Source organism: Chroococcidiopsis sp. [FACHB-1243] (genome assembly GCF_014696895.1).
Taxonomy (GTDB): Bacteria; Cyanobacteriota; Cyanobacteriia; order Cyanobacteriales; family Chroococcidiopsidaceae; genus Chroococcidiopsis.
In genome coordinates this window covers 115343-156614 of the sequence record NZ_JACJQX010000011.1, presented here as the reverse complement: position 1 = coordinate 156614, position 41272 = coordinate 115343, and the positions used below count along the sequence as shown (strand labels likewise).

Annotated in this window: 40 protein-coding genes, 1 tRNA gene and 1 other annotated feature; of the genes, 20 read left to right on the top strand and 21 right to left on the bottom strand. The window is 45.5% G+C overall.

Annotated features, from left to right (window positions below; translation table 11 throughout):
- Positions 1 to 516 precede the first annotated feature (516 nt).
- The gene (locus H6G17_RS10710; RefSeq protein WP_192156902.1) at positions 517 to 657 is read right to left on the bottom strand and encodes a hypothetical protein; all 141 of its coding nucleotides are present in this window, start codon (positions 655 to 657) and stop codon (positions 517 to 519) included.
- 28 nt (positions 658 to 685) lie between these two features.
- On the opposite strand from H6G17_RS10710, the gene H6G17_RS10705 reads away from it, so the two are divergent.
- The 5 genes from H6G17_RS10705 (at position 686) to H6G17_RS10685 (ending at position 5930) form a co-directional block, all read left to right on the top strand.
- The gene (locus H6G17_RS10705) at positions 686 to 865 is read left to right on the top strand and encodes a hypothetical protein (protein ID WP_206757155.1); all 180 of its coding nucleotides are present in this window, start codon (positions 686 to 688) and stop codon (positions 863 to 865) included.
- A 36-nt stretch (positions 866 to 901) separates the two neighbouring features.
- Positions 902 to 2362 carry a folate/biopterin family MFS transporter gene (locus tag H6G17_RS10700; protein ID WP_192156898.1) on the top strand — a complete coding sequence of 487 codons (1461 nt, stop codon included), beginning with the start codon at positions 902 to 904 and terminating at the stop codon, positions 2360 to 2362.
- A 202-nt stretch (positions 2363 to 2564) separates the two neighbouring features.
- The gene (locus H6G17_RS10695) at positions 2565 to 4052 is read left to right on the top strand and encodes a carotenoid oxygenase family protein (protein ID WP_192156896.1); all 1488 of its coding nucleotides are present in this window, start codon (positions 2565 to 2567) and stop codon (positions 4050 to 4052) included.
- Between the two features lie 2 nt (positions 4053 to 4054).
- A complete protein-coding gene (locus H6G17_RS10690; RefSeq protein WP_192156894.1) occupies positions 4055 to 4243 on the top strand; it encodes a DUF4089 domain-containing protein in 189 nt (62 codons plus the stop codon).
- A 100-nt stretch (positions 4244 to 4343) separates the two neighbouring features.
- A complete protein-coding gene (locus H6G17_RS10685; protein WP_192156892.1) occupies positions 4344 to 5930 on the top strand; it encodes a serine/threonine-protein kinase in 1587 nt (528 codons plus the stop codon).
- A gap of 91 nt (positions 5931 to 6021) precedes the next feature.
- Here the strand turns inward: H6G17_RS10685 and rplL are convergent, their stop codons facing one another.
- From rplL to rplS, 8 genes are all read right to left on the bottom strand, one after another.
- Positions 6022 to 6417, bottom strand: coding sequence for a 50S ribosomal protein L7/L12 (rplL, locus tag H6G17_RS10680; protein ID WP_015154767.1), 396 nt, complete (start codon positions 6415 to 6417; stop codon positions 6022 to 6024).
- A gap of 51 nt (positions 6418 to 6468) precedes the next feature.
- Complete coding sequence (gene rplJ / locus H6G17_RS10675) at positions 6469 to 7020, bottom strand: 50S ribosomal protein L10 (protein WP_192156890.1); 552 nt, start codon at positions 7018 to 7020, stop codon at positions 6469 to 6471.
- Positions 7021 to 7086: 66 nt separating this feature from the next.
- Positions 7087 to 7249, bottom strand: a sequence feature (ribosomal protein L10 leader region).
- Between the two features lie 117 nt (positions 7250 to 7366).
- Positions 7367 to 8083, bottom strand: a complete 717-nt coding sequence (gene rplA / locus H6G17_RS10670; RefSeq protein WP_192156888.1) for a 50S ribosomal protein L1 — start codon at positions 8081 to 8083, stop codon at positions 7367 to 7369.
- Positions 8084 to 8202: 119 nt separating this feature from the next.
- The gene (gene rplK, locus H6G17_RS10665; protein ID WP_015154770.1) at positions 8203 to 8628 is read right to left on the bottom strand and encodes a 50S ribosomal protein L11; all 426 of its coding nucleotides are present in this window, start codon (positions 8626 to 8628) and stop codon (positions 8203 to 8205) included.
- A 9-nt stretch (positions 8629 to 8637) separates the two neighbouring features.
- Positions 8638 to 9279, bottom strand: a complete 642-nt coding sequence (gene nusG, locus H6G17_RS10660) for a transcription termination/antitermination protein NusG (protein WP_192156886.1) — start codon at positions 9277 to 9279, stop codon at positions 8638 to 8640.
- A complete protein-coding gene (secE, locus tag H6G17_RS10655) occupies positions 9279 to 9497 on the bottom strand; it encodes a preprotein translocase subunit SecE (RefSeq protein ID WP_015154772.1) in 219 nt (72 codons plus the stop codon). Before secE ends, nusG begins: the two co-directional genes overlap by 1 nt.
- Positions 9498 to 9721: 224 nt before the next feature.
- Positions 9722 to 9794: transfer RNA gene (locus H6G17_RS10650), tRNA-Trp, on the bottom strand.
- Positions 9795 to 9906: 112 nt separating this feature from the next.
- On the bottom strand, positions 9907 to 10269 hold the full coding sequence (gene rplS, locus H6G17_RS10645) for a 50S ribosomal protein L19 (protein ID WP_192156884.1): 363 nt from the start codon (positions 10267 to 10269) through the stop codon (positions 9907 to 9909).
- Between the two features lie 370 nt (positions 10270 to 10639).
- On the opposite strand from rplS, the gene H6G17_RS10640 reads away from it, so the two are divergent.
- Positions 10640 to 11188, top strand: coding sequence for a phycobiliprotein lyase (locus tag H6G17_RS10640; protein ID WP_192156883.1), 549 nt, complete (start codon positions 10640 to 10642; stop codon positions 11186 to 11188).
- A 225-nt stretch (positions 11189 to 11413) separates the two neighbouring features.
- Entirely contained in the window at positions 11414 to 12460 is a 1047-nt protein-coding gene (locus H6G17_RS10635) for a fatty acid desaturase (protein ID WP_199316642.1), read from the top strand.
- Between the two features lie 36 nt (positions 12461 to 12496).
- Here H6G17_RS10635 and H6G17_RS10630 read toward each other — a convergent pair whose 3' ends face one another.
- From H6G17_RS10630 to H6G17_RS10615, 4 genes are read right to left on the bottom strand one after another with little or no spacing between them, the layout of a single operon-like run.
- Entirely contained in the window at positions 12497 to 14206 is a 1710-nt protein-coding gene (locus H6G17_RS10630; protein WP_192156881.1) for a diflavin flavoprotein, read from the bottom strand.
- 16 nt (positions 14207 to 14222) lie between these two features.
- Positions 14223 to 14879 (bottom strand): hypothetical protein, encoded by a 657-nt coding sequence (locus H6G17_RS10625; protein WP_192156874.1) that lies wholly within the window; start codon positions 14877 to 14879, stop codon positions 14223 to 14225.
- The gene (locus tag H6G17_RS10620) at positions 14872 to 15270 is read right to left on the bottom strand and encodes a hypothetical protein (RefSeq protein WP_192156872.1); all 399 of its coding nucleotides are present in this window, start codon (positions 15268 to 15270) and stop codon (positions 14872 to 14874) included. The genes H6G17_RS10625 and H6G17_RS10620 overlap by 8 nt, the downstream gene beginning before the upstream one ends.
- Positions 15271 to 15308: 38 nt before the next feature.
- Positions 15309 to 17030: a diflavin flavoprotein gene (locus H6G17_RS10615; RefSeq protein ID WP_192156871.1), complete on the bottom strand. Its 1722-nt coding sequence runs from the start codon at positions 17028 to 17030 to the stop codon at positions 15309 to 15311.
- 157 nt (positions 17031 to 17187) lie between these two features.
- Here H6G17_RS10615 and H6G17_RS10610 point away from each other — a divergent pair, with 157 nt between their 5' ends.
- Both H6G17_RS10610 and H6G17_RS10605 read left to right on the top strand, forming a co-directional pair.
- Positions 17188 to 17997 (top strand): pantothenate kinase, encoded by an 810-nt coding sequence (locus tag H6G17_RS10610; RefSeq protein WP_192156869.1) that lies wholly within the window; start codon positions 17188 to 17190, stop codon positions 17995 to 17997.
- Between the two features lie 63 nt (positions 17998 to 18060).
- Positions 18061 to 18921 (top strand): sugar kinase, encoded by an 861-nt coding sequence (locus tag H6G17_RS10605; RefSeq protein WP_192156867.1) that lies wholly within the window; start codon positions 18061 to 18063, stop codon positions 18919 to 18921.
- Here H6G17_RS10605 and H6G17_RS10600 read toward each other — a convergent pair.
- Together H6G17_RS10600 and murG are read right to left on the bottom strand one after the other, a co-directional pair.
- The gene (locus H6G17_RS10600) at positions 18918 to 19520 is read right to left on the bottom strand and encodes a Uma2 family endonuclease (RefSeq protein WP_192156865.1); all 603 of its coding nucleotides are present in this window, start codon (positions 19518 to 19520) and stop codon (positions 18918 to 18920) included. The genes H6G17_RS10605 and H6G17_RS10600 overlap by 4 nt on opposite strands.
- 9 nt (positions 19521 to 19529) lie before the next feature.
- Positions 19530 to 20594: an undecaprenyldiphospho-muramoylpentapeptide beta-N-acetylglucosaminyltransferase gene (gene murG, locus H6G17_RS10595; protein WP_199316634.1), complete on the bottom strand. Its 1065-nt coding sequence runs from the start codon at positions 20592 to 20594 to the stop codon at positions 19530 to 19532.
- A gap of 101 nt (positions 20595 to 20695) precedes the next feature.
- Here murG and H6G17_RS10590 point away from each other — a divergent pair, with 101 nt between their 5' ends.
- Together H6G17_RS10590 and H6G17_RS10585 are read left to right on the top strand one after the other, a co-directional pair.
- On the top strand, positions 20696 to 21613 hold the full coding sequence (locus H6G17_RS10590) for a nuclear transport factor 2 family protein (RefSeq protein ID WP_192156861.1): 918 nt from the start codon (positions 20696 to 20698) through the stop codon (positions 21611 to 21613).
- A 99-nt stretch (positions 21614 to 21712) separates the two neighbouring features.
- Complete coding sequence (locus H6G17_RS10585) at positions 21713 to 22486, top strand: SDR family oxidoreductase (protein ID WP_192156859.1); 774 nt, start codon at positions 21713 to 21715, stop codon at positions 22484 to 22486.
- Between the two features lie 47 nt (positions 22487 to 22533).
- Here H6G17_RS10585 and H6G17_RS10580 read toward each other — a convergent pair whose 3' ends face one another.
- Complete coding sequence (locus H6G17_RS10580; RefSeq protein ID WP_192156857.1) at positions 22534 to 23142, bottom strand: hypothetical protein; 609 nt, start codon at positions 23140 to 23142, stop codon at positions 22534 to 22536.
- 203 nt (positions 23143 to 23345) lie between these two features.
- Positions 23346 to 23939: a thylakoid membrane photosystem I accumulation factor gene (locus tag H6G17_RS10575; protein ID WP_192156855.1), complete on the bottom strand. Its 594-nt coding sequence runs from the start codon at positions 23937 to 23939 to the stop codon at positions 23346 to 23348.
- Positions 23940 to 24588: 649 nt separating this feature from the next.
- Between H6G17_RS10575 and H6G17_RS10570 the strand changes: the two genes are divergently transcribed.
- From H6G17_RS10570 to H6G17_RS10560, 3 genes are all read left to right on the top strand, one after another.
- Positions 24589 to 24894, top strand: coding sequence for a metalloregulator ArsR/SmtB family transcription factor (locus tag H6G17_RS10570; protein WP_015154790.1), 306 nt, complete (start codon positions 24589 to 24591; stop codon positions 24892 to 24894).
- 290 nt (positions 24895 to 25184) lie between these two features.
- The gene (locus H6G17_RS10565; protein WP_192156853.1) at positions 25185 to 26519 is read left to right on the top strand and encodes an efflux RND transporter periplasmic adaptor subunit; all 1335 of its coding nucleotides are present in this window, start codon (positions 25185 to 25187) and stop codon (positions 26517 to 26519) included.
- A 114-nt stretch (positions 26520 to 26633) separates the two neighbouring features.
- Complete coding sequence (locus tag H6G17_RS10560) at positions 26634 to 29837, top strand: efflux RND transporter permease subunit (RefSeq protein ID WP_192156851.1); 3204 nt, start codon at positions 26634 to 26636, stop codon at positions 29835 to 29837.
- Between the two features lie 68 nt (positions 29838 to 29905).
- Here the strand turns inward: H6G17_RS10560 and H6G17_RS10555 are convergent, their stop codons facing one another.
- Entirely contained in the window at positions 29906 to 31237 is a 1332-nt protein-coding gene (locus H6G17_RS10555; RefSeq protein ID WP_192156849.1) for an aspartate aminotransferase family protein, read from the bottom strand.
- A gap of 106 nt (positions 31238 to 31343) precedes the next feature.
- Here H6G17_RS10555 and recR point away from each other — a divergent pair, with 106 nt between their 5' ends.
- Positions 31344 to 31958 (top strand): recombination mediator RecR, encoded by a 615-nt coding sequence (recR, locus tag H6G17_RS10550; RefSeq protein WP_192156926.1) that lies wholly within the window; start codon positions 31344 to 31346, stop codon positions 31956 to 31958.
- 29 nt (positions 31959 to 31987) lie between these two features.
- On the opposite strand, the gene H6G17_RS10545 is transcribed toward recR, so the two are convergent.
- Together H6G17_RS10545 and era are read right to left on the bottom strand one after the other, a co-directional pair.
- Positions 31988 to 33076 carry a substrate-binding domain-containing protein gene (locus H6G17_RS10545; RefSeq protein WP_192156847.1) on the bottom strand — a complete coding sequence of 363 codons (1089 nt, stop codon included), beginning with the start codon at positions 33074 to 33076 and terminating at the stop codon, positions 31988 to 31990.
- 148 nt (positions 33077 to 33224) lie between these two features.
- Complete coding sequence (era, locus tag H6G17_RS10540) at positions 33225 to 34181, bottom strand: GTPase Era (RefSeq protein WP_192156845.1); 957 nt, start codon at positions 34179 to 34181, stop codon at positions 33225 to 33227.
- Between the two features lie 255 nt (positions 34182 to 34436).
- Here era and H6G17_RS10535 point away from each other — a divergent pair, with 255 nt between their 5' ends.
- The 5 genes from H6G17_RS10535 (at position 34437) to argC (ending at position 39597) form a co-directional block, all read left to right on the top strand.
- Complete coding sequence (locus H6G17_RS10535; RefSeq protein WP_192156843.1) at positions 34437 to 35516, top strand: ATP-dependent 6-phosphofructokinase; 1080 nt, start codon at positions 34437 to 34439, stop codon at positions 35514 to 35516.
- A gap of 484 nt (positions 35517 to 36000) precedes the next feature.
- The gene (locus H6G17_RS10530) at positions 36001 to 37029 is read left to right on the top strand and encodes an HD domain-containing phosphohydrolase (RefSeq protein ID WP_192156841.1); all 1029 of its coding nucleotides are present in this window, start codon (positions 36001 to 36003) and stop codon (positions 37027 to 37029) included.
- Between the two features lie 47 nt (positions 37030 to 37076).
- Positions 37077 to 38159, top strand: a complete 1083-nt coding sequence (locus tag H6G17_RS10525; RefSeq protein ID WP_192156839.1) for a hypothetical protein — start codon at positions 37077 to 37079, stop codon at positions 38157 to 38159.
- Positions 38156 to 38533 carry a hypothetical protein gene (locus tag H6G17_RS10520; protein WP_192156837.1) on the top strand — a complete coding sequence of 126 codons (378 nt, stop codon included), beginning with the start codon at positions 38156 to 38158 and terminating at the stop codon, positions 38531 to 38533. The genes H6G17_RS10525 and H6G17_RS10520 overlap by 4 nt, the downstream gene beginning before the upstream one ends.
- Before the next feature lie 5 nt (positions 38534 to 38538).
- Complete coding sequence (gene argC / locus H6G17_RS10515; RefSeq protein ID WP_192156835.1) at positions 38539 to 39597, top strand: N-acetyl-gamma-glutamyl-phosphate reductase; 1059 nt, start codon at positions 38539 to 38541, stop codon at positions 39595 to 39597.
- A 64-nt stretch (positions 39598 to 39661) separates the two neighbouring features.
- On the opposite strand, the gene eno is transcribed toward argC, so the two are convergent.
- Positions 39662 to 40951 carry a phosphopyruvate hydratase gene (gene eno / locus H6G17_RS10510; RefSeq protein ID WP_192156833.1) on the bottom strand — a complete coding sequence of 430 codons (1290 nt, stop codon included), beginning with the start codon at positions 40949 to 40951 and terminating at the stop codon, positions 39662 to 39664.
- Between the last annotated feature and the right edge of the window lie 321 nt (positions 40952 to 41272).

Below are 41272 nucleotides of genomic sequence, written 5' to 3'. Positions count from 1 at the left end.
GAGAAAGAGGAAACTATAGTACCAGGCGTGTTAAATTTCACTCGAATCAGTCTAATTAATTTTTTGTTACATACTTGTAAATTTTCCTGTCTACTTACTTAGTGTTTGCGAAGCTGTCTGCACAATCTGCGTTATGTCCATATTTTGTATTAAGAAAAAATTTGATGACTATCCAAACAGACTTAGGTTTTCGTCTTGGCTAGATATTCCCATGTCATCTCTCTGTGGGTATACTTATTCAACTTTTTTTAAGAAATAGTAAATTTGTGAGTTAAATTTCTGTTTAAAAATAAATTTATAGATGGCAACAAATTCAGAATTACTATTTCAAAACATTAGGACTATTGAGCTTATAGCAATGCTTCTGTACGGTTTGTATCTATATTTGCGACACAAAAAGTAGCTTTTATGGTAGTTCGTGAAACACTGGTATTTTATGTGTAATAATAGCTACTTTTGAACAGTTGATTCTAAGTGTAAATCAGGTATTTTTGCCAATATGTTCGTATCTGTTTCCTAATTCAACTGATGTTCTTCTTCGGATAAAATCTCAGGCGAAGTCAAATTTTGGCAGCATCGCCCTTTAGAAAAACTCAAAATTCGCTGGCGATCGATCGCCGCACTGTAATTATCAAGGGCTGAAACCGATCGTTTCAATCGTTAAATCTTCAACTCTGGAGTAGTATTGGCGGCGATGAAGTTGGGTTTGAGTTCAGGAGATCGCCCGATCGCCGTTTGGTTTTGTAGTACAGGTAGCACGGGTAAACTATGGATATCCGCAAAAGTACAGCCGCGATTCTGCCGTACTCATACTGCTGCGATCGCCTCACCGACAGCTAACATCTTCAAAGTAGATATGATATAAAAGTCGATAAATCTTAAAGTTTATTTATTTTAATCAATGCTGATTTCCGCGTCTGGCTTGTCCAAGGTAAAAGACTCGTTAAAAGAAAAGATTTTCTTCGGTCAAGAACCCAGTACGGAGTTAATCGCAATCCTGACTGTCTACTTCGTTCAGGGAATTTTAGGCTTAGCCCGCCTTGCTGTCAGCTTTTTCTTCAAGGATGAACTGGGTTTGAGTCCAGCCGAAGTCTCGTCCTTGTTAGGTATTGTGGCGCTTCCCTGGATTATTAAACCAGTATTTGGGTTTGTCTCTGATGGTTTGCCCATTTTTGGCTATCGCCGCCGTCCTTACCTGATCTTATCGGGAATTTTAGGGGCGATTTCCTGGGTGAGTATGGCGACAGTCGTACATACGCCAATGGCAGCTGTAGGGGCGATCGCGCTAGGCTCTTTATCGGTTGCCGTCAGCGACGTGATTGTAGACTCTTTAGTGGTAGAACGAGCAAGAGTCGAATCTCAAGCTGATGCGGGTTCGCTGCAATCTCTATGTTGGGGAACTTCAGCCTTTGGTGGTTTAATTACAGCTTATTTCAGCGGTTGGCTGCTAGAACATTTCACCACCCGCACGGTATTTTTGATTACGGCAACTTTTCCCCTCATAGTTTCTTTCATTGCTTGGTTTATTACCGAAGTTCCAGTCAGCAAAACAGATAACTCGCAAGCGTTTGCCAACTGGTCTAGTGTCAATACTCAAATTAAACAACTAAAGCAGGCGATCGCCCAAAGAACAATTTGGCTTCCTACTGCTTTTATTTTTCTCTGGCAAGCCACTCCCACGGCTGATGCAGCCTTCTTTTTCTTCACCACCAATGAATTAGGGTTTGAACCAGAATTTCTAGGTAGAGTGCGCTTGGTGACGAGTATCGCTTCCCTCGTTGGCGTGTGGATCTTTCAGCGGTTCCTTAAAGGTGTGTCTTTCCGCGTCATTTTTGGTTGGAGTACATTACTTTCAGCCGTCCTGGGTATGAGTATGCTGCTACTAGTGACGCATACCAACCGTAGTTTAGGAATTGACGATCGCTGGTTTAGTTTGGGCGATAGTCTTGTTCTAACGGTGATGGGACAAATTGCCTACATGCCTGTTTTGGTTTTGGCAGCAAGACTTTGCCCCCCAGGAGTAGAAGCAACCTTGTTTGCCTTGTTGATGTCTGTATCAAATCTTGCTTCTCTAGCTTCTTATCAAATGGGAGCGATTTTGATGCGGTGGTTTGGCATTTCTCAGAATAACTTCGATTTGCTCTGGCTTCTGGTAGTCATTACTAACTTATCAACGCTTTTACCCCTGCCATTTTTAAACTGGCTGCCCGCTAAAGAAGAAATTACTGCTGCTAGCGGTCAACCTGCGATCGCCTCAGATGCAACTAACAATAAAGAGATCGGGCAAACTTTGCTACCTAACTTTTCAGAGTTAGTACCATCTTCCTTGCGACAAGAACCAGTCGAAGAACCTGCCGAGTGACGGATGAAAGATAAATGCTGGATGATGAATTATGAAGCTATAGTCATAATTTGTAATTTATCTTGACTCTTTGACTACGCCTGTACGGGTAAGGCATCCTTTGCTCATTTCCTGTACGGCGGGTTTTCAAGACAAACTTCGATCCGAACAGAGATTTTGGGTAAACCCGCTCCTACGACTCCCGACTCCTGACTCCCTAACTATGCAACTTCACGAACGCGCCACAACAGTTTCTCCTAAGTCATACCAGCGCCACGATTGGCAGCGAGGATACGAATCGCTCAAACAAGAATATGACTATTCCATTGATGAGGTCGAAGGGGAAATCCCTCCTGAACTGTGCGGGACACTATTCCGCAATGGTCCTGGCTTATTGGATATCAACGGACAACCAGTTCACCACCCCTTTGATGGCGATGGTATGATTAGCGCGATCGCATTTCGTGACGGTCGCGCCCACTTCCGCAATCGCTATATTCGTACAGAAGCGTATGTAGAAGAACAAAAAGCTGGAAAAGTTTTGTATCGCGGTGTCTTTGGTACGCAAAAACCTGGCGGTTGGTTGGCAAATGCCTTTGATTTCAAACTTAAGAATATTGCCAATACTAATGTTATCTACTGGGGTGGCAAGCTGTTGGCACTGTGGGAAGCAGCAGAACCCCATCGCCTCGATCCTCACAATCTGGAAACCTTGGGAAAAGATTTTCTGGACGGCGCGATCGCAGAAGGCGATCCTTTTGCAGCACATCCTCGCCTCGATCCCAGTTGCAATATGGACAGCGGTGAACCTTGCTTGGTGAATTTCTCCCTCAAGGTTGGTTTATCGACTACAGTTACTATTTTTGAATTAAACCCTGCTGGGAAAGTTATTCGCCAGCACGCGCATAGTATTCCTGGGTTTGCCTTTATTCACGATTTCGCTATTACTCCTAACTACTGCATTCTTTTCCAAAACCCCGTTGCTTTTAACCCGATTCCTTTTACATTAGGGTTAAGAGGGGCAGCAGAGTGCATCAAGTTCCAACCTCACCAAAAAACGCGCATTGTTCTCATTCCCCGCCATCCTAAAGAGTCGGTTCAGATTTTAGAAACTCACGCTGGGTTTGTGTTTCACCACGCCAACGCTTTTGAACAAGATGGGGAAATTGTTGTTGATTCAATTTGCTACGAGTCTTTCCCCGAAGTCGAACCAGCTAGCGATTTCAAGCAAGTAGATTTTGATGCGCTCAAGCCTGGGCAATTGTGGCGCTTTCATCTCAACTTACAAGAGAAAACAGTATCGCGAGAACTTATAGAAGAGAGATGTTGCGAATTTCCTAGCATCCACAAGGATAAAGTCGGTAGACCTTATCGCTATCTCTTTATGGGTGCAGCGCATGAATCGACTGGAAATGCACCTTTGCAAGCAATTCTCAAACTCGATTTAGAATCTGGAGAACGGCAACTTTGGAGTGCTGCGCCGCGTGGCTTTATCAGCGAACCGATTTTTGTCCCTCGTCCTGACTCGACGCTAGAAGATGATGGCTGGGTACTGAGTGTGGTTTATGATTCTACCCACCACCGTTCTGATGTGGTAATTTTGGATGGTCGGGACTTAAATCAAGGGGCGATCGCGACTTTACATCTCAAGCACCATATTCCCTACGGACTGCACGGTAACTTTGCCCCAGATTGCACGATCGCTAGTTAATCATGGACGAGCAGCACTTAGATTTAGCTGAATATGTCGATCGCATGGCGCTGGTGTTGGATTTACCAATACCAGCCGCTTATCGGTCGGGAGTGACAGACAATTTTGCCAAGATAAAAGCGATCGCCCAGATCGTCAATGATTTTGCTATACCAGAAGATATTGAAGCGGCTACAGTATTTGAACCCTAATCGACTTAGGTGTTTCTTTTGGTAGCAGATGATATTTGAATAAATAGCTACTGTAGAGTTATGGCATTCGAGCAGTATAAAAACTGCTAGTAAACTTTCCATGACAACTGCGCTACTCAATAATCGTTATCAAACTATCAAGTTACTGGGGGCAGGAGGATTTGGCGAAACTTTTCTGGCAACAGATACCTATTTGCCGTCTCGTCGTCCCTGCGTAGTTAAGCAACTCAAACCTGTAGCCAACGATTTGCAACTGTACCAAATTATCCAAGACAGGTTCCAGCGCGAGGCTGCAACCTTAGAAGCTTTGAGTGCAGGTAGCGATCAAATTCCCAAGTTGTACGCCTACTTTAGTGAAAACGGACAGTTTTACCTGATTCAGGAGTGGATTGAGGGTGAAACTCTCACGAGAAAAGTTACCTCTGAAGGGGTGTTGAGCGAAGCAACTGTCTGGAAAATCTTAGTGAGTCTACTTAAAGTCCTACATTACGTCCATAGTAAAGGAATTATTTATCGCGATATTAAGCCGGACAATATTATTTTGCGTCAACCGGACTGCCAGCCAGTCATGATTGATTTTGGTGCGGTCAAGGAAACAATGGCAACGGCGATCGCGGCTCAAGGTAGATCGATTTATACAATGGTGCTGGGGACTCCTGGTTTCATGGCTCCAGAACAAGCCGTAGGGCGACCGATCTACGCCAGTGATATTTACAGTTTGGGCATGACAGCAATTTATCTTTTGACTGGTAAGTTGCCGCAAGAGTTAGAGGTTGATCCCCATACCGAAAGAGTTATCTGGCAGCAATACGCGGCAAACGTAAGTCCTAGTTTAGCAGCGGTACTGAATAAAGCAGTTGAGTATCAGCCACGCGATCGCTACTCAACTGCGATTAAAATGCTTAACGATTTGCAATCTGTAGATACTATATCCTCGCGCCAGGAAGTCGATCGAGATGCGATCGCTCCCCCTCACCAGCAGACTTTAGAAACTCAAACTCTCCCCCCTCCTACAATTCGACAGAGTTCGGGCAAAAAGCAGAAATATCTTATTTTTGGTGGGTTGCTCATTGGTGGATTGCTCAGTACTGCTACAGTTTTTAGTCTGGTTCCCCAGCCAGCACCGCGATCGTCTGTACTGCCTGTAGCGCCACCTGCACCCGTGTCGGTAGATCTTCCCGTACCAACGGATAGATCCCCCCAACCCCCCTTACAAAGGGGGGCGACAGAGCGAGAATCTCCACAACCCCCCTTACAAAGGGGGGCTAGGGGGGATCGAGATCGAGATATACCTGGATTTCCCATTGGCACTGCTGAAAGTGCTGTCAAAGCAGCGTTAGGCAATCCTACAAAAACGAGTAGAGGTCTTTGGGTTAACACCCGTGCGGCGATTTACGATATCGAGCCAGAACGCATCACGCTCGGTTATTTGTTCGATCGCACTTCTGGACGGCTGCGTCAAACTGAAGTCTCTTTTGCTCAGTCAGTCGCGCTGGAAACTATGCAAACAAAGCTACAGCGAATGTTACGCGATCGAACCACACCTGAAATTACCAACGGATTGCAACAAGTTTATCAGCGCCAGACTAACAGATATTCTTTTCGCCAAGGTCAACTAAAAGGAGAGATCGAACGTAACAGCCGCGATCGCATTTACATAGGCATCTGGGATGCAAGTTTACATTAAAACAATATTAAAACAAATGTAGAGACGTTCCATGGAACGTCTCTACAGATGGCGATTGAAAGCCCCCCTAAAAAAGGGGGGTTGGGGGAATCTATTTAACAGTCACCTTAGCTCCAGCAGCTTCTAAAGTCTTCTTAGCTTCTTCTGCCGCTTCTTTAGCAATGCCTTCCTTCACTGGCTTGGGTGCAGATTCTACCAAGTCTTTAGCTTCTTTCAAGCCTAGACCTGTTAGTTCGCGCACTTGCTTCAGGATGGCAATCTTCTTATCAGCGGGGACTTCTTCCAGAATTACGTCGAATTCAGTCTTCTCTTCCACTTCCTCAGCAGGCGCGCCAGGAGCAGCACCAGGAGCCATCATCATCATGCCTCCAGCAGGAGCAGCAGCACTTACGCCAAAGGCTTCTTCGATTTGCTTAACTAACTCAGATGCTTCTAGCAAAGTTAGAGATTTGAGTTGTTCCAAAATTTGATCGGTTGCAGCAGACATGCAATTAACTCCTATGTAATCTAAATTTGTGCTTGTCTTTCTCGCTACTGATTAAGCAGCATCTGTTTCGGTCGCAGCCGAGCCATCTTTATCGGCATACGCCTGAATACCACGCGCCAGCGAAGATGGAACTTCGTTGATACCCACAGCAACTTTGGTTGCCAATGCATTGATAGCTCCAGCAATTTGAGCCATAAGCTGCTCTTTAGATGGCAAGTCTCCCAGCGCCTTAACATCTGCTTCTTTCAGCAGACGACCTTCCATTACGCCACCGCGCAATTCAGTTTTCTTGCTAGCTTTTTGGAAGTCCTGGTAAGCCTTGATTGCACCGCTGATATCTTCTTTTACCAGCAAAAATGCTGAAGAACCTTGGAGCAATTCTTCCATAGCTAGCCAGTTATCCTGACCGCTAATCGCGATGCCCATCAGCGTGTTTTTGGTTACTTTACAGACTGTTCCGGTTGGGCGCAATCGCCGCCGTAAATCTGTAATTTCAGCTACTGATAACCCTTGATAGTTAATTACAAGAGCGAGTTGGGACTCACTCAAACTTGCTTTGAGATCCGCCACAATCTCTTGTTTATTTTCTATGGTTCTACCCATTCATTTCACCTCCTAGCTTGGAATGCGATCGACCAATTCATATGAAATCCGTGTCTCCTACCCTACCCACCCAAAACAAAACCTCGACTCAAGAGCCGAGGTGACACGGTGTACGTCATGTTGTTTCGACTTCACTATAACTAGTGTCATCAAAAACATTTTTGTACAAACCTCGGCAGGATATTAAGCTAATTGCACCTGCTGTCTTCGGCTATCAATTTTTGATTGGTAGTTGGTAATTGGTAATTGGTAGTTGGTTATTTATCAGTAGTCAGTGATTGCCAGCGATTTTGACTTTTGACTTTTTACTTCCCATTACCTATTACCCATTACCCATTACCATAAATTATGCTGCTTCTGTCATCTTGAGATCTCGTAAGCCGCTGATTTCAACTTCAATTGCAGGTCCCATAGTCGCGGAAACAAAAATAGTACGCCAGTAACGACCTTTTGCACCAGAGGGACGGTTACGATCGATAGTTTCTTGTAGCGCCTTCAAATTGACTAACAAATCTTCGGCGGGGAAAGCTGCTTTCCCAAACATAACGTGAACGATTCCCGTGCGATCGGCACGAAATTCTAGTTTACCAGCTTTGAACTCCGAAATTGCGCTGGCTATGTCAAACGTTACCGTTCCTCCTTTCGGTGATGGCATCAAACCGCGTGGACCCAACAATTTACCCAATCTTGCCACTTGGGGCATGATATCGGGTGTGGCGATCAGTTTGTCAAAGTCCATTCTACCGTTTTGAATTTCGGTAATTAATTCCTCAGAGCCAACGATATCTGCTCCTGCGTTGCTCGCTTCTGTGACCTTTTCACCTCTAGCAATCACGGCAACGCGGACTTCTTGACCCGTACCTTTGGGTAGTACGACTGTCGTTCTGAGCTGTTGGTCTGTATATTTCGGATCGATTCCCAACCGTATATGTGCTTCTGCGGCTTCGGAAAACTTAGCTGTAGCGGTTTCTTTTAATAATTGCAACGCTTCAATCGGCGCATAAGCCCGATCTTCTACTTTCTCTTGCAGCGATCGCAATCTTCTCGATACTTTTTTTGCCATTTTTCTCTCCTGGGGTCGTTACGAAGCGTCCTGCCTCTCCCCCGATATAATTTTGCTGCTGTTTACTTCGAGGTCTTTTGTCACCTACAAATGACAAATGACTGACGAATGACGAATAACTACTCAGTAACGTTTACGCCCATATTCTTCGCAGTTCCTGCCACAATTTTCATTGCAGCATCAATATCATTGGCGTTAAGGTCTGGTAGCTTCGTTTGGGCGATTTCCCGCAATTGAGCTGTTGAAATCGAACCAACTCGCTTTTTATTTGGCTCGTTGGAACCGCGCTCGATCCCTGCTGCTTTACGAATCAATACGGAAGCAGGGGGAGTTTTGAGGACAAATGTAAAACTTCTGTCTTCAAACACCGAAATTTCTACGGGAATGACCATTCCTGCTTGGTCGGCGGTTCTGGCGTTGTATTCTTTACAGAACATCATAATATTCACGCCATGCTGACCTAGCGCTGGTCCGACTGGCGGTGCTGGGTTAGCTTTACCAGCATTCAATGCCAGTTTAATGACCGCAACTACTTTCTTTGCCATTTCTCTGTTCTAGCCTTGTTTCTGAACCTGATTGAACTCCAATTCTACGGGCGTGTCCCGTCCGAAAATTGAGAGTAAAGCTTTTAGCTTACTCCGTTCTGGACTGACTTCCACCACTTCGCCTTCAAAGTCTTTAAACGGACCAGTTAACACGATAATTCGATCTCCAGCCGCCAAATTGATTTTGACCACTGGCTCCTGTTCCTGAGCTTGCTTAAAGATTCTTTCTACTTCTGGAGGACTGAGGGGTAGGGGTTTAACGTGACCGCGACCGCGACCGCTACCACGCTTTTGTTCGGCTCCCACAAAGTTAATGACGTGAGAGGTATTTTTCACTACCTGCCACGTTTCATCGTCCATTGCCATTTTGACTAGCACGTAACCAGGAAACACTTTTTCATCCGTTTCTTGCCTACTGCCATCTTTACGGATTTTGAAGGCTTTACTTTGTGGAATTTCTACTTGAAAAATGCGCTCGGATACGTCGAATGTCTGTGCCCGCCGCTCTAAGTCTGCTTTCACGCGCTTTTCACAGCCAGAGGCGACTTGTACGGCATACCAACGCGGCTTGCGATCTGCTGTGTCAGCGATCGCTGGTGTTGCCTCTTCTTCGCGGCGAGAGTCACCTGGCTCGTCTGTTGCAAAAGTCATCAGAATACCTTTCTTGCTGCCCAAGCAAACAACGCATCAATGAGGTAAATCATTGTGGCAGAAAGTGCCACCATTGATAGTACGGCTAAAGATTCGCTGATTAGCTGTTGGCGACTGGGCCAAACTACTTTATCAAGTTCCTCTTTAGTTCCCTTTAAAAAGTCGGTGACGCTAAATCCACTGCTTTGTTGGATCTCGGCTTCGTTTTTTTTGCTCACGGTTGCTTTACACCTCAATTGATAATAGAAGCGATCGCGGTTTAACCCTCACTGCTTGACTGTTTTGTTCAGACTGAGCAGTTCGTTCGAGTCCAGCCGATCTAATTTATAGATATTTAAGATCTGGGTCGTCACCAACTAATTTTACCCAAAAGCTTCTACTTTTGCTGCTGATAGCTAGCATTCGATCGCGCTTTTGGGTAAGGGATTTGCGTGATTTCGAGCGCGCCCTGGAGGACTTGAACCCCCGACATCCGGTTTTGGAGACCGACGTTCTACCAACTGAACTAAGAGCGCACAAATTTTGCTGGATTCTAGTCTAACGCAATTTGGCGACCTGAAGCGCGATCTTCGCGATTGCTATTGGGTAATTTTTCTTGTGTGACTTGCAACAGTTACCCAATTGCAATTACAGGGCGCGATCGAACCGTTGCTTGATCCGAGTTGCCTTCCCAACGCGATCGCGTAGGTAGTACAGCTTAGCACGCCGTACCTTACCACGTCGCATAACTTTAACGCTATCAATTCGAGGCGAATGTAGTAGAAAGACTCGCTCTACACCTACACCTTGAAATACGCGGCGCACCGTGATTGTTTTGTTAATGCCGCTGTTACGCATGGCAATAACTACGCCTTCATAGGGCTGAGTACGTTCTTTGCCACCTTCTTGAATAATTACCCCGACTTTTACCGTGTCACCGATATAGATATCAGGTAAATTCGATTTCAACTGCTCCGCTTCAATCGAGCGGATAATCTCTTGCGCGTTCATCGTTTTTAAAAAACTCACAATCGTTAATCATAGCTCAATGTTTATCGATCGGTCTAGGGGGTGTCAGTTATCAGTTATTTCTCCTCTACTCCCTTGTCCCCCTTGTCCCCCTTGTCCCCCTTGTCCCCCTTGTCCCCCTTGTCTCCTAAATGTGCCGATCGTTACAACCACTCAACCACCTTCTTGGTAAGCTCTGGTGCGAAGTCACTCTGAAGAGTTAATTCATCTACTAGATGTCAAATTTGAGAATCTTGACTTAATATATAGTCAATCGTTAAAAATATTAACAAACTCTTGCTTTCTGGAACATCCCCAAGTAAAGGGGTAAAATGCGCAAGATGAATACATAGTATGTGAGGACTTGCTAACCGTGACATCACAATTAAGATTGGCTCAAGTTGATGAAGCATCAGCATCCCAGAAAGTTGCTGAGTTCTTTCGCAAGTCGGCGGGTGAATGGCGATCGCAACGACGATACTATACGTTACCTGATGGCGAAACTAAGGAAATGGTCAGCTACATTACCATCAGGTTTTTAGAGCCAGGGTGCGATGAGTTAAGAAAATTAGCAGAATTACATCAATTGAGCGATCCAGATATCTTAACTTGTGGTGCGGAAGTAAGTTGGGAAAGCCGGGATTCGGTGTCACAGAAGAAGCAGTCAAAAGGTGCAACAATGTTCGGAGTTGCAGGTTCTACTTTATATCGCGATCGCGGTTTTGCCACGACTAAACCTGTAACAGCTGAATATTACTTTCTAGAATCGGAAACTATGTGTCTGCGAACTGAGTATAATGGCTCAGTCTTTGAGGAACAGTTAAAACTAATTGGCGATAAGTATCGTACGCGCCAGACAATTATTTCCCGTGCAGGGGAACAACAGATGATCGGTCAATATTTGGAAAAGCGGGTGGAATAACGTTTCTACCATAGAATTGTCGTAGGGGCGCACAGCTGTGCGCCCCTACACGTTAATAGGTTGCCGCGATCGCATTGACAATAAAATCAAATTGATATTCTCGATAAAAATTCGTTATTGTCAGAGATTTATTCAAATTTCGTTACATTTTGGCATTACAATGATGTTCGCTGTTTAAAACTAAAAAACTCTGTGCCATTTGAGCTTGTTAGTAGTGTAGAAAATCTGGGAAGCAAGGAAACTAGCCAAGATCGGGCAAGCCTTCCCTTCACGCTGGCAGAACTGAAAGCTGCAATCCCTGCCGAGTGCTTTCAACCATCTACTTGGCGATCGCTTGCCTACTTCTTTTTAGATATAGGTATTATTAGCCTTCTCTACGTAGTGGCTGGTGCGATCGACTCTTGGTGGTTCTTTCCCATTTTCTGGTTGATGCAAGGAACCATGTTTTGGGCTTTATTTGTGGTTGGACATGATTGCGGACATCGCTCGTTTTCTAAGTATAAGTGGTTGAATAACTTAGTCGGACATTTGGCGCACACGCCAATTCTCGTCCCTTTCCACGGTTGGCGGATCAGTCACAGAACCCATCACAATAACACTGGCAATATCGATACAGATGAAAGCTGGTATCCGGTGACGGAAGCCACATATCGACAGATGGCTTGGTATGAAAAACTACTACGCTTTCAACTAATTTTGTTCTTGTATCCACTCTATTTATTTAAGCGATCGCCTGGAAAACAGGGTTCGCATTTCTTACCCAGCAGCAATCTTTTTCGCCCTTCTGAAAAGTGGGATGTGATTACGAGTACGATTTGCTGTGGATTGATGATAGCTTGCTTAGGTGGACTGACTTACCTATATGGCTGGATGTTCTTGCTGAAATATTACCTAGTACCATACGTCATTTTTGTGATGTGGTTGGATTTGGTAACATTCTTACACCACACAGAACCGGATATTCCCTGGTATCGGGGTGAGGAATGGTATTTCTTAAAAGGTGCTTTATCCACAATCGATCGCGATTATGGCTGGATTAACCCCATTCATCACGATATTGGGACTCATGTGGCACATCACATATTTCTGAATATGCCACACTACCACCTGCGTACCGCTACCGACGCGATTAAACCAATCTTGGGAAACTACTATCGCAAGTCTCAGGTTTCTATATTGCAGGCTTTATGGCAATCCTATAAATCTTGCTATTTCGTCTCAGATACAGGCGGAGTTGTTTATTATCAGTCTCCCAAGGAATTGAAGGATTAAAAATGTAGAGACGTTACATGTAACGTCTCTACATTTTTAGTAATGATTCCCTGATTTACGGTGATGGACGGCGGTGACACCATCGGGGTTGAAGACTTTTCCGTTATCGGCGATCGCGTAGACAATCCAGTGATCGCCAGCCTCCATCCGATTATTAACCGTACATTCGAGATATGCTAAAGCATCAGTGAGAATGGGACAACCATTTTCAGATGTTTCCGTAGCAACATTGGCAAATCTATCCTCGCCTGGGGCAAAGGATTTCATAAAGTGCTTGCGTAATTGTCTTCCTTCTGCCAAGACATTTAAAACCAATTTATCGCCGCTATGCAGCATCGATTCAATTGCACGGTCTTTAGCTACAGCAATCGTCAGACCAGGCGGGTTGAATGTGGCTTGAGATACCCAAGAAGCTAGCATCGCACTGGAAATTTCTTCGTGCTTTTTAGTGGTGACGACGCATAGAGAACCGACAATTCGTCCTACAGCTTGTTCTACATTGCTAGCTGGTTGACGTGCGATTCTGACTTTTTTCGCCCGTTTGACACTTTGGGCAAAATCCGTACCTGTTTCTTCACATAGTTGCAAAGTGACATCAGTAGGTTTGAATTTGACGCGGATCGGTTCAAATCCAAATCGGTAACCAGCGTCTTTCAGTTTACCTTCAATTAAATCTATTGCCTCTCCACTCCAGCCAAAGGAACCAAAAACCCCTGCAAGTCTGTTGCTGCTAGAGGTAGAGAGAATGATCCCCAAAGCGGTTTGAATTGGAGTTGGTGCGTGTCCGCCCAGGGTGGGGGAACCGATGACAATCCCAGCAGCTTTTTCTACAGCGGTGCGGATCTCGTCAGGTTCGGCAAATTCGCAGTTGATTGATTCTACGGCGACTCCAGCTTTAGTAATTCCACGGGCGATCGCCTGTGCTAGTGTTGCAGTACTACCGTAAGCCGAGGCATACAGCAAGGCTACGGTTATATCCTGAGAAGTTTGCTGTTTGCTCCACTGACGATACGCTTGGGTTAGTTCGATCAGCCCATAGCGAACGATGGGACCGTGACCCACGCCATACATTCTCACAGGCAGTTCGGAAAGTTTTTCTAGTGCTGTTTCTACTTGTCGCGCATGGGGAGCCATGACACAATCGAAATAATAGCGACGGTCTTCGTTGAAAATTTCCCAGCCTTCATCAAATACCTGTTCGCCGCATATGTGCGCCCCAAATAGTTTATCAGTGTAGAGAATTTCGGTTTGCGGATCGTAAGTACAAAGGTGGTCTGGGTAGCGAGGATTGGGAGTGGGGATAAATTGTAAAAGATGCCCTCCACCTAAATCTAAGGTTTCCTCACCCCGCATGACTAAAATTGATAATTCTCGATCTTCTACAATGGTGCGTAAATTTTTTGCCCCAGGATTAGAACAGATAAAAGTAACTTGGGGGGCAAGTTCTAGTAAGGCTTTAAGAGTAGCGGCACGATTGGGGTTGACGTGTCCTAGAATGACGTAATCTAAGCTTTTTAGGTCGAAGCGCTGTTGTAAAGCTTCGAGATAGATTTGGCTAAAAGTTTCGCCGGGAGGGTCGATTAATGCAGTTTTATCGCCTTGAATGAAATAGGAATTTGCCGTTGTACCTTTGGCAAGGGCGTATTCAATTTCAAAGCGTAGCCGCGCCCAACTGCGCGATCGCACTATAGTTGTATCGATCCCAATGGGTAGAACTTGAACGTCGCGAGGTTTAATTTCTGACATAATTCTACGTGTTTGACTATTTCAATACGACTAAACGCAGTTGTTCCAACATTTGACCGCCTACTCTAAGAACTGAATTAGCTTGTTCGTCAGATATTTCTAGTCCGTGTATTGCTCTGCTACAAACTGTGTTAATTTCCCTCAGTACTTCTAACCAAGCAGCAGGTATATACTCTCTATAAACAAGTTCTTGTGCTAAACCCACAATACCTATCGGACGGATGGAAATATCTATCTTATGCTCGTAGGCGATTCGTCTGAGTTGCCTTTCTATTTCTATCCTTAATTGTGCTAAGGCTAATGAATTATCTACACCAACTAGCTGATTTAAGCTTAAATCCCAAGGTAAAGATTGAGGAACTGAAACTTCATCTTTTTGTGCGCTCCTCGATTCACTCGTTGCTATTTCTATAAAACCTTTGCTAATTAGAACTTCGTCAAATAATATCTCATCTACCGGCGAACTCGTTTTTTGATTTCTTTCTATAAACCGATCGAAAGCAGATAATGCAGCAACTGTAGTCATACCTGAGATGATTATTAGCACTTGGTCTGTGCCAGATATTGTCTCATTTTTCCCAACTACAATCAGCAGATAAGCTGTCACTGAGGCAAGAATTAATCCTGCAATTATGCTACGAAACCCTTCAGTTTGTGCGGGTTTACTAATCATCTCCTTTTCCTTTGCCCCCACCTAAAAATGCTTCTTTTGTCAAGTCTGGTACAAGTTCGTAGAGAAATACTCCTATTACTAGTAGCCCTGCTTCAGTCGAGCCAATACTAAAAAATACTAAACCTATTGTAAGAGCAGCAACAGAAACACTTATTCGTTGCCATATTTGTACGTTCTGTATTAATCGCTTCTGTTTACCTTCCTTAATAATTTCATTTTGCTTGATGAGTTCTCCCCTTATTTGAGTCCAAACCAAAGCTTCTTGAGGAGAATTGGCTTTAGCTATGCGTTCTTCTACTTGCAAAAGAGCGGTATTTTTGTTAGCAGGAGTGTCAGAAGCAGGTTGCAATTGAGTAGATATTTGTTCTAGCTTTCCCTCAGCCTCTGACATTCTCCTACCTTGAAATTAATCCAACGGCAACCTCAATCCTAATAAGAGTTACCTAGCTTCCGGTGGTGGACGGCGGTGATAGATTCGGGTTTGGAGACGCGACCTGCATAAACGCTGCAGTATACAATCCAGTGGTCGTTGCACTCCATCCGGCTAGCGACTTCGCATTCCATATAAGCAAGGGCATCGGTCAGGATGGGAGAACCATTCGTTGCCATTTGGGTTTTGACTCCGGCAAAGCGGTCAGCACCAGGTGGGAAGCGCTTGAGGAAGTGCTTCATCAAGACTTGGTAGTTGGCTTCTTCGAGGACATTTAACACGAAGCGATCGCCGACTTGCATCAAAGACTCGATCGCCCGGTCTTTAGCAACAGCAATAGTGACCCCCAAGGGCTGGAAGCTAGCCTGGGCAACCCAAGAAGCTAACATCGCCCCAGAGAGTTCGCCTTTTTGGGTAGTAATAATGTAAAGTCCGCTGCTGATTCTTCCCAGGGCTTTTTCTAAGTCGGCGGCGAAGGCTTTTAACTGTTTAATACTGCGATCGCGCGTCAGTACCTGCCCCAAGTCCGTTCCCGATTCTTCGCACTGCTGATATGTATTCTCTGTCGGGGTATCTTGAATCCGAATGATACCAAAAGCTGGAGTCAAGCCCAAGTTACGAAACTTATTTTGCAGTGGATAAATCGGTTCGTCGTCGCCACCCCCAGATTCAAATAGACCAAAGACTTGCTTGGCTTTGACAGCTGCCAAAATCGAACTGAGAGTATCGTGGGCGGGATCGCTGAGGCTACTGGGAGGCATCCCAATGATAACTCCGGCGCTGCGACCGACAATTTCTTGCACTTCTTGCTGGTCAGTTGTCCTCATATCGACCATCTCTACAGCAACACCCGTTTTATCTATCCCGTGGGAGATAAAAGCTGCAAGGCGATCGCTGTAGCCATAGTCTGGAGTGTAAAACAGGGCGACGGTGGTTTCTGTCTTAGCTTGATTTTGGCTCCAACTACGGTAGCGTCCGGTGAGTTCCGCAACATTGTGAGAGAGTAAAGGTCCGTGACCAGTACCAATGATGTTGACTTTCCCTAATTCACCCATCCGTTTCATAGCAGAGATCACAGAACGGGCATTAGGAGCCATCAAACACTCGTAGTAGTATTGAAAATCAGCTTCGATCGCGGTTAAATCTTCATCAAACATGCGCTCGTCGCAGTAATGCAACCCAAAAGCATCGCAGGTGTAGAGAATTTGGGTGGCGCGATCGTAGGTAAAAATAGTATCGGGCCAATGCAAATTGGGAGCGCTGACAAATTCCAGTTCGTGTCCGTTGCCTAAATCGAGGCGATCGCCATTTTTGACGATTTGGCGTTGGAATGGTTGGTGTACCATGTCCTCAAGAAACTGCAAGGCAACTTTGGAGCCGACAACCGTGGCGTTGGGTGCGAGTTGCAGCACGTCTTTAACCAAGCCGCTATGGTCTGGCTCGGTGTGGCTGATAATGATGTAATCTAGCTGTGAAAGGTCAATGAGATCTTTGAGGCTATCTAAATACAGATGACGAAATTTTTCGTGGGAAGCATCAACTAAGGCAGTTCGTTCGCCCTGAATGATGAATGAGTTGTACGTTGTACCGTTTTGCAGACCGTATTCAATGTCAAAGCGATCGCGATCCCAGTCGAGCGATCGAATTGCTGTGGTATTGGCAGCAATTTCACTTGTCTGGATTGTCAGGCGATTTTGCTTTCTATCGGCGAGTACTACCATTAGTCCTCTCCCCTATGATTTTTAAGTATTATTTCCTTATCTTCATTCTCTCACGTCTTTCTTGTAAAGCTTTATTAAATAAATTATCAGTGAGTTAAAAAAGCTAAAAGTAAATCGTAAGTCGTAAGTCGTAAGTCGGAATTAACTGATAACTGAGATGGAAGCTTGGCTGGGTTTGGAAATTGGCAATTCTCGGTTGCATTGGGGATGGTTTGAAGGCGAAGAGATCCAAGTGACTTGGGATACTCCCCATCTTTCTAGGTCGATTGAGCAACAGCTAGCTCAGTGTAAGACTTTTGCCGATCTCCCTCAAGAAATTCTGTCTCCTATTGACTCCATTATCTCTGGGCGGGCTGTGCGCCCCTACCTCTTACCTATATATATTGCTTCTGTTGTTCCTAGTCAGACAGTGCTGTGGCAAGCATACCCAGAAGCACACGTAATTTCGCTAGATAAAATACCCCTTTTGAGAATTTATCCTACTCTGGGGATCGATCGCGCTTTAGCTGTGTTGGGAGCTGGAGAAACTTTCGGTTTTCCCGTCTTAGTTATTGATGCAGGGACAGCATTAACTTTTACAGGTGCAGATGGCGATCGCTGTTTGGTTGGTGGGGCGATATTACCAGGATTAAGCTTACAATTGCAGTCTTTAGGGCAAAAAACGGCTAATTTGCCATCAATAACAACTCCAGAAATTCTTTCTTTACCCGAACGCTGGGCGACGAACACTCCAGAAGCAATCCAAAGTGGAGTTATCTACACGCTAATTGCCAGCATTCGCGATTTTGTTACGGCTTGGGGGGAAAAATTTCCCGATAGTCAGATTTGTTTTAAAGGAGGCGATGGTAAGTTGCTACTGGAATATCTGCGATCGCTCTATCCCGAACTCACTATCAAGATCGTTTACGAACCTAATTTGACTTTCTGGGGGATGCGATCGTCTAGACGAAACGAACGAGAAAGATAAGAAAATAAGCGAGAACGCATCCGAGCGCTATTCGCTATTCACTACTCACTACTCACTCAATTCATGAATGGACTATTTATTGGCTTAGTCACTCTAGATTTTGTCTATTTAGCTCCGTCTCCACCAACTAACAATCAGAAAATTGTTGCCTCCGATTATATTGTTGCAGCTGGGGGTCCTGCTACTAATGCTGCCGTCACATTTAGTTATTTGGGGAATCAGGCTACTTTGTTAGGAACAGTAGGAAACCACTCAATTACCCAGCTAATTAAAGCAGATTTGGCAACTTATGGAGTGGCGATCGCAGATTTAGCACCCAGCCAAACTGAACCGCCACCTGTTTCATCAATTATCGTCTCCCAAGAGACGGGGGAACGGGCAGTAGTTTCTATTAATGCTGTCAAAAACCAAGTGACACCTGAATTTATCCCAAACAATACTTTACAAGGTGTAGATATAGTTTTGATTGACGGACATCAAATGTTAGTAGGAGAAGCGATCGCCCAACTTGCTAAAGCTAATAATATTCCTGTTGTTGTTGATGGTGGTAGTTGGAAACCTGGATTTGAAAAAGTTCTGTCTTTTGCAGACTACATTATCTGTTCTGCTAACTTTCGCCCTCCCAATTGTCACAACATGGAGGAAGTCTTTGCCTATCTTTCCCAAATAGAAATTCCTCATATTGCGATAACTCAGGGAGAACAACCAATTCAGTTTTTAGATGAGGGGAAAATCAAATCTCTAGAAATTCCTCAAATTAAACCTGTAGATACTCTCGGTGCAGGAGATATTTTTCACGGGGCTTTTTGTCATTACATTCTTCAGCACAATTTTCCTGAAGCTTTAGGAGCTGCGGCAAAAATTGCTGCTCGGTCTTGTCAGTCTTTCGGTTCTCGTCAATGGATGCAAACTGGGAGAAATTAACTATCGGGATTAGCTTCCTCTAACTGCTCTGCCTCAAAGTCAACTTTGTTATATAAATCTTCTAGAGAGATTTGAAAGAGAACAGAGTGTAAGGCAATCATTTCATCTTCTATATCATATTCTCGAATTTCCCAACGCTTTCTTCCCGTCTTCACATACTGCATGACATTAATTTTGGTTTGGTCGATTAATATGTATTCTTGGAAAGAAGCTATAGTTTTATAATCCTCGAATTTTGCTTGACGGTCGCGACTTTGGGTAGACTTAGATAAAATCTCGGCAATGACAATTGGATTAGTCACTGTATCGTTACGATTATTGTAATACTCTGGCTTTCCGGCAATTATCATGACATCGGGATAGGTGTAAATGTTCTTATCAGGGATCCACAAACGCACGTCACCCATAAAAACTTCGTAGTCTTGTTTTTTGAAGGCAAAATTCAACGCTGCATAGAAATTGCCTGTTAGTCGATTGTGATTTGTCGTTCCGCCTGCCATTGGAATAATTTCACCGTTTATGTATTCACTCTTGAATTTAGCTATCTCTTCTAAAGCTAAGTACTCATCCTGGGTGTAGTAGCGTTCGGTTATTTGCATAGTTTCCTCCTATTCCTTTACTATCTCGCGGACTAACTGTGCCAATCTTTCAGCACTGTCAGCTACTGCGATCGCACCTGCTTTTTTTCCCATTTGAGCTAACTTTTCAGGTGAATGCAACAAACTTAAAACTTCTTTGGTTAAGATTTCCGGTGCTAATTCTAGTTGACGAAAGACTAAAGCCGCTCCCGCTGCTCCTAAAACTTGAGCGTTGTAATATTGATGATCTTCTGCCGCTGTTGGTAGGGGAATAAAAATTGCTGGCTTGCGGGCGATCGCCAATTCCGTTACCGTACCAGCTCCAGCTCTGGCAATAACTAAACTTGCCCGATGCAACAGCCGCGCCATATTGTCATAAAAAGGCAGTGCAATATACTGCGGATGTTTCAAACTTTCTACGTCAGGATCGTTACTTCCCGTCTGATGCACCACCCACGCTCCAGCCTCAAACCAAGCCGCAGCAGACTGACGCACTAACTTGTTGACAGCCACCGCTCCCTGACTACCACCGACAATTAAAATCAGCGGTACGTTCTCAGGGATAGCTAAATCTAGAGGTGGTAGCGTATCTAGTGCCTCTATTTGAAACTGCGATCGCACGGGCGTACCTGTAAAGATGGTTTTGACTCCAGGTAAGTATTTTGCTGCTGGTTCAAACCCAATCGCCACAACACTACACCAACGACTTAAAAAGCGAGTCACTTTGCCGGGAATAGCGTTCGATTCGTGCAAAATCACGGGTAACCCAAGCGATCGCGCTGCAATAACTGCGGGAGCCGCAATATATCCCCCCGTTGTTAATACCCCCTGAAAATGCCCCTGTTTTAGCAACTGTCGTGCCTGAAAAATAGCCAGAGCAAGTTTAGTCAAAATTTTTACCGTACCAAGTCCCAAGCGTTGCTGAATGCCTTCTACATCGATAGTATGCAAGCGATATTGGGATGGAACTAATTGAGTCTCTAATCGATTCGGAACCCCCAACCACTGAATCTGGTAATCTGATAACTGTTCCGCAGTGGCGATCGCGGGAAATAAATGTCCGCCAGTGCCACTCGCTGCAATTAATAGTCGCATTTGTGTCTTCCCCATTCCCTTCTACCAAGTCAAGACACAGGTTAACCTAAGATAGAGCAAATGATGTCGTTATTAGTCATTGGTCATAATTGTGAATTCTAATGACAGCTAACTTGCTCAATCGGGAAACATTTAGGCGATCGCCAATGGGTAAAATCTTGAATTCTCTGCCTGCTTGCTTGTTAGTTCCAGTATTACTAACACTCTCTGTCATAGTCTCAAGCAACCGTACCGTTGCCCAAGCTCCAGTACAAACCCCGCCAGCATCCACCCCCACTAATGCGCCTCAGCCTCAGCCACCAGTACCGCTCAACGCACCCGCAGAACTGACAAACATAATTGCGCAAATTGATGCGGCTGCCAACCAACGCAACATGAATGAGGTATTAAAGTTTTATAGTCCCAATTTCACTCATTCCGATGGCTTAACGCGCCAAAGCATGACACAAGCTTTAACTGCCCTATGGAAGAGTTACCCACAGCTTAAGTATCAGACGCAACTGCAATCGTGGCAACCTCAAGGCAAGGCAATTATTGCAGAGACGGTGACTAAAATTACTGGTACGCAGCCGCAAGCGGTTGGTAATACGCTACTCGATGCCACCATTAGATCCAAACAGCGGTACGAGAACGGTCAAATCGTACAGCAGGAAATTCTTTCCGAGCAAAGTCAAATTAAAACTGGCGACAAACCGCCAACGGTAGAAGTCAAGCTACCTGAGCAGGTAAAACCCGGGCAGCAGTATAACTTTGATGCAGTCGTGCGAGAACCATTAGGTGACGATTATCTCCTCGGTGCGGCGCTTGAAGAACCAATCAGACCCGATAATTTTGCAAATCCGGCGCGGGTGGATCTAGAGTTACTGTCATCCGGCGGATTATTTAAAATCGGTCGCGCTCCCATCAAACCCGATCGCTACTGGGTTTCCGCCGTACTCATCCGAGGCGATGGCATGACACTAGTAACTCAGCGCCTTAATGTAGTCGGCAAAAATCCACCTGCGGCGCAGAAGCCATAGAAGAGAGCTGAGGGAGCTGAGGAAGAAAAACTGCTCCTGACTCCTGGCTCCTAAGGTTTGACTTTTAACTTTTAACTTTTGACTTTTTAACAAAGGAGTATGATTTCAGTCCGACATCAGATTGTATTAATTACGGGCGCAAGTAGTGGCATTGGTGAAGCAACAGCGCAAGTATTTGCTCAAGCTGGTGCTAAGTTGATTTTGGTAGCCCGTCGTCAAGAACGATTAGCACAATTGGCAGACGATCTCAATAAAGAATTTGCCAGCGATATACATACTATGCAGTTGGACGTGCGCGATCGCGCCAGTATAGAATCAGCTTTAGCTCAGTTGCCATCTGAATTCTCCGCGATCGACGTTTTAATTAACAATGCTGGTCTGAGTCGCGGTTTAGACAAGCTCTATCAAGGTAGTTACCAAGATTGGGAAGAAATGATCGATACCAATGTTAAAGGGTTACTTTACTTTACCCGCACGATCGTCCCAGGAATGGTAAGTCGCGGACGGGGACATGTTGTCAACCTCGGCTCGATCGCGGGACATCAAACTTATCCTAACGGTAATGTCTATTGTGCTACTAAAGCCGCCGTCAAAGCAATTTCTGAAGGCTTAAAACAAGACTTACTGGGGACTCCCATACGTGTTACATCTGTCGATCCTGGGATGGTAGAGACGGAATTCAGCCAAGTCCGATTTCATGGCGATACCGAACAAGCAAATAAAGTGTATCAGGGACTCAAACCCCTCATGCCGGAAGACGTAGCCGATGTCATTTTCTTCTGCGTCACGCGATCGCCTCACGTTAATATCAGCGAAGTTTTGATGATGCCCGTGGATCAATCTAGTTCGACTTTGTTTAATAGAAGGGGTTAGGGAGTTGTAGAGACGTTACATGTAACGTCTCTACAACCAGCGTACCATCAACAAATCGGTCGATTCCCCGGATTCACAGCATGAATGTACTCGCTACCAGAATCGGGCCAGCCGCGTTTGTAGGCTGCTTCTTGGGGTTGACCCCAACCCAGTTGCAAAATAATTTCGAGAAAATTTATATTTTCTGATTTCCATAGAGTCGCCCATTGGGTTCGATGCACGATCCTTTCGACATCAGCTGGCGTAATCTGTCGGTAGCCTTTGCCGTGATTGATACTCAGGTAAATATCCATTCCTGCCGTGACTTCTCGCCAAAACTCGGCGATCGCCGTCTTATAATCTTTCAAAATCTCTAAATCTTCAGGTACAGCGATCAAGTGGGCATCAACTTCAGGATATGCGATTGTTTTACCTTTAACCGTCATCTGTCGCCAGATAATGCCAGATACGCCATGTTCTATTTGGTAACAATGTACTGCTGCCTTAAAGTCTTGATAGGCAGTAAATTTTTGCAAGCCTTCGGGTTTGAGATACTTGTCGATCGCAATATTACCAGAAGGCTGCGCCGCCAAGTTGAGCCTTTGTCCCTGGAGACAGGCTTGGCGTTCGGCTGCCAAAATCTCAATTAGCTCCTGTGTAGTGTAGGCTTTTGTCATTAACTAGTGGCTAGTGGCTAGTGGCTGGTGGCTAGTGAAACCAGTGACTAGTTGGGGCTATTGCCGATCATTTTGCCTAAAAATTGTCCTTTTGTCTGCGCATCTGCAATACATTTTGAACCGATTGTCATTAGGCAAGAGGCAAGAGGCAAGAAGGTTTTTGACTTACGACTTACGACTTCTCCTCTGCTCTCTTCCCTTCTCTATTCCGTCACTTCAGAACTAAATTCATTGAAAGAGCGGCGTTTCAACTCAGATGATTCGGTACGGGGTAATAAGTCAAATACTTCTCGCAGGGTGTCATCTACTCGTTCGTAAGGAACTTGTCCTGTTTCATTCAGGACGACTTTACCCGCTTTGTCGAATATAATAACTTGCGGAACTGCACCCTTGTAGTAATAGCCAGGTTCGGTGGGCTTGTAGGTCAATTCCGGTAAAATGGTGTCTACATTGACGGGAATGATATCTGTTGCCCGACCATAGAAGGCTTGCATCCGCGATACTGCTGAAGCATACTGCTTACAATCGCTGCAATCGTCTAAGTACAACACCAGCAGCGTGGCGCGATCGCTTGCTGCCATAGATTTTTCTAACGTTGTTTTTGGTGGTACTAGTGAGGCATTTCCACCATACAACACAAAAACGTTCCCCTCATAATTGTCGTCGTTGATTCCTGCTAGGGCAGAGGGTATTCCCAAGCAGTACGAAAATACGACGAATAGTAATAACAACTTAGTCAACAATCGTCTCCATCGACGTGTCGCGTTTGGAGGTGACTGGAGCTGAAAAAAATTCATTGCAGCAAACCTTAGATTTGAGCCAATAGTCCACATCTACCATTAGACTATTTTTTTGCTGTTGGTTGGTGGTTGACGGTAAGAGAGTGATACGTAGTGGGTGAAGAAAGGGTGTGGGGGAGCCAGTGCGGTGCGGGAGGTCGGTGCGTTGCGGGGGTTCCCCCCGTTGTAACAACCGACCGTAGGGGTTCCCCCGTTGTAGCAACTGGCGTTGTGGGGTGTAGGGTGTAGTGAGAGAATTGATGTTAATTTTGTTAACTACATCTATCTTAAGTCGGAAATCAGAATCGGTAATTTTGATTTAATCTATATAAGGAGAAGCAGAAGCTAAAAATTCTGTCTTAGAAATAGAAATTGGAGGTTTGAAATCGCAAAAATCTGAAAAAGGTGTAGATTCGCGATCGTTCGTTCAATCTGGGTGCTAGCGGTTGACAGGAGCAGTTAATCGATGTATATCAATATATAAATGACATAGTTATTTAGACAGGGTTATTTATACATAGTGACTGAAACTATGTTACTGAAACTATAGGTATTAAAACTATGAGTTATTGAAACTATAGTTATTCAGGCATAGTGATTAAGGCTATGTTATTGAAACTATGTATTAGGTTGCGTCGATTGGTTGAGTAACTAGGAAATATTTCAAATGGACGCAGCCCAATTTCAGCAAGTGGCAAAAGCTCTGGCAGAGCCACGACGATTGGAAATTCTAACAGCGATCGCTACCCATGATGAGCTATCTTGCCGAGAAATAGTCGAGCAGTTTCCTGTATCGCAAGCAACAGTTTCTCATCACATTAAGGAGTTAGTTAAAGTCGGTTTGATCGAAACTAGGCGTGCAGGGCAATACTGCTATTACAGTTTTCGTGCGGAAGTTTTGTCAATTTATATTACTCAGTTACAGCAACTTTTGACAATAAACATTCAACAAAAATCGCCGGAACGAATTTAAGTGACTTGAATTGGGGACAACTAATAATTTCATTCGCGGATAGAAGGGAATTTAAACCTATTACGAATATAACTTTCACCGAAATTACAGGAGTCACCACTTAAGTAATCAAACCGCTAACTGACAACTTTTTGTACAGACGTTACATGTAACTGATAACTGTAGAGTTTGGTATTAGCCGATGAATTATTACACAAAGGTGAGGCAATAAGCCAAAATTACAATTTTCTGAAGAAAATTTCTGACTCTTCGTTAGTCGAACCTTTTATTTAGCAAGCTTTCTATTCAATATGGAATCATCAGAACCTAAAGCATCCGTAGCGGATGAGAGAAAACAAGTCCAAGACAGACCCCCAGGTAAACGCAAGCCGTGGATGTGGTTACTAGTCGGTCTAATCGCCATTGGTGGCGGAGTTGGACTGTGGTACTTACTCGCACCCAAAAATCAAAACGCCAATTCAGCCGCACAGCAGCAACCGCCAACTAAGGTGAGGCTAGCCACCCTAGAATCAGGAGCAGTCAGCGAAAGTAGCGAGTATATTGCCAATTTAGAATCGCGACGATCCGTGACTTTACAGCCGAGAATTGAAGGGCAAGTCTCTCGTATTTTCGTTCGTCCAGGCGATCGCGTCAATCGGGGAGCGAACCTGATTCAAATCGATCCAGAAGAACAACAAGCAGCCGTCAGGAGTTCTAGCGCCGCGATCGCAGCTGCCGAAGCAGAAGTGGCAAATGCCGAAGCAACCCTGAGTTCCTTGCAAGCAGAACGCCTTTCCAACTTGTCGAATGTTAGATTCAACGAGAAAGAATACAAGAGATATTCTGACCTTGCCGACCAGGGAGCGGTAGCGCGATCGGTTGCGGACGATTATACCAACAGAATTGCTACGGCAAAAGCCGAACTCAATGCGATCGACAAACGCATTGCCGCTCAAAAAGCTACCGTAGCTCAACAGGAAAAAGCCTTGGCAGAAGCAAGAGCGAATACCCAAGGACAGGAAGCGCAACTGAAATACTACACGATTACCGCACCCTTTGTGGGTACAGTGGGGCGAATTCCGGTTAAAGAGGGGGATTTTGTGAACACATCAACCCAACTCACGAGCGTCACCGAAAACCAACCCCTAGAAGTCAATATCTCCGTACCCATCGAACGAGGACCAGAACTACGTCAGGGAATGCCAGTCGAGCTGCTTGACGGACAAGGCAAGCGTGTAGGGATGAGCAAGGTCTTTTTCATTGCCCCTAACACCGCTACTAATACCCAATCCGTACTCGTCAAATCTCTATTTGAAAACTCCCAAAATCAACTGCGTGCCGACCAATATGTAAGAGCGAGAGTCATTTGGAATCAACGCCAAGGCATTCTCGTTCCCACAACGGCGATTAACCGGATTGGCGGGCAAAACTTCGTCTATGTAGCAGAATCAGCACCACAACAACAGCAGTCTCAACAGGCACAATCGGGACAACCCCAGTTGATAGCACGGCAAAAACCCGTGAAATTAGGCAGCATTCAAGGTAACAATTACCAAGTTCTCGAAGGACTAAAACCTGGAGAGCGAATTATCACTTCAGGGCTGCTTAACCTCAGAGACGGCGCACCGATCGCACCAGAATCTTAAGGATATAAGGGAGTCAATGGTCAATAGTTAATGGTCAATGGTTAATAGCAATCAACCATTAACTATTAACTATGAACCACTCCCTACTCCCTACTCCCTACTCCCTACTCCCTCATGTTTGTTGACTTTTTTATCAAGCGACCAGTTTTTACAAGCGTCTGCGCCATCATTATTTTGCTGGTGGGGGCGATTAGTATTCCTACTCTACCCGCCGCTCAGTATCCCGAAATTGCACCACCTCAAGTGCAAGTCACTGCTAACTACGTTGGTGCAAGTGCAGAAGTCGTAGAAGATACAGTAACAACCATAATCGAACGGGAAATCAACGGCGTTGATGGAATGAGATACATCAACTCCAGTAGCGCCAACGACGGTACGAGTACGATTACAGTTACGTTTGAAGCAGGACGGGATCTCGATATTGCTGCTGTAGACGTGCAAAATCGCGTTTCCATTGCCGAACCGCAGTTGCCGCAGGAAGTGCGTCAAGTCGGTGTAACGGTGACAAAGCAGACCAACAACCTGCTGTTGGGCATGGGTATATTCTCGCCTAACAAACAATATGACAACGTTTTCTTGAGCAACTACGTCGATCTTTATATGGTCGATGCCTTGCAACGAGTCAAGGGCGTGAGCGAGGCGCGAATTTTTGGCGAACGTCGCTATGCTATGCGCCTGTGGCTAGATCCCGATAAACTCGCCAGCCGCAATTTAGCTGCACAAGATGTTGTCGATGCCGTCGAAGAACAAAACTTGCAAGTAGGCGCGGGGCAAATCGGTCAGCCGCCTACAGAAGACGGACAGCAATATCAAATTGACTTGCGGGCTGTGGGTAGACTTGTTGACGTGTCTCAATTTGAAGACATGGTAATCTCGACCGCACCAGACGGAACCCTAATTAAATTGAGCGATGTGGGGCGGGTAGAACTGGGGGCGCAAAACTACAGTTCGTTCCTGCGGTATCGGGGTCAAGAGGCGGTAGGGATCGGGATCTTTCCGATTCCAGGTAGTAACGATTTGGAGGTGGCGCGAAATGTTAAAGCCGAAATGGAACGGCTATCTCAACAATTTCCGCCAGGGATGGAATATCAGGTAGCCTATGACACGACCTTATTTGTAGAAGAGTCCCTCAAAGAAGTCATTATTACCCTGCTCATGTCTGTGGCGCTGGTAATTGCGGTGATTTACCTGTTCTTGCAGGACTGGCGCACGACTTTGATTCCGGTTGTGACAATTCCTCTAGCTTTGATTGGCACGTTTGCTTTTGTTAAAGCGTTCAATTTCTCGATTAACTCCTTGACGTTGTTCGGTTTAACCCTTGCTACAGGGATGGTAGTAGACGATGCGATCGTTGTTGTGGAAGATATCTCTCGTTTGATTCAAGATGAGGGAATGCCCCCACGTCAAGCTGCATCAGAAGCGATGCACGAATTGTTTGGGGCAGTCATTGCGACTTCATTGGTACTGATGGCGGTGTTTGTCCCCGTCGCCTTTTTCCCCGGAGCCACGGGACAAATTTACAGGCAATTCGCGCTGACGATCGCCTTCTCAATTACAATTTCTACCTTCTTGGCGCTTACCCTCACGCCTTCGCTGGCAGGCTTGTTGCTGCGACAAAAACCACCTGCACGGGGTCCTATTGCTTGGGTGTTTGGTAAGTTTAATCGCTTCCTTGATTGGACGCGCCACAAGTACGAGCGATCGCTCAATTTCCTAACGCGGATCAAACCGATTGTTTTGGGAATATTTGTCGTCTTCTTGGGACTAACGGCATGGTTGTATCAAATCGTTCCGACCGGATTTTTACCCGATGAAGACCAAGGTTATTTCATTACCCTAATTCAAGGACCCGAAGGAGCTTCACTGAACTACACTAGCGACGTGATGCGAAAGGTAGAAACAGAGTATCTAAAACTACCAGAAGTGCGAGGAACTTTCGCCGTTGGTGGTTTTGGGATCGGCGGTACGGGTAATACTGCTAACAGAGGGGCAATTTTTACCACGCTTAAACCTTGGGGCGAACGCTCTGGTGAAGGTCAATCGGCAGAAGGTTTGATTAATCGGATGCGCGGTGTTGTTTCCCAATTTCCCGAAGCCAGAATTCTACCAGTAAATCCGCCCGCAATTCGCGGTTTGGGTAGCGTTAGTGGTTTCCAATATCAACTGCAAGACCGTCAGGGAAATATCCCCCTCAACGATCTTGTCGGCGTGATGCAGCAATTGATGCAACGCGGAAATCAAACCCCTGGATTGTCAGCCGTATTTAGTACTTTTGGGGCAAATGCGCCGCAAATGGAAATTGAAATCGATCGCAACAAAGCCAAAGCCTTACAAGTTGATGTAGACGAAATTTTAAATACCCTGCAAACATACATGGGTTCGCGCTACGTCAACGATTTCAACCTGCAACGACGGACTTATCGCGTCTACGTCCAAGCCGACAAGCAGTTTCGCTCGAATCCAGAGGATATTGGTAAATTATACGTGCGATCGAATCAAGACGATCCCGACCAGCGGCAGATGATTCCACTGAGCAATCTGGTAAAAGTCACCCCGACTACTGGAGCGCAGTCAATTACACACTATAACCTCTTCCGCTCGATCGAACTTAACGGTTCTTCTGCTCCTGGCTATAGTACTGGACAAGCGATGGATGCGATGGCAAAACTGTCAGAAGAGATTCTCCCAGCTAGCATGGGTTATGAGTGGTCGGGGATTTCCTTAGACGAGACAGAATCGGGCGGTCAAGCACCGATTATCTTTGCTTTAGGTTTGGTCTTCGTATTCTTAGTCCTAGCAGCACAATACGAGAATTACGTCGATCCTTTAATCATCATGCTGGCGGTTCCCTTAGCAATTTTCGGAGCGTTGTTAGCTCAGAATATGCGGGGTTTACCAAATGATGTTTACTGTCAGGTTGGTTTGGTAATGTTGATCGGATTGGCAAGTAAAAACTCAATTCTGATTGTAGAATTTGCCAACCAATTGCGCGATCGCGGGCTTTCGATTACTAGAGCTGCGATTCAAGCTTCCCAAGAACGCTTGCGACCAATTTTGATGACGGCTCTTTCGACCTTATTAGGGATTTTCCCCTTAGTCATTGCCGTGGGTGCGGGGGCAAAAAGTCGTCAAGCACTCGGTACGGCAGTATTCGGCGGCATGTTCGTGGCAACGTTCTTGAGTTTGTTCGTCGTGCCAGTACTGTACATTGTTATCAGTAATTTGCGCGATCGCTTCCAATCTCGTCGTCCACCTCAGCCACCCCAGCAGTTGGAACCCAGCGATACAGATGTCAGAGTCGCGTCTGAAAGCCGATAAATTTACGACTGATTAATTTACGAAAATCCGTAGGGGCGCACAGCTGTGCGCCCCTACAGTTTGTTGATTCATGCTAGCTGTTTCAACACATCCGTTACCACGCCAAACAATTCATCGATTTGCTGCTTCTCAATAATTAGCGGCGGTGACAGGGCAATATTATCTCCCGCTGCTCTGACTAATGCTCCTTGCTGATAGCATTTGACAAAAGTTTCATATCCCCTTGCTCCTGGTTTGCCTGGAATTGATTCTAGTTCGATCGCTCCTACCAATCCCAAATTGCGTAAATCGATAACATGTGGTAAGCCACGTAAACTGTGGACGGCATCTTCCCAGTAATCCGCAATTTCTGATACGCGAGTCAGCAATCCTTCTTGTCTGTATATATCTAATGTAGCCATAGACGCAGCACAGGCGACGGGATGACCGGAGTAGGTGTAGCCGTGGAAAAATTCAATTCCGTTTTCTATTCCCTCAATAAAGGTTTGGTAGATTTCCTCGCGCACGAATACCGCTCCCATCGGCACAGTCGCGTTGGTAATTCCTTTCGCCACCGTAATTATGTCTGGTATGACTCCAAAATAATCGGCAGCAAATGGCTTCCCCAAACGCCCAAAACCCGTAATCACTTCATCAAAAATCAGTAAAATGCCGTGTTTATCGCAAATTTGGCGCAGTTTTTGTAAATAACCAATTGGTGGCAGCAAAACTCCCGTCGATCCTGCAACTGGTTCGACAATAACAGCAGCGATGGTTGAGGCATCGTGTAACGTTACCAGTCGCTCTAACTCGTTAGCTAAATGTTCGCCCCACTTAGGTTGTCCGCGAGTAAAGGCGTTATGTTCTAAATTATGAGTGTGGGATAAATGATCGATTCCAGTTACGATGTTGCCGAATAACTTGCGGTTTGCTCCCGTACCTCCCACCGCCGTACCGCCAAAATTTACCCCGTGATAGCCGCGTTCTCTACCAATTAGTCTTTGCCGCGCCCCTTGACCTTTAAGCCGATGATAGGCGATCGCAATTTTCAAAGCCGTATCGACAGATTCCGAACCAGAATTCGTAAAAAAGACGCGATTCAAATCTCTAGGTAAAAGTTCTACCAACCGTGTCGCCAATTCAAACGGTGCTGGATGTCCCATCTGAAACGTCGGAGCAAAATCCAACTGCATCACCTGTTTTTGTACCGCATCGGCAATTTCTCGGCGACCGTGACCCGCATTGACGCACCATAACCCCGCCGTACCATCAATTATCTGCCGTCCGTCAGATGTGGTGTAATACATCCCCTCAGCCGCCACTAACAAACGGGGACTAGCCTTAAACTGACGGTTAGCTGTAAACGGCATCCAAAAGGCATCTAGATCGCTGCTGGGAAGATTAGTAGTTGCTAATTCCATAAATTTAACTGGGGGGCTGAAAGCTCATTTACATCTTAAATCGTGTTGGTCATTGGTCATTTGTCCCGACTCCCGACTCCCGACTCCCTGTTAAAATAAAGAAGCGATCGCAGGAGATAAGACCACGGTTTACGCACGTCCTTTGGCTCGTTTGATCGAGCAGTTGCAGCGCTTGCCAGGAGTAGGTCCCAAGACCGCTCAGCGCCTTGCTTTACACATTTTGAAACGTCCAGAAGCAGAAGTTCAAGCCTTAGCACAGGCTTTATTAGAAGCCAAGCAACAAGTGGGTTTGTGCAAAGTTTGCTTTCATTTATCGGCGGAACCCGTTTGCGAAATCTGCCGTAACTCTAACCGAGATAACAACACAATTTGCGTTGTGGCTGACTCCCGCGACGTGATTGCTCTGGAAAAAACTAGAGAATATCACGGCAAGTATCACGTTTTGGGGGGAGTGATTTCGCCGATGGATGGCATCGGACCCGAACAGCTAACAGTTCAATCACTGGTACAACGGGTAAGTCAACAACAACCCAAGGAAGCGATTTTAGCCATTGGTCCTAGCGTGGAAGGAGAGACGACAACGCTGTATGTCGGTCAACTCCTCAAACCATTCACCAAAGTGACGCGGATTGCCTTTGGTTTACCCGTGGGTGGCGATTTAGAATACGCTGACGAGGTGACGTTAGCAAGAGCTTTAGAAGGACGGCGGGAACTGGATTAGGGAATACGGAATACGGAATTAAAGATTTGTTAGTTAGTTGGTTTGTTTTGTGCAGTAGAGGCTGCTGCTTGCACGAAGCCAGCTTGGCGGATGGCTTGTTGTCCTTGGTCAGAAAGGAGGAGTTTGGTGTAAGCCTCTCCTGCTTGTTGCGCCCTACCTCCATCTTGCTTGACGATCGCGTATAAATTACGAGTTAGGGGGTAGCTGCCATCTGCAAAAGCTGCTAAGTTTGGTTGATGACGCTGAGTGGGACACCACTGGGATAGCGGTTCGCGATAGGGAGCGACGAAGCGATCGCTATTCTCTCCCAAGGGAATTGGCTTGACCCCGCATTGATGCACGACCGCACGGGCAGAAGCATAATAGATTGCACCTGGAGTCTGATTAACTAAACGCAAGGCGGCTGTTGTGGAGTTGACAGAGCGCACGTTGGCTCCAAAAGCTTGCTCTGAGGTAGAAAAGATTGCCACAGGACTACCATCTTGAGGATGACGAGTGTATGGAACAATTGGTAAGTTTTCCCCACCTAACTGACTCCAGTTGGTAATTTTGCCTTGATAAATTTGCTGCAACTGCTCTACGGTTAAACCAGAGATTTGCAAAGAGGGATGAACGACGGCGGCGATCCCATCCATCGCAATTGGAATTTCTGCCAGTCTCAATCCTTGCTTTTGTGCCAGTGCTTTTTCTGCTGCTGTTAGCGGACGAGAGGAGTGGGCAAAATCTAATTTCCCGTCGAGCAGCATCTGTATTCCCATACTAGAACTCAAATTACCATTACGCGGCTGGATATAGCGCAATTGAAGTTCTGGGCGTGCTTGCTGAATCTGAGCGTCAACCACTTGGCGGATTGGTATCCATGCAGCACTACCACCATAGTTAAACGTACCTGATGGTACGCCTGTCATGCGATCGTAGGTAGAACCATTTGTTGTTGCTACTGGATTTTCTGAAGTTTGATTTGTAGCAGTAGCGCTGCTCCACAATTGAGGTTTTAGCCACCACAACAAACCACCAATAACCAGCAAGGTCAGAACTTTGCCAATAATTAATCCTTTAATTAACAGGACGACATCTTTATTTTTCTTGAGTGAAGTTCGATGAGATTTTTCAACCATTTTTTAGTTATCGAGGGAGTAGGGAGCAATTTCAATTCACAATAGACGCTGCGTTACACTTTGTGAACGCAATTCGCAATTAAGTCACGCACCACGCGCCACTCAATTACCAATTACCAACTACCCATTACCCATTACCCATTACCAACTATTCTTCTATTTTGTAACCAAATTCTGATAGTCTGAGCCGAGATTGTCGCCATTTTGGTTGTACTTTTACAAATAGTTCTAAATAAACTTTTCCCGCGATTAGCTTTTGAATTTGTTCGCGAGCAGCGCTACCGATCGCTTTGAGCATTGCTCCCCCCTTACCGATCAGAATTCCTTTTTGAGAATCTCGCTCGATATGAATAGTCGCAAATACACGGGTAATATTAGGAGCTTCCTCTACTTTGTCAATAGTAATTGCTACCGAGTGAGGAACTTCATCCCGTGTTAGCAATAAAATTTGCTCGCGAATTAATTCTCCCATAATAAAACGTTCTGGCTGGTCTGTAACTAAGTCGGGAGGATAATAATAAGGACCAGGCTCCAAACATTCTACAATTGCCTGTTGCAATGCTTCTAAGCCCTCACCATTGAGAGCTGAAAATTTTAGCATCTGCCATTGGTAAGATTTAGCTATTTCTTGGTAAGAACGATCCCAATCTTCAGTATTAGTCGATCGCCGGTCGATTTTGTTCAGCCCTAGAACTACAGGGGTTTGTGTCTGAGTTAGCAACTCGATAATAAAGCGATCGCCTCCCCCAGCAACTTGAGAACCATCGACCACAAACAAGACTACATCGACAGAATCAATCGCAATCTGAGCATTCTTGACTAACACTTCTCCCAACTGATGATGGGGTTTATGAATTCCTGGCGTATCGACAAAAATAAATTGAGCTGCGGGTGTGGTTAAAATTCCTCGCAAGCGGTTGCGCGTTGTCTGCGCGACTGGAGAAGTAATTGCAATTTTTTGCCCCACAAGTTGATTCATCAACGTCGATTTACCAACATTAGGACGACCAATAATCCCAATAAAGCCTGATTTATAACCAGGCGGGGCTTGGGGAATAGTTAATGCATCCGAAAAATCAAAAGAATCGTTATCTGAATTAATCACTGCGTAGAACTAGCTGAATATTGCAAAAAATAAAGAAATCTAAAATCAAATTGTAATTAAGATCGATGCTACCTGTTTCAGTCTAATGTACTGCTTTGGTAGAGTGGCGCGTGTTGATGCGGGTGTGGGGTGTAGGGTGTGGTGCGTGAGAAGAGGCGAGAGGCGAGAGATTTCGCCCTCAGCTCCCTCAACTCTCTTTTCCCTACTCCCTGCTCCCTGCTCCCTACTCCCTGTTAACTGATAACTGATAACTGAATGAAAAGAATTGGAATTTTGACCAGTGGTGGAGATTGTGCGGGTTTGAATGCCGCGATTCGTGCCGTGGTGCATCGCGCTGTCGGTACTTATGGCTGGGAGGTATTTGGAATTCGACAAGCCACTTTAGGATTGATGGCTCAACCACCACAAGCGATCGCCTTAGAAATTGACAAAGTTGATGGATTGCTCGTAGCTGGTGGGACAATTTTAGGAACGACCAATAAAGGCGATCCTTTTGCTTTTCCGATGCCAGACGGAACCATCCGCGATCGCTCGGAAGACATTATCGCAGGCTACCACCAATTAGGCTTGGATGCCATGATTGGCATTGGTGGCGACGGTAGTATGGCGATTTTACGTCGCCTTGCCCAACAAGGAAATCTCAACCTGGTGGCAATTCCTAAAACAATTGACAATGATGTCGGCGTAACCGAACTTTCAATCGGTTTTGATACTGCCGTAAGTATCGCTACTGAAGCTTTAGATCGGTTGCATTTTACGGCTGCCAGTCATTCCCGCGTGATGATTTTAGAAGTTATGGGACGCGATGCGGGACATATCGCCATCAGTGCGGGGATTGCTGGTGGTGCTGATGTGATTTTAGTCCCAGAAATTCCTTACACTGTCGAGCGCGTCTGTTACACGATTAAGGAAAGACAAGAACAGGGGAAAAATTATTCTCTCGTCGTCGTATCGGAAGCGGTGCGGACGGAAACAGGTGTATGTGTCATGTCCACGGATCGCTTGGGACAATGTCGCTATGGTGGCATCGGTCAATATTTAGCTGACGAAATTTGCACTCGGATTGGAGCAGAAACGCGAGTCACAGTACTAGGACACGTTCAACGAGGTGGTACGCCGTCACCACTAGAACGGGTAATTGCCTCTGCTTTTGGTGTTGCGGCTGTCGATTTGATCGCCGAAGCACAGTACGACCACATGGTAACGTGGCAAAAACGGCAAGTTGTCAGCGTTCCCATTCCCGAGGCGATCGCCCAATACCGCGCAGTCAATCCTCACGGTACGCTGGTCAAAACTGCCCGTGGCTTGGGTATTTGTTTAGGTGACGAGCGTTGAGTAGGGCGCAGGGAGTAGGGAGCGCGCGAGCAGGGGAAGAAAGCAGAGGAGCTTCAGGGGCTTCAGGGGCTTCAGGAGCAGGGGAGCAACTACTAATTACCAATTACCAGATACCATCACTGCTGACTTCTGACTTGCGACTGTAGACGGTTCAAAAACTGGTATCTACTGAGTCTCTTCTCACCTAAAATTTAGAATGGTAAGAATTAGTAGTTGAAAAAAGTGCGGTATGTTGTGTAAGCAAAATGTGAAAGCAGAAGTTGCAAACGCGGAGGTAGAATTAGTCTTATGGGGCTAGTGCCTCAAAGATAAAGTCGAGCTAATTTATTAAAACTTTTCCGGTATAATTTAGATATTTTTTACAAAATGAAACAATCTCACTGATGAGTCTGTGATTTTTGGCGAATTGTTCCATCCAGATTGTTATCCCGCCAACAGACTTCATACAGACTTCAGATTGTATATAATAATACAGGTATATTGAGTGAACAGCTTCGATCTAGCTCCGCCTAAAATCCTGGTAGTTGACGACCATCCAGCTAGTCGTATGACGGCTGTAGCTATTCTTTCGGTAGAGGGGTACGAAGTTTTAGAGGCAGATAGTGGCTCGTCAGCGCTAGAGTCCGTCAGTCAAGGTCAACCGGATCTAATCCTACTGGATGTAATGATGCCAGAAATGGATGGATTTGAAGTTTGTTGCCAACTGAAGCAGGACGAACAGACAAGGCTGATCCCAGTCATTTTTATCACAGCTTTAAACGATAGACAAGCTAGAATTCGTGGGATTGAAGCTGGGGGAGATGATTTTTTAAGCAAACCTTTCGATCGGCTGGAATTAGCTGCCCGCGTCAAATCCTTGGTGCGTCAAAAGCGTTTGAATGAAGATTTAGATCATGCTTCGCAGGTGTTATTTTCCATTGCTAGAGCAGTGGAAAGCCGCGATCCTAATACTGGAGATCACTGCGAACGCTTGGTAAACTTGAGCGATGCTTTCGGTGGCTATCTCAATCTGTCCCGCGCTCAGAGACGAGATTTGATGTGGGGTAGTTATTTACACGATATTGGTAAGGTTGGTATTCCCGATGCCGTGCTGCTGAAGACTGGAAAACTAAATCCCAAAGAGTGGGAAGTGATGCGACAGCACGTTTTGATTGGTGAGAGAATCTGTCAACCCCTGCGGACGATGCGAGGAGTGATTCCGATTGTTTTGCACCATCACGAGCGCTGGGACGGTTCTGGTTATCCCTATCAACTGGTTAGAGAGCAGATTCCTTATCTCGCCCAAGTATTTCAAATTATTGATATTTATGATGCTCTGACTAGCGATCGCCCATACAAACGCGCGCTGTCTCAAGAAGAAGCATTAAAAGTTTTGCTTGCAGAAACCAATCGAGGCTGGCGCAATCCCGAACTCGTACAACAGTTTATCAACTTTATTAACTCAACTGCCATCCCCGCAACCTCTCTGGAGGGGCTTGGGGTTAGGATCGAGGGATTAAGGGCTAGAGGCTAGACTTTTTTACAGAAAAAGAAAGATTCCCTCAGCCTTTTTCAGCCCTCATGCTTCAAAAAGAGTTCTGCCCTACAGCCTCTCAACTCTCACGATCGCCCCTAGCTCCTTCCATGACACTGCAAATTTCCTGTCCGGCTTGCCGTCATTCTGTCTATTTTCCCAGCTTTGAAGAATGCGATGAAGACTTTCTTGAAAGTATATGTCTCAAGTGTGACTATAGATATGCTTTAGTACGCACCGAAGTTGCTAGCTTTAATTCATATCTAGAATCATCGTATCGCAGTAAATATAATAAGCAACCAGAATACAGACGTGTTTATCAATTGCGGTTGTATGATGTAGGGAATCTATACAAAAATAATCTGCTGCAAGCACTAGACTTTTCCACTTTAGGACGAGAGGAAAGAATATCAGCTGTAGCTGGAGATAAACTACGTTTGCTTTATCTGATGCAAGGTAAGGTTTTAAAAGACTTGCTGTGGCTAGAAAATTCTCATACGGGTAAAAGTTATCTTTTAAGAAAACCAGGAGCAAGAGCAAAATCTCTAGCTTTTAATATTAGTAAGTTGGCTCTAGCTATTACCGTACCATTATGCATTCTAAATCCTACAACCAATAGACTGCTATTAGCTGCGGCTGCACCTACAGCGGCAGGCATAGGAACCTATGCAACTATGCGTCAAAGACTCAAAGAACGCGATCGCCAAGAGTTAGGTAGGCTCACCTCTGAGCAACAATTGCTATCGCAAAAACATGAGATGGAGCAACAGATTCTCAAGCTGCAACAAGAGTTAAATGCTAATAAAAAATTGATTCGACGCTTAAAGAATTTACAGCAAAAAATGTTAAGCGCACAACAGGAATTATATAGTCGTCAAATTGACATTACGAGCAAAGGAATCGATAAGATCGCGCAACAAATTAAATTATCAGAAGAATTGTTAGATGGATATTGTCAAGTTATTAGAATGATTTCTATAGAATACGAAACCTCCCGTATTGCTCAAGTACTGCCAGAAAATGTGAGTGCAAAAATTCTCAGGCAATTAGACGAACTAAAAGCAATTGAATTAAAAAAGCAAGAAATGGCGGCGCAAGTCGATCCGCAAAAACTGCTACAGGAAATTTGACAGGGAGCAGGGAGCTTCTGAGCAGGGAGATAAGGGAGAGGGGGGAGACAAGGAGGACAAGGGAGACAAGGGATAAAGAAATTTACAATCTCCACACCCTACACCCCACACCCCATCAACACGCACCACACCCTACACCCTTTCTTGCGTCACAAAACGGCTATTTTGGCGTAACTAGTAACTCACCCCACGGCTCACGTCAAGATTTGAAAAAATTGTTGCAACGAGATTTCCCTTTTAGTACTACAATGCAGCGAAAGTTAATTTTTTTCCTAGTTTACAAATCCATTTCAGAGGCTACGAGCAGTTGGCGATCGCCAATTGTCAAAGCCCGATCGCAATCGAGTCATAAAAATGTATTTCATCAGGATTGATTGTCATGGGTAAAAAAGGGCGCGTATCGGTAGGAATTGTTGGCGCGTCAGGCTATGGCGGGGTGCAATTGGTCAGGTTGTTGATGGATCATCCTGAAGTAGAACTCGTCTACTTGGGTGGCGATAGCAGTGCTGGCAAATCGTTTGCTGATATATACCCCCACTTAGCTCATCGGGTAGCGCAGCCAATCGAATCTGTCGATCCAGAAGCGATCGCAGCAAGGTGTGAGGTAGTCTTTCTCTCACTCCCCAATGGTTTTGCTTGCGATATGGCTCCTCAGTTGGTCGATAAAGGTTGTAAAGTTCTCGATTTATCTGCCGACTATAGATTTAGCGATTTAGAAACTTACCAAATCTGGTACGGCAAACAGCGGCAAGACTTAGCTGTGGCAACAAAAGCAGTTTATGGCTTACCAGAACTGTATCGCGATCGCATTGCCGAAAGCCAACTGATCGGTTGTCCTGGTTGCTATCCCACCGCCAGTTTGTTAGCACTTGCACCCCTACTAAAACAAGGCTTAATCGTTCCTGAAACTGCGATCGTCGATGCAAAATCTGGCACGTCTGGGGGTGGTAGACAGGCAAAAACTGGACTGTTGCTTGCAGAAGCAGACAACTCCTTTGCTGCTTACGGCGTTGCCCGTCACCGTCATACGCCAGAAATCGAGCAAGTTTGCAGCGATTTGGCTGGACATCAAGTGTTAGTGCAATTTACTCCTCACTTAGTCCCGATGGTACGCGGTATCCTCGCCACCATCTACGCCACTCTGCGCGATCCTGGATTAGTCAGAGAAGATTTAATTACCATCTACAGAGCTTTTTATCGCAATTGTCCTTGGGTAACAATTTGCGACAGTGGCATCTATCCCCAAACTAAGTGGGCGTGCGGCAGCAATCTCTGCTACATCGGCATCGAAACCGATCCCCGTACTGGCAGAGTCATCGTCTTGTCAGCGATCGATAACTTGATCAAAGGACAAGCCGGACAAGCAATTCAATGCCTCAACATCATGATGGGTTGGGACGAGAGTTTAGGACTACCTAAGCTAGGTTTTTATCCCTAATTTTGGTAACGGGTAATTGGTAGTGATTAACAACTACCAATTACCAACTACTAATTACCAATATCTACTTCGGTCCCATCTTTACAGTTCCAGCATAAACAGCGCGATCGCCAAGTTCGTCTTCAATGCGCAATAGGCGGTTATATTTTGCTACCCGTTCGCTGCGACAGAGAGAACCAGTTTTAATCTGACCTGCGCGTGTTGCTACAGCTAAGTCAGCGATTGTCGTGTCTTCTGTTTCTCCCGAACGATGGCTGATAATTGAGCGGAAACCGTTACGGGTAGCCAGATCGATGGTTTCTAAAGTTTCCGTCAGCGAACCAATTTGATTCAGCTTGATCAAGATAGCATTTCCTGCTTTGGTGTCGATCCCTTTTTGCAGGCGGGTGGCATTAGTCACAAAGAGATCGTCTCCTACCAGTTGAACGCGATCGCCAATTTTTTCAGTTAACATCTGCCAGTGCTGCCAATCTTCCTCATGTAACCCATCTTCAATTGAGACAATTGGGTATTCACCGACTAGTCTAGCCAAATACTCGATAAACTCAGTGGGTGCATGAGCTACGCCGTCATAGACATACTGCCCGTCTTTGTAAAACTCGCTGGCAGCCACGTCTAAGGCTAATGCGACTTCCTCCCCAGGTTTATATCCAGCTTTGGCGATCGCGCTCATCAGTATTTCTAGAGCTACCTGATTCGACTCCAAATTAGGCGCAAAACCGCCTTCATCGCCCACACCAGTGAGCAATCCCTTGTCGTCCAGCACCTTACTCAAAGCGGCAAAAACTTCCGCCCCCCAACGTAGTGCCTCTCGAAATGAAGACGCACCAACGGGAACGATCATGAATTCTTGAAAATCGATATTATTTGCCGCATGAGCGCCACCATTGATCACGTTCATCAACGGTACGGGTAGCACGTTTGCTAAAGGACTCCCCAAATAGCGATACAAAGGAATTCCGAGTAACTCCGCTCCTGCCTTCGCCGCCGCCAAAGACACTGATAAAATCGCATTTGCTCCCAGCTTGGCTTTATTTGGAGAGCCGTCTAGAGCGATCATGGCGCGATCGATAGCTTCTTGGTTCAAGACATCCATTTGAGATAGTTGTGGGGCGATCGCCGAATTGACATTTTCCACCGCCTTGAGTACTCCTTTGCCCCCATAACGGCTCTTGTCGTCATCTCGAAGTTCGTGCGCCTCAAAAGTGCCTGTAGAAGCCCCACTGGGAACCTGGGCGAGTCCCACCACTCCCCCAATTAAATGGACCTCCGCCTCGACAGTAGGGCGACCCCGCGAGTCGAGAATTTCTCTAGCAATAATGTTGTCTATAGCGCTGTCTATTGTATCGATCATGCTGCGTAGCTCCTGTTTCAGTTATCAGTTATCAGTTGTCAGTGGAACTAGTGGCTGGTAGCTAGTGGCTGGACTCAATTCTTGTCACTAGTCACTCCTCACTGGTTCTACTCACTACTCACTTCATTTGAGTCAGGATAGGAATTTTACAGGCTGATGGGTACGATGTTAAGGATCATTCAACACGAAATTGATTTTCTGTTGATTATCATTTGTCATTTGTCTTTATTCCCCCTTGTCTTCCTTATCTCCTTTTTCCCCCGACTCCCGACTCCCGACTTCCGACTCCCGACTCCCGACTCCCCATTCCCTAGAATAGAG

Coding starts and splice junctions, on each gene's coding strand:
- H6G17_RS10700 (WP_192156898.1), top strand. CDS start 902: ATGCTGATTTCCGCGTCTGGCTTGTCCAAGGTAAAAGACTCGTTAAAA.
- H6G17_RS10695 (WP_192156896.1), top strand. CDS start 2,565: ATGCAACTTCACGAACGCGCCACAACAGTTTCTCCTAAGTCATACCAG.
- H6G17_RS10690 (WP_192156894.1), top strand. CDS start 4,055: ATGGACGAGCAGCACTTAGATTTAGCTGAATATGTCGATCGCATGGCG.
- H6G17_RS10685 (WP_192156892.1), top strand. CDS start 4,344: ATGACAACTGCGCTACTCAATAATCGTTATCAAACTATCAAGTTACTG.
- rplL (WP_015154767.1), bottom strand. CDS start 6,417: ATGTCTGCTGCAACCGATCAAATTTTGGAACAACTCAAATCTCTAACT.
- rplJ (WP_192156890.1), bottom strand. CDS start 7,020: ATGGGTAGAACCATAGAAAATAAACAAGAGATTGTGGCGGATCTCAAA.
- rplA (WP_192156888.1), bottom strand. CDS start 8,083: ATGGCAAAAAAAGTATCGAGAAGATTGCGATCGCTGCAAGAGAAAGTA.
- rplK (WP_015154770.1), bottom strand. CDS start 8,628: ATGGCAAAGAAAGTAGTTGCGGTCATTAAACTGGCATTGAATGCTGGT.
- nusG (WP_192156886.1), bottom strand. CDS start 9,279: ATGACTTTTGCAACAGACGAGCCAGGTGACTCTCGCCGCGAAGAAGAG.
- rplS (WP_192156884.1), bottom strand. CDS start 10,269: ATGAACGCGCAAGAGATTATCCGCTCGATTGAAGCGGAGCAGTTGAAA.
- H6G17_RS10630 (WP_192156881.1), bottom strand. CDS start 14,206: ATGTCAGAAATTAAACCTCGCGACGTTCAAGTTCTACCCATTGGGATC.
- H6G17_RS10625 (WP_192156874.1), bottom strand. CDS start 14,879: ATGATTAGTAAACCCGCACAAACTGAAGGGTTTCGTAGCATAATTGCA.
- H6G17_RS10620 (WP_192156872.1), bottom strand. CDS start 15,270: ATGTCAGAGGCTGAGGGAAAGCTAGAACAAATATCTACTCAATTGCAA.
- H6G17_RS10615 (WP_192156871.1), bottom strand. CDS start 17,030: ATGGTAGTACTCGCCGATAGAAAGCAAAATCGCCTGACAATCCAGACA.
- H6G17_RS10610 (WP_192156869.1), top strand. CDS start 17,188: ATGGAAGCTTGGCTGGGTTTGGAAATTGGCAATTCTCGGTTGCATTGG.
- H6G17_RS10605 (WP_192156867.1), top strand. CDS start 18,061: ATGAATGGACTATTTATTGGCTTAGTCACTCTAGATTTTGTCTATTTA.
- H6G17_RS10600 (WP_192156865.1), bottom strand. CDS start 19,520: ATGCAAATAACCGAACGCTACTACACCCAGGATGAGTACTTAGCTTTA.
- murG (WP_199316634.1), bottom strand. CDS start 20,594: ATGCGACTATTAATTGCAGCGAGTGGCACTGGCGGACATTTATTTCCC.
- H6G17_RS10590 (WP_192156861.1), top strand. CDS start 20,696: ATGACAGCTAACTTGCTCAATCGGGAAACATTTAGGCGATCGCCAATG.
- H6G17_RS10585 (WP_192156859.1), top strand. CDS start 21,713: ATGATTTCAGTCCGACATCAGATTGTATTAATTACGGGCGCAAGTAGT.
- H6G17_RS10580 (WP_192156857.1), bottom strand. CDS start 23,142: ATGACAAAAGCCTACACTACACAGGAGCTAATTGAGATTTTGGCAGCC.
- H6G17_RS10575 (WP_192156855.1), bottom strand. CDS start 23,939: ATGAATTTTTTTCAGCTCCAGTCACCTCCAAACGCGACACGTCGATGG.
- H6G17_RS10570 (WP_015154790.1), top strand. CDS start 24,589: ATGGACGCAGCCCAATTTCAGCAAGTGGCAAAAGCTCTGGCAGAGCCA.
- H6G17_RS10565 (WP_192156853.1), top strand. CDS start 25,185: ATGGAATCATCAGAACCTAAAGCATCCGTAGCGGATGAGAGAAAACAA.
- H6G17_RS10560 (WP_192156851.1), top strand. CDS start 26,634: ATGTTTGTTGACTTTTTTATCAAGCGACCAGTTTTTACAAGCGTCTGC.
- H6G17_RS10555 (WP_192156849.1), bottom strand. CDS start 31,237: ATGGAATTAGCAACTACTAATCTTCCCAGCAGCGATCTAGATGCCTTT.
- H6G17_RS10545 (WP_192156847.1), bottom strand. CDS start 33,076: ATGGTTGAAAAATCTCATCGAACTTCACTCAAGAAAAATAAAGATGTC.
- H6G17_RS10535 (WP_192156843.1), top strand. CDS start 34,437: ATGAAAAGAATTGGAATTTTGACCAGTGGTGGAGATTGTGCGGGTTTG.
- H6G17_RS10525 (WP_192156839.1), top strand. CDS start 37,077: ATGCTTCAAAAAGAGTTCTGCCCTACAGCCTCTCAACTCTCACGATCG.
- argC (WP_192156835.1), top strand. CDS start 38,539: ATGGGTAAAAAAGGGCGCGTATCGGTAGGAATTGTTGGCGCGTCAGGC.
- eno (WP_192156833.1), bottom strand. CDS start 40,951: ATGATCGATACAATAGACAGCGCTATAGACAACATTATTGCTAGAGAA.